The sequence below is a fragment of the Celeribacter halophilus genome, assembly GCF_018860305.1.
GTDB classification, from domain to species: domain Bacteria; phylum Pseudomonadota; class Alphaproteobacteria; order Rhodobacterales; family Rhodobacteraceae; genus Celeribacter; species Celeribacter halophilus_A.
In genome coordinates this window covers 169273-226943 of record NZ_JAHKPE010000013.1, presented here as the reverse complement: position 1 = coordinate 226943, position 57671 = coordinate 169273, and the positions used below count along the sequence as shown (strand labels likewise).

50 protein-coding genes (2 of these 50 only partly in view) are annotated in these 57671 nt (G+C 58.7%); 18 read left to right on the top strand and 32 right to left on the bottom strand.

Translation table 11 applies throughout. The features are described 5' to 3' along the window. Positions 1 to 1138: the 3' portion of an HlyC/CorC family transporter gene (locus KO492_RS02760; RefSeq protein ID WP_216043563.1), read on the top strand. The gene continues 188 nt to the left of window position 1, outside the view; only the last 1138 of its 1326 coding nucleotides appear in the window; its start codon lies beyond the left edge, outside the window; the stop codon is at positions 1136 to 1138. Continuing rightward, on the top strand, positions 1138 to 1929 hold the full coding sequence (locus KO492_RS02755) for a 23S rRNA (adenine(2030)-N(6))-methyltransferase RlmJ (RefSeq protein ID WP_216043562.1): 792 nt from the start codon (positions 1138 to 1140) through the stop codon (positions 1927 to 1929). The genes KO492_RS02760 and KO492_RS02755 overlap by 1 nt, the downstream gene beginning before the upstream one ends. Positions 1930 to 1948: 19 nt before the next feature. On the opposite strand, the gene KO492_RS02750 is transcribed toward KO492_RS02755, so the two are convergent. Next, positions 1949 to 3517 (bottom strand): helicase HerA-like domain-containing protein, encoded by a 1569-nt coding sequence (locus KO492_RS02750; protein ID WP_216043561.1) that lies wholly within the window; start codon positions 3515 to 3517, stop codon positions 1949 to 1951. A gap of 809 nt (positions 3518 to 4326) precedes the next feature. On the opposite strand from KO492_RS02750, the gene KO492_RS02745 reads away from it, so the two are divergent. Next, positions 4327 to 4974, top strand: a complete 648-nt coding sequence (locus tag KO492_RS02745) for an invasion associated locus B family protein (protein WP_216043560.1) — start codon at positions 4327 to 4329, stop codon at positions 4972 to 4974. A 95-nt stretch (positions 4975 to 5069) separates the two neighbouring features. Here the strand turns inward: KO492_RS02745 and KO492_RS02740 are convergent, their stop codons facing one another. The 4 genes from KO492_RS02740 to KO492_RS02725 all read right to left on the bottom strand — a co-directional run bounded on the left by KO492_RS02740 (position 5070) and on the right by KO492_RS02725 (position 9526). Then, complete coding sequence (locus KO492_RS02740; RefSeq protein WP_216043559.1) at positions 5070 to 6281, bottom strand: beta-ketoacyl-[acyl-carrier-protein] synthase family protein; 1212 nt, start codon at positions 6279 to 6281, stop codon at positions 5070 to 5072. Continuing rightward, positions 6278 to 6541 (bottom strand): acyl carrier protein, encoded by a 264-nt coding sequence (locus KO492_RS02735; protein ID WP_216043558.1) that lies wholly within the window; start codon positions 6539 to 6541, stop codon positions 6278 to 6280. The genes KO492_RS02740 and KO492_RS02735 overlap by 4 nt, the downstream gene beginning before the upstream one ends. A 220-nt stretch (positions 6542 to 6761) precedes the next feature. After that, positions 6762 to 7823, bottom strand: coding sequence for a UDP-3-O-(3-hydroxymyristoyl)glucosamine N-acyltransferase (gene lpxD, locus KO492_RS02730; RefSeq protein WP_216043557.1), 1062 nt, complete (start codon positions 7821 to 7823; stop codon positions 6762 to 6764). A gap of 131 nt (positions 7824 to 7954) precedes the next feature. After that, complete coding sequence (locus KO492_RS02725) at positions 7955 to 9526, bottom strand: L,D-transpeptidase family protein (RefSeq protein ID WP_252735185.1); 1572 nt, start codon at positions 9524 to 9526, stop codon at positions 7955 to 7957. A 730-nt stretch (positions 9527 to 10256) separates the two neighbouring features. Between KO492_RS02725 and KO492_RS02720 the strand changes: the two genes are divergently transcribed. After that, the gene (locus KO492_RS02720) at positions 10257 to 10826 is read left to right on the top strand and encodes a YcbK family protein (RefSeq protein ID WP_216043555.1); all 570 of its coding nucleotides are present in this window, start codon (positions 10257 to 10259) and stop codon (positions 10824 to 10826) included. Positions 10827 to 10898: 72 nt separating this feature from the next. On the opposite strand, the gene KO492_RS02715 is transcribed toward KO492_RS02720, so the two are convergent. The 4 genes from KO492_RS02715 to xylB all read right to left on the bottom strand — a co-directional run bounded on the left by KO492_RS02715 (position 10899) and on the right by xylB (position 15577). Then, positions 10899 to 11087 carry a hypothetical protein gene (locus KO492_RS02715; protein ID WP_216043554.1) on the bottom strand — a complete coding sequence of 63 codons (189 nt, stop codon included), beginning with the start codon at positions 11085 to 11087 and terminating at the stop codon, positions 10899 to 10901. Positions 11088 to 11303: 216 nt separating this feature from the next. After that, positions 11304 to 12998: an adenine deaminase gene (gene ade / locus KO492_RS02710; protein WP_216043553.1), complete on the bottom strand. Its 1695-nt coding sequence runs from the start codon at positions 12996 to 12998 to the stop codon at positions 11304 to 11306. A gap of 9 nt (positions 12999 to 13007) precedes the next feature. Beyond that, positions 13008 to 13988 (bottom strand): NAD(P)-dependent oxidoreductase, encoded by a 981-nt coding sequence (locus tag KO492_RS02705; RefSeq protein WP_216043552.1) that lies wholly within the window; start codon positions 13986 to 13988, stop codon positions 13008 to 13010. Positions 13989 to 14137: 149 nt separating this feature from the next. Beyond that, entirely contained in the window at positions 14138 to 15577 is a 1440-nt protein-coding gene (gene xylB / locus KO492_RS02700) for a xylulokinase (protein ID WP_216043551.1), read from the bottom strand. A gap of 232 nt (positions 15578 to 15809) precedes the next feature. On the opposite strand from xylB, the gene KO492_RS02695 reads away from it, so the two are divergent. Next, entirely contained in the window at positions 15810 to 17324 is a 1515-nt protein-coding gene (locus tag KO492_RS02695) for a CRTAC1 family protein (RefSeq protein WP_216043550.1), read from the top strand. 38 nt (positions 17325 to 17362) lie between these two features. Here KO492_RS02695 and KO492_RS02690 read toward each other — a convergent pair whose 3' ends face one another. Next, positions 17363 to 18205: a TolB family protein gene (locus KO492_RS02690; protein ID WP_216043549.1), complete on the bottom strand. Its 843-nt coding sequence runs from the start codon at positions 18203 to 18205 to the stop codon at positions 17363 to 17365. Positions 18206 to 18293: 88 nt separating this feature from the next. Next, positions 18294 to 19334, bottom strand: a complete 1041-nt coding sequence (gene mgrA / locus KO492_RS02685; RefSeq protein WP_216043548.1) for an L-glyceraldehyde 3-phosphate reductase — start codon at positions 19332 to 19334, stop codon at positions 18294 to 18296. A gap of 294 nt (positions 19335 to 19628) precedes the next feature. Here mgrA and KO492_RS02680 point away from each other — a divergent pair, with 294 nt between their 5' ends. Both KO492_RS02680 and KO492_RS02675 read left to right on the top strand, forming a co-directional pair. Further along, complete coding sequence (locus tag KO492_RS02680) at positions 19629 to 20150, top strand: TRAP transporter small permease (protein ID WP_216043547.1); 522 nt, start codon at positions 19629 to 19631, stop codon at positions 20148 to 20150. Beyond that, positions 20137 to 21459 carry a TRAP transporter large permease gene (locus tag KO492_RS02675; protein ID WP_216043546.1) on the top strand — a complete coding sequence of 441 codons (1323 nt, stop codon included), beginning with the start codon at positions 20137 to 20139 and terminating at the stop codon, positions 21457 to 21459. The genes KO492_RS02680 and KO492_RS02675 overlap by 14 nt, the downstream gene beginning before the upstream one ends. Before the next feature lie 60 nt (positions 21460 to 21519). On the opposite strand, the gene KO492_RS02670 is transcribed toward KO492_RS02675, so the two are convergent. From KO492_RS02670 to KO492_RS02635, 8 genes are all read right to left on the bottom strand, one after another. Further along, positions 21520 to 23316, bottom strand: a complete 1797-nt coding sequence (locus KO492_RS02670) for a SulP family inorganic anion transporter (RefSeq protein ID WP_216043545.1) — start codon at positions 23314 to 23316, stop codon at positions 21520 to 21522. A 70-nt stretch (positions 23317 to 23386) separates the two neighbouring features. Continuing rightward, positions 23387 to 25063 (bottom strand): bifunctional protein tyrosine phosphatase family protein/NAD(P)/FAD-dependent oxidoreductase, encoded by a 1677-nt coding sequence (locus tag KO492_RS02665; protein ID WP_216043544.1) that lies wholly within the window; start codon positions 25061 to 25063, stop codon positions 23387 to 23389. Between the two features lie 86 nt (positions 25064 to 25149). Then, a complete protein-coding gene (locus KO492_RS02660) occupies positions 25150 to 25563 on the bottom strand; it encodes a TIGR01244 family sulfur transferase (protein ID WP_216043543.1) in 414 nt (137 codons plus the stop codon). 47 nt (positions 25564 to 25610) lie between these two features. After that, on the bottom strand, positions 25611 to 26501 hold the full coding sequence (locus KO492_RS02655; protein WP_216043542.1) for an MBL fold metallo-hydrolase: 891 nt from the start codon (positions 26499 to 26501) through the stop codon (positions 25611 to 25613). A gap of 26 nt (positions 26502 to 26527) precedes the next feature. Further along, on the bottom strand, positions 26528 to 26971 hold the full coding sequence (locus tag KO492_RS02650; protein ID WP_216043541.1) for a DUF6691 family protein: 444 nt from the start codon (positions 26969 to 26971) through the stop codon (positions 26528 to 26530). A 1-nt stretch (position 26972) separates the two neighbouring features. Then, on the bottom strand, positions 26973 to 27422 hold the full coding sequence (locus KO492_RS02645) for a YeeE/YedE family protein (RefSeq protein ID WP_216043540.1): 450 nt from the start codon (positions 27420 to 27422) through the stop codon (positions 26973 to 26975). Between the two features lie 238 nt (positions 27423 to 27660). Continuing rightward, complete coding sequence (gene prfB, locus KO492_RS02640; RefSeq protein WP_216043539.1) at positions 27661 to 28782, bottom strand: peptide chain release factor 2; 1122 nt, start codon at positions 28780 to 28782, stop codon at positions 27661 to 27663. Between the two features lie 89 nt (positions 28783 to 28871). Continuing rightward, positions 28872 to 31379: a penicillin-binding protein 1A gene (locus KO492_RS02635; protein ID WP_216043538.1), complete on the bottom strand. Its 2508-nt coding sequence runs from the start codon at positions 31377 to 31379 to the stop codon at positions 28872 to 28874. Between the two features lie 192 nt (positions 31380 to 31571). On the opposite strand from KO492_RS02635, the gene KO492_RS02630 reads away from it, so the two are divergent. Both KO492_RS02630 and KO492_RS02625 read left to right on the top strand, forming a co-directional pair. Then, a complete protein-coding gene (locus KO492_RS02630; RefSeq protein ID WP_216043537.1) occupies positions 31572 to 32189 on the top strand; it encodes a class I SAM-dependent DNA methyltransferase in 618 nt (205 codons plus the stop codon). A gap of 197 nt (positions 32190 to 32386) precedes the next feature. Then, positions 32387 to 33052, top strand: coding sequence for a ZinT family metal-binding protein (locus KO492_RS02625; RefSeq protein WP_216043536.1), 666 nt, complete (start codon positions 32387 to 32389; stop codon positions 33050 to 33052). A gap of 45 nt (positions 33053 to 33097) precedes the next feature. Here the strand turns inward: KO492_RS02625 and KO492_RS02620 are convergent, their stop codons facing one another. Continuing rightward, a complete protein-coding gene (locus KO492_RS02620; protein WP_216043535.1) occupies positions 33098 to 34321 on the bottom strand; it encodes an N-acetylmuramoyl-L-alanine amidase in 1224 nt (407 codons plus the stop codon). 180 nt (positions 34322 to 34501) lie between these two features. Next, a complete protein-coding gene (locus KO492_RS02615; protein WP_216043534.1) occupies positions 34502 to 35641 on the bottom strand; it encodes a pyridoxal phosphate-dependent aminotransferase in 1140 nt (379 codons plus the stop codon). 186 nt (positions 35642 to 35827) lie between these two features. Here KO492_RS02615 and KO492_RS02610 point away from each other — a divergent pair, with 186 nt between their 5' ends. Next, on the top strand, positions 35828 to 36598 hold the full coding sequence (locus KO492_RS02610) for a DsbA family protein (protein WP_066606135.1): 771 nt from the start codon (positions 35828 to 35830) through the stop codon (positions 36596 to 36598). 147 nt (positions 36599 to 36745) lie between these two features. Here the strand turns inward: KO492_RS02610 and ispG are convergent, their stop codons facing one another. The 3 genes from ispG to hemA all read right to left on the bottom strand — a co-directional run bounded on the left by ispG (position 36746) and on the right by hemA (position 40637). Next, a complete protein-coding gene (gene ispG, locus KO492_RS02605) occupies positions 36746 to 37873 on the bottom strand; it encodes a flavodoxin-dependent (E)-4-hydroxy-3-methylbut-2-enyl-diphosphate synthase (protein WP_216043533.1) in 1128 nt (375 codons plus the stop codon). A 202-nt stretch (positions 37874 to 38075) separates the two neighbouring features. Continuing rightward, on the bottom strand, positions 38076 to 39281 hold the full coding sequence (locus KO492_RS02600; RefSeq protein ID WP_216043532.1) for a helix-turn-helix domain-containing protein: 1206 nt from the start codon (positions 39279 to 39281) through the stop codon (positions 38076 to 38078). Positions 39282 to 39407: 126 nt separating this feature from the next. Next, the gene (gene hemA / locus KO492_RS02595; protein ID WP_216043531.1) at positions 39408 to 40637 is read right to left on the bottom strand and encodes a 5-aminolevulinate synthase; all 1230 of its coding nucleotides are present in this window, start codon (positions 40635 to 40637) and stop codon (positions 39408 to 39410) included. Between the two features lie 263 nt (positions 40638 to 40900). Here hemA and KO492_RS02590 point away from each other — a divergent pair, with 263 nt between their 5' ends. Further along, positions 40901 to 42298, top strand: a complete 1398-nt coding sequence (locus KO492_RS02590; RefSeq protein ID WP_216043530.1) for a dipeptidase — start codon at positions 40901 to 40903, stop codon at positions 42296 to 42298. A 344-nt stretch (positions 42299 to 42642) separates the two neighbouring features. Here the strand turns inward: KO492_RS02590 and KO492_RS02585 are convergent, their stop codons facing one another. From KO492_RS02585 to KO492_RS02560, 6 genes are all read right to left on the bottom strand, one after another. After that, a complete protein-coding gene (locus tag KO492_RS02585) occupies positions 42643 to 43176 on the bottom strand; it encodes a chemotaxis protein CheD (RefSeq protein ID WP_216043529.1) in 534 nt (177 codons plus the stop codon). Then, entirely contained in the window at positions 43173 to 44207 is a 1035-nt protein-coding gene (locus KO492_RS02580) for a protein-glutamate methylesterase/protein-glutamine glutaminase (RefSeq protein WP_303578269.1), read from the bottom strand. Before KO492_RS02580 ends, KO492_RS02585 begins: the two co-directional genes overlap by 4 nt. A gap of 56 nt (positions 44208 to 44263) precedes the next feature. Next, positions 44264 to 46291, bottom strand: a complete 2028-nt coding sequence (locus KO492_RS02575; protein WP_216043528.1) for a methyl-accepting chemotaxis protein — start codon at positions 46289 to 46291, stop codon at positions 44264 to 44266. A gap of 276 nt (positions 46292 to 46567) precedes the next feature. After that, positions 46568 to 47053, bottom strand: a complete 486-nt coding sequence (rpsI, locus tag KO492_RS02570) for a 30S ribosomal protein S9 (RefSeq protein ID WP_066606122.1) — start codon at positions 47051 to 47053, stop codon at positions 46568 to 46570. Between the two features lie 2 nt (positions 47054 to 47055). Continuing rightward, on the bottom strand, positions 47056 to 47520 hold the full coding sequence (gene rplM / locus KO492_RS02565; protein ID WP_216043527.1) for a 50S ribosomal protein L13: 465 nt from the start codon (positions 47518 to 47520) through the stop codon (positions 47056 to 47058). Positions 47521 to 47734: 214 nt separating this feature from the next. Then, complete coding sequence (locus KO492_RS02560) at positions 47735 to 49804, bottom strand: TonB-dependent receptor domain-containing protein (protein ID WP_216043526.1); 2070 nt, start codon at positions 49802 to 49804, stop codon at positions 47735 to 47737. A 330-nt stretch (positions 49805 to 50134) separates the two neighbouring features. Here KO492_RS02560 and KO492_RS02555 point away from each other — a divergent pair, with 330 nt between their 5' ends. The 7 genes from KO492_RS02555 to typA all read left to right on the top strand — a co-directional run bounded on the left by KO492_RS02555 (position 50135) and on the right by typA (position 56756). After that, positions 50135 to 51349, top strand: coding sequence for an NADP-dependent isocitrate dehydrogenase (locus KO492_RS02555; RefSeq protein ID WP_216043525.1), 1215 nt, complete (start codon positions 50135 to 50137; stop codon positions 51347 to 51349). A gap of 247 nt (positions 51350 to 51596) precedes the next feature. Beyond that, on the top strand, positions 51597 to 52163 hold the full coding sequence (locus KO492_RS02550) for a HupE/UreJ family protein (protein WP_216043524.1): 567 nt from the start codon (positions 51597 to 51599) through the stop codon (positions 52161 to 52163). Between the two features lie 128 nt (positions 52164 to 52291). After that, entirely contained in the window at positions 52292 to 52984 is a 693-nt protein-coding gene (locus tag KO492_RS02545; protein WP_216043523.1) for a hypothetical protein, read from the top strand. Positions 52985 to 53118: 134 nt separating this feature from the next. Further along, positions 53119 to 53730, top strand: a complete 612-nt coding sequence (locus tag KO492_RS02540; RefSeq protein ID WP_416351220.1) for a YitT family protein — start codon at positions 53119 to 53121, stop codon at positions 53728 to 53730. A 21-nt stretch (positions 53731 to 53751) separates the two neighbouring features. Further along, on the top strand, positions 53752 to 54366 hold the full coding sequence (locus KO492_RS02535; protein ID WP_216043521.1) for a YitT family protein: 615 nt from the start codon (positions 53752 to 53754) through the stop codon (positions 54364 to 54366). 19 nt (positions 54367 to 54385) lie between these two features. Continuing rightward, a complete protein-coding gene (locus tag KO492_RS02530) occupies positions 54386 to 54721 on the top strand; it encodes a DMT family transporter (protein WP_216043520.1) in 336 nt (111 codons plus the stop codon). 214 nt (positions 54722 to 54935) lie between these two features. Further along, positions 54936 to 56756: a translational GTPase TypA gene (gene typA / locus KO492_RS02525; RefSeq protein ID WP_216043519.1), complete on the top strand. Its 1821-nt coding sequence runs from the start codon at positions 54936 to 54938 to the stop codon at positions 56754 to 56756. A gap of 162 nt (positions 56757 to 56918) precedes the next feature. Here the strand turns inward: typA and KO492_RS02520 are convergent, their stop codons facing one another. After that, a complete protein-coding gene (locus KO492_RS02520; protein WP_066606099.1) occupies positions 56919 to 57206 on the bottom strand; it encodes a DUF1330 domain-containing protein in 288 nt (95 codons plus the stop codon). Positions 57207 to 57209: 3 nt separating this feature from the next. Then, positions 57210 to 57671: the 3' end of an alanine--tRNA ligase gene (gene alaS / locus KO492_RS02515; protein WP_216043518.1), read on the bottom strand. It continues 2190 nt past the right edge of the window; only the last 462 of its 2652 coding nucleotides appear in the window; the start codon falls outside the window, past its right edge; it ends in the stop codon at positions 57210 to 57212.

The window sequence follows — 57671 nt, the reverse complement described above, 5'->3', positions numbered from 1 at the left end:
CAGTGAACGCCTGATCGGCTCGGTGCTTTTGGGCAATAACCTTGTGAATATTCTGGCCACCTCTCTGGCGACCGCGATGTTCACCAAGCTGTTCGGCCAGAACGGCGTGGCGCTTGCGACCCTGATCATGACCGTTCTGGTGCTGATCTTTGCCGAAGTGCTTCCCAAGACCTACGCCATCACCAACCCCGAAACCGCCGCCTCGCGCGTTGCCGGACCGATCTCCCTGATTGTCAAAATCTTTGCCCCTGTGGTGGGTTTCGTGCGCCTTCTGGTGCGCGGCATCTTGCGGCTTTTTGGCGTTCAGACCGACCCCGAAGCCGACATTCTGGCCGTGCGCGACGAGATCGCGGGGGCCATTGCTCTGGGCCATGTCGAAGGCGTGGTGGAAAAGGAAGACCGCGACCGTTTGCTCGGCGCGTTGGATCTGGGCGAGCGCACGGTCGAGGAGATCATGCTCCACCGTTCGAAAATCGAAATGGTCGATGCCGATCTTCCGGCTGCCGAAATCCTCGAACGCTCGCTCAAAAGCCCGCACACGCGCCTGCCGCTTTACCGCGGGGATCAGGAAAACATCGTCGGGGTTTTGCACTCCAAAGACCTGCTGCGCGGGATGCATGCCCAACGCATCGCCCATGAAAGCGAAGATCCGCATATGACGGTGGATTTTCACGATTTCGACGTGATGGCCGTGGCGATGGAACCCTATTTCGTGCCGGAGACCACGACGCTCGACGACCAGATGCGGCAATTCCTGAAACGCCACACGCATTTTGCGCTGGTGGTGGATGAATACGGCTCTTTGCAAGGCTTGATCACGCTGGAAGACATTCTCGAAGAAATCGTGGGCGAGATCACCGACGAGTTCGACCAGTCGGAAGACGTGCCAAAACAATCGGGCGAACCCGGCGAATGGGAAGTCGATGGCGGCATGACGATCCGCGACTTCAACCGCTGGACCGAATGCAACCTCTCCGACGAGGAAGCCAACACAATCGCCGGTCTGGTGATCCACGAAGCCCAGACCATCCCCAATGCCGGACAGGTGTTCTCCTTCCACGGCTACCGGTTCGAAGTGGTTGAACGCATCGAGAACCGCATCACGAAACTCAAAATCCGCCCTCTAGGAGACATGTAATGCTGTCCTATCAACACGGCTTTCACGCCGGAAATCTGGCGGATGTCCAAAAACATGCGCTTTTGGCCACCATGCTCGATTACCTGACGCGCAAGGACAAACCCCTGTCCTATATCGAGACCCATGCCGGCCGTGCGCTCTACGATCTGGCCGGCTCGCAGGCCCAAAAGACCGGCGAAGCGGCCCAAGGCATCGAAAAGGTGGCCGACTGGTTCAAACCGTCCCACCCATATGCCCGCGCCCGTAAGGCCATTGCCGAGACCCATACGCGCAACATCTACCCCGGTTCTCCGGCCATTGCGCAGGCGCTGTTGCGTGACACGGACCAACTGCATCTGGCGGAGTTGCATCCGACCGAATTTGCGGAACTCAAGGCCAACACCGCCGCCTCTCCGAGCTTTGCCGGTCTGCATATCAAGCAACAAGACGGCATCCAGTTCGCGCAGTCCATCTGCCCGCCGGAGCCGAAACGCGGGCTCATGCTGATTGATCCCTCCTACGAGATCAAAAGCGATTTCGAGACCCTGCCCAGCACGATCTACAAGCTGCACCGCAAATGGAACGTGGGCATCATCGCGCTCTGGTATCCGATCCTGAAAAACGGCACGCATCTGCCGCTGGTCGAAGGCATGAAATACGCCAATTTCCCCGGATGCCTGCACACAGAGGTGCGGTTCAAACCGGCGCAAAAGGGCCACGGAATGCACGGATCTGGCATGTTCGTGATCAACGCCCCTTACGGGCTGGCAGAAGAGGCGGCGCGGCTGACCGGATTGTTCAACCGCCTGTAAGAGCCACCTCCCGACCGGATCAGCGGGCCTTGAACAGCCCGCCCAGAATCCCGCGCACAATCTTGCGGCCCGTGGTGCCGGTCAGTTCCTTCATCACCATTTTGGTGACTTCGGAGCCAAAGGATTTCTCACTCGACTTGCGTGCAGAAGTTTTGGTGGCCTTGCGGCTGCAATTCGTGCCGTCATAGCGTCGGGCCTTGGAAAACTCGCGTGCCAAGGCCTCGCGCCCTTTGACCTCGCCTTCGGCCTCTTCTTTCGCCTCAAGCTCCTCCGCCGCTTTGGCCGCAGACTCCGCGCGCGCCTTGAGAATCTCGAAGGCACTTTCGCGGTCCAGAACCGTCTCGTATTTTCCGGCCACCGGCGAGGCGGCCAAGACCCCTGCCCGCTCTGCCGCTGTGATCGGCCCGAGCTGTGAGGATGGCGGGCGGATCAAGGTGCGCTCCGAGACACCCGGCACGCCCTTGGCTTGCAAGAACGAGGTCACTGCCTCGCCCGTGCCCACCTCTTTGATCGCGGTTTCCACCTCGAACCGCGGGTTCGGGCGATAGGTCTCCGCCGCACGGGACAGCGCCTTTTGATCGCGCGCCGTAAAGGCCCGCAGCGCATGTTGCACACGGTTGCCCAGCTGGCCGAGAATGTCTTCGGGAATGTCATCCGGATTTTGCGTGACGAAATAGACCCCCACGCCTTTGGAACGGATCAGGCGCGCCACCTGCTCGACCTTATCGACCAGAGCCTTGGGCGCGTCATCGAACAGGAGATGGGCTTCGTCAAAGAAGAACACCAGCTTCGGCTTGTCAGGGTTGCCGATCTCCGGCAGTTCTTCAAACAGTTCGGACAAGAGCCACAGAAGGAAGGTCGCATAAAGCCCCGGCGAGGACATGAGCGTGTCGGCGGCCAGAATGTTGATCCGCCCCCGCCCGTCTTCATCCGTGCGAATGATATCGTTCAGGTCCAGCGCGGGTTCTCCGAACAGCTTGGCCCCGCCCTGATTTTCCAGCACCAGAAGATCGCGCTGGATCGCCCCGATCGAGGATTTAGCGATATTGCCATAGCGCAGGGTCAGTTCATCCGCATTTTCCCCGCACCAGACCAACAAGGCCTGAAGGTCTTTCAGGTCCAGCAAAGGCAAGCCCTGCTCATCCGCCACACGGAAGGCGACGTTGATCACCCCCTCTTGCGCCTCTGTCAGCCCCAGAAGCCGCGAAATCAGCAAGGGGCCCATCTCCGCCACCGTGGTGCGGATCGGGTGGCCCTGTTCTCCGAACAGATCCCAGAAGGTGACCGGAAAGGCTTCGTAGCTGTAACGATCCGCAAATCCGATGGTTCCGGCACGCGACATAAAGGCGTCATGCAGCTTGCCCTCGGCGCTACCCGACTTGGCCAGCCCCGACAGATCGCCTTTGACGTCCGAGAGGAATACAGGCACGCCAGCCTTGGAAAAGCTCTCCGCCAGAATTTGCAATGTCACGGTTTTCCCCGTGCCCGTCGCCCCCGCGATCAACCCGTGGCGGTTGCCGTATTTGAGCAAAAGCTCCTGCGCCTCGCCATAGCCTTCGCCGCCGCCACCCACGAAAATGCGATCCATCTGAACTCTTCCTCTGTCATCTTACCGGCGCGTCTTGTGATTCCCCGACAAAAGGCCAGAAAATTCAAACGCGTATGTCCCTACAATACAAATTTAACCACTTCGTGCCAGTCTATAGGCATCCGGATCACCTCTTCGGTCCGGATTGACTTCCTCCCTGTCAGACTGGCCGCCCGGGGCGTTGTCTCCGGTGCGGTTCTTTTTCGCGATCATACGTTTGGATTCCCTCGGTCCTCCTATATCCGCCCGCCCTCGCGCCACCCGTCGCGCAAACGCATTTCACAGGACTTGCGGCAGAAGGTTACGGCGGGAATTTGCGGCAGGGCTACAGACCGCCACCATCTAGCCAGCGGCAGAGATCAAGCGGAGCCCGCATAAAAATACATCAAAAGGCGCAACAGTCGATTAAAGATTGGTCAAAAATCGGTCCTTGTGGCGTGACGCTCGGTTTTGGATCTTAATTTTCCGTTGACGGTCGAAAAATCCTAGCCTAGCGTTATCGCAATAAGTCGGCCAAGTCCGACGGGGAGAGATACATAGAAATCATATGATTTCAAAAGATCGTTACGATCCATAAAAGCCTCGGTCACGCCGGGGCTTTTGTTGTTGGGCTTTGTCTCTCGCGTAAAGCCGCCAAACGCCACGCGCCGGATCAAAGCAAAACGGGCACGCACGGGAGCAGACAAATGACAGGCAAAGCCTTGCCGCCCCTGCCGGAGCTTCACAAAAATATTCTCCATGCCCCCCTGACAGACCACCGGCCCCATGTTAGAGCAAAGAGTGAATTTTCAACAACGCATGGACGGATGATGTTTTCCATCTCTCACAAGATCACCTCCCTCACCTCCGCCACCCTCTTGGCTCTCAGCGTCGCAATGCCGTCTATGGCACAGGACGCAGGGCTCTCAACCGGGACGCCAATCGAAACGAACACTGTCGGACGCGCCTACACGCTTGAGACTCATGGCGATTGGGAAGTGCGTTGTATCAACGCCCCTGAAGGTCAGGTCGATCCGTGCAGCCTCTACCAGCTGCTGAAAGACGAGGACGGCACCGAAGTGGCCGAAGTCGCCCTGTTCCATGTCGGCAGCGATGAGGTGGAAGCTGCGGCAACCTTCACCACGCCGCTGGAAACCCTGCTGACCGCGCAGCTTGCGCTGTTTGTCGACGGGGAAAACGGTCGCCGCTACCCGTTCCAGTTCTGCAACCGTGTCGGATGCTATGTGCGCGCGGGACTGACCTCGGATGATGTCGCTTTGCTGAAAAAAGGCGCAGAAGGTCTTGTCGGCATCGTGCCTGTGGGCCGCACCGAAGAACCTGTCCGTCTCAAACTGTCGCTCACCGGCTTTACGGCGGGCTATGCGAAAGTGACCGAGCTCAATGAAGCCGCGAAAAACGGCGAAGGCCCCTCTGCGCCGGACGAGATCGAAAACACCGAAGAGGCACCTGCGGAGTAACCCCTCCGGCAGAAGCCTGAAAACAGAGAACGCCGCGCGGGAGAAATCCGGCGCGGCGTTTTCATGAGGTTGTCGCAAAGGTCGGATGGCTGTGCTCAGGAGGCTTTCTTCAGCGCCAGAACCGCATTCAACCCGCCAAAGGCAAAGGCGTTGGACAGGGCCACCTCGACCTGCGCATCGCGCGCCACATTGGGCACCACGTCGAGCGCACATTCCGGATCAGGCTCTTCGTAATTGATCGTCGGCGCGATGATCCCGTCCCGCAAAGCCATGATACAGGCCAGCAACTCGACCGCTCCGGTGCCACCGATCAGATGGCCGTGCATGGATTTCGTCGAAGAGATCATGATGTTGTCGGCATGTGCGCCCAAAGCATCCGCCACAGCGGCACATTCGGTTTTGTCATTGGCCGCCGTGCCCGTGCCATGCGCATTGATATAGCCGACAGCGGAGGCATCCACCTGCGCATCATTCAAAGCGCCGGAGATCGCCCGCGCCGCGCCCTGTTTGGAAGGCATCACAATGTCGGAGGCATCAGACGTCATGGCAAAACCGATCACCTCGGCCAGAATTTCCGCACCGCGTTTCTTGGCGTGCTCATATTCCTCGAAGACGAACACCGCCGCGCCCTCGCCCTGCACCATGCCGTTGCGGTTCATGGAGAAGGGACGGCAGGCGTCTTTCGACATCACGCGCAGACCTTCCCAAGCCTTGACCCCGCCAAAGCAGAGCATCGACTCGGAGCCGCCTGTGACCATCGCCGTGGACATGCCACAGCGGATCATGTTGAACGCCTGCCCCATTGCATGGTTCGAGGACGCACAGGCCGTCGCCACGGTGAAAGACGGGCCTTTCAGGTTGTAGGCCATAGAGACATGGGAACAGGCCGCGTTGTTCATGAGTTTGGGCACCACGAAGGGATGCACGCGGTTTTTGCCCTCTTCATATACCACACGGTAGTTGTCATCCTGCGTGGTCAGGCCGCCGCCGGACGTGCCAAGGATCACACCGGAGCGGGTCGCCAGATCGCCAATAAACTCGAGACCGGATTGCCGGATCGCCTCTTCAGCCGCCACCAGAGTGAACTGTGTGAACCGGTCGTAAAGCGCCATTTGCTGACGGTTGAACCGCCCTTCCGCATTCCAGCCGTGAATCTGTCCGCCGATTTTGATCGCCAGACGGTCCACATCGCGAAATTCGAGATCGGACACACCGTTTTTACCCTCGGCCATCGCGGCCAGAGTGGTGGGGACATCAAGCCCGAGCGCATTGACCGTGCCCGCGCCGGTGATCACGACACGCTTCATGATTTCTGATCTGCGATCAAAGCTTCGACCGCTTTGACAATGGCCGAGACAGAGGAAATGTCGAACTCCGACTGCTCCGGCTCGTTGGCATTGAACGGCACGGAAATATCGAAGGTTTCTTCAATGGCGAAAATGCTTTCGACCAATCCGAGACTGTCGATCCCCAGCGATTCGAGAGATTGATCCATCGACACATCGGACGGGTCCAGAACGGCCTGCTCCGCGATGATCTCGATGATTTTCTCTTTCACATCCGACATATGATCCCCTCCGATAAAGGTTTGTTGAGTGCCTACAACCTTTCACGACGAACTTGGGCACAAGTTGTTTGTGAAAGGCTCCCTGCATCAATACGTTGTACCGAGCTTCCCGAAGTCCTGTTGTTCAAGCTGTTCGAGAAACGCTTTAGTCCGAATTTCCCGCCTTTGGAACAGGTTTTTGTGACAGTTCCTTATGATGTGACGCGACGATGCGGCGCGCTCACGCTTTCCCTTTGAGTTTCGCGAGCATCCGCGGCAAACGACGCAGCGCCTTATACATCTCCACATGGGTTTGCATTGCCACCGCCGGATAGCCCATCATCGCCTTGCCCTTGGGCACATTGGACAAAACGCCCGTGCCCGCGCCGATGATGGCCCCCTGCCCGATGGTCAGGTTGTCGGCCGCGCCCGCTTGCCCGCCCATGACACAGAAATCCCCGATCACCGTGGAGCCTGCAATCCCGACCTGACCGCACAGCAGACAGTGGTTGCCGACCACAACGTTGTGGCCAATGTGGACCTGATTATCAAGCTTCGTGCCATTGCCGATGCGGGTGGCGCGAATGGTGCCCTGATCAATGGTGACATTGGCGCCAAGCTCGACATCATCCCCGATCACGACCGACCCGATCGAGGCAATCCGCATCCACGCCTGCCCTGCGGCCTCAACCGTCTCACCAAGGCTTTCGCGGGCTTCTTCCACTGCGGATTTCTCCTGCGTCACAAAGGAAAACCCGTCCGCGCCGATCACGCCACCCGGCTGCGCGATGAGCCGGTCGCCGATTGTGGCTCTGGCCCCGATCTTGACGCCGGAATGGATCAAGGCATCCTCGCCAATCGTCACCCCCGCCCCGATCGACACCTGCGGCGCAATCCGTGCGTTCCGACCGATCCTGGCCCCTTTGCCGATCACCACCAGCGGACCGATGGCCGCGCCCTCTGCGATCTGCGCTGTCTCGTGGATCACCGCCGTGGGATGGATGCCCGGCTCAAGCCCAAGCCCGTGATCGAAACTGGCCGTCACGCCAGCCATAGCCAGACGTGCGCGTTTGACAAGAATGGCCGCCTTGAGGCCCAAGGACTGCCAATCCGCCCCGTCCCAAAGCACAGCCGCCTGTGCCTCGCCCTTTGCAATCGACTCGGCAAAACGCGGGTCCATCGCCAGCGCCAGATCCGTCGCCTGCGCATCTTGCGGCTCGGAGGCTCCATGAACAACGATTCCGCCATCTCCGGCGAAAGGCGCGTTCAGGGCGGTGGCAAGCTCTGCAATGGTGATGGGCATAGGGTCTCTCCGGTTGAATTGCCGAAGACATAAGCACTTTCTCGGACTTTGAAAAGGAAGGGCGTCCAAGGATTTCCCCTGAACGCCCTCATGTTTCAGCACTGTTGCAATCTCTTGATCAGAGCGCGCCGTTATCCGCCGACAGAGCGCAGTTGCACGCCTTTGTTTTGCAGCGCGGCCCAGATTTTCGCATCCCGCCCATAGATATCACGACGATATTCCATGCCGCCTTTCGGCTTGCTCACAGCGGTGCGGTAGATCAGGTGCACCGGCACATGCTCTTCAAGTGGAACCACGGACTCGACACCCGATTTCAGCTTGGCCTGAAAGAAGCCTTCCGGATCGGAGGTTTGCTTGGCCAAAAGCGCATAGGCGAAATCGAAGGGCTGTTGCAGGCGGATACAGCCATGCGAGAAGGCGCGCACTTCGCGACCGAACAGGCTCTTCGACGGCGTGTCATGCAGGTAGATGTTGTATTTGTTCGGGAACATGAATTTCACCAGCCCGAGCGCATTGCGGTTCGACGGCGGCTGTTTCAGATTGAACGGAAAGCTGCGGGAAGTGTATTTCGAGAAATCCACATTGGCGCGGTTCACCGTCCGGCCCCGACTGTCCACAAGGCGCAAATGGCCTGCAGCATTCGGGTTTTTCTGCATCATCGGCAGATATTCCTTAACCGCAATCGAGCGCGGCACGTTCCACGTCGGGTTGATGACCAGATGTTCCATCTCGTCGGAGAATTCGGGGCTGCGGCGGTCTCCGACATTCTGCCCGATCACCGAACGCGTCTCGAAAGTCACGCGCCCGTCGTCGACAATCTTCGCGGAGAAATCCGTGAGGTTAACCCAGACGTGGCGTTTGCCCAAAGGCATGTTGATCCAGCGTTCACGCTCCAGCGCCACGAGAATCGAGGCAAGGCGCTTTTCCGGACCGACATTGATCTCGTCCAGCGTGGCTTTGCCCGCCACACCGTCCGCCGTCAAACCGTGGTCCATCTGGAATTGCTGCACCGCCTTTTGCATCTTGGCATCATAGGTGGTCGCCGCAGAGCGCGGCAGGTAGCCCATAGCCATCAGACGGTTGCGCAGGATGACAACGCCATTGCCACTGTCACCGGGTTCATATTTCGAACCGGGCACGGTCTGGCCCCAGCCGCCCTTGCCCAGCACCTGTTCCAGATTGGCTTTTTCCTTGAGCAGACGCGCATATTCTGGAGAGCTGGGTTCCAGCTTGCGCAGATAGGCCTGCGGGTTGGATTTGGTGAAATTCGTCAGAACCGCAAGACCATCACGGTAAGGCACCTGACGCACCAGACCGGAATCGATGCGGGACGGGACCAGTTGGCCGGTCTGGATATCGCGGGCGTAGTCGAGGAAAAGCTGTGCCATCGCCACTTCGGCGCGGCCCAGATCACGGTCGGATTTGATCGCACGCAGATTGGCGACGAGAAGCGAGGTGTCATAGGGCGCAAGCCCCTTTTCCGGAGCGGCATTCACCGCCCGCAGCAACGCCTGACGCCGTGCCTTGGCCCGCGCGGAGTTGTCCGTGAAAACCGGCTTATAGCCGTTGGCACGGTAGAATTCGGAGAGCACCTTGGAAGACGATGCCGCCTCGGCCACGGATTGCATGAATGCGCTGACCTGTTGCGCCTGCACCGGCGCAGGCGCCAGAACGAGCGGTGCGCCTGTCAGAGCGAGCGACATGGCCAAAAGCCCCGCCTTCAGCGATTTGTGAGCAAAGCGTGGCTGCGACAGCCGGGAAACCGGAAAAAACAACATATGTATCCTCGAAAGATGTTCAGCAGTCAGTTGGCCCAGAATTACATCATTTTCGCACAGCGCGGCAGAGCAAAGTATAGAGCGCCGCGCCGCTGTGCCAAAAGAACAACAGGTCACGCGAAAGGGAAAGCGGGCGGATTTTTCCCCTTAAATCCGGTGTTTCCCGCAGATCCCCGAGACGCGGCACGCTCCATTTCTGGCGGTTGGGTTCGGCGCTATTCCACCCGCGCCTCCAAGCGGTTCGACGCGGGACATGATCGGAGATTAAGGATTTATAAAGGAATTTGCGCAAAAACCCGCCGATTTAACCCCTCCTTAAGAGATGTGAGCAAACCGGCGCTTGGCCGGAGAATCGCAATGTGCCATAAACACCGCAGAACCACAGAAATGTGGCTCAAACAGGAGTTTCGACGCCGAATTGCGCTCGACGGGCGCAAAAATCGGTACATGATCTAACAAAATTGTGATTGCGCAGCACCGCTATGTTTCGCAGCACAAGGCCGAAAAAGAGGCAAAAATGCCTTGGGCTGGTCAAAATCGTGTCGAAAATCCTGATTAAACGGGTCAGCGTAAACGGTATATAAACCGTAAGTTGGCACAAGAAAGACATACCGCGTGAGGCGGGAACAGGTAAGCGACGGGACGCTTTGATAGAATGACGAATAAAGCAAGTGGCGTGATCACACGCCGTGGACTTCTTCGCGGATTTGCAGCAACAGCCATCAGCGCAACTCCAGTATATGCCAATGCAGCAGGCTTCCTGCGCGGCGCAGGCGACGTTCGTCGGATCAACATGTATTCGGGTCGTACAGGCGAAAGCATCGACACGATTTACTGGATCGAAGGCGAATATATCCCCGAGGCGCTCAAGGAAATCACCTATTTCTTCCGTGACTGGCGCAATTCCAAAGTCAAAGCCGTGGATGCACGCACCGTAGATATCATGACGGCAGCGCACCGGCTGATGGAAACCGACGAGCCCTATATGCTCCTGTCCGGTTACCGCTCCCCCGAAACCAACGCCATGCTGCGCGCGCGTTCGCGCGGTGTCGCCAAGAACTCGCTTCACATGAAAGCCCAAGCGGCCGACCTGCGTCTCAAATCCCGTTCCGTGACGCAAATGGCCTCTGCGGCGAAAGCCTGTTCTGCCGGAGGTGTGGGCACCTACCGTGGCTCCAACTTCGTCCATATGGATTGCGGCGTGGTTCGCAGCTGGAACGGCTAAGCCGAACACTTATTCCCGATACAAAAAGCCGCCTTTAAGGCGGCTTTTTTCATGGCATAATTCTATCAAACCTCACGCGCCCATAAATTCCGGCACATCAACGGGTTTGAGATCGGCCGGGCTCTCCCCGTCCTGAATTTCCTGACAGGCCACCGGATAATGATCATCCGTCGTGCATTGCGACACCGGATAACGCTCCACGCTTTCGCAAGCGGCAAGGCTCAAAGCGACCAGCGCCATGGGCAGGATCAGTTTCTTCATCTCATCTCTCCTTTACAAACGCCCCGTCTGAACAATCCGTTTCACGACACATGCGGGGCGTGTTTACTCTTTGATCTCGACGCAACATGTGGTCACTTTGACAGTTTCGTCAATATGGGAAGCGCACGGAACTGAACCGATCAGTTCACTTTTTCTTTCAAGCAAGAACACCCCCTGTTTCCAGAAGGTGCTGTGAGATTGCAAAGAGAGGTGAGTTCAGGCGATGATTTCGAACTTGGTCACATCTACCATGCCGCGATCCGTGATCTTGAGCGCGGGAATAACCGGCAGTGCCAGAAAGGCCAGTTGCAAAAACGGCTCTTCCAGAGTGACCCCCAAAGAAGCCGCGGCCTTGCGCAATTCGATCAGGTGATCACGCACCACCTCGAAAGGCTCAAGGCTCATCAACCCCGCAACAGGCAGCGCCAGTTCGGCCAAAACCTCCCCATCACGCACCACTACAAAGCCACCCTCGATCTCCGAAAGCCGATTGGCGGCCAGCGCCATGTCCCCGTAATCGACGCCGACACAGGCGATATTGTGGTGATCATGGCAAACCGTGGAGGCAATCGCCCCCGCCTTCAGCCCGAAGCCTTTGACAAAGCCACTGGCGATATTGCCGTTCTTGCCATGCCGCTCGATCACCGTGATGCGCGTCAGATCGCGGGAAGGATCCGGCGCCTTGTCACCATCAACGATCGGCACGGTCTCATGCAGATGCTCGGTGATGATCTTGCCCTCAAGAATACCGATCACATCGGTCTCTTCACGGTTGGCACTGGCACGGAAATCCTCCGGCACCACCTTCGGCGCCTTGACCGAGCCGCGCCCCACAGGGGCCACATGACCGCGGGCTTCAAACGCTTCGTCTGTCACCTCAATACCGCCAGCAAAGACTATGGAAGCATTACACTTTTCCAGACTGTCGAGCACAACAATGTCGGCGCGTTTGCCCGGCGCGATCATGCCGCGATCCTTGAGACCGAAAGCCTCCGCCGCCGACAGGGTCGCCGCGCGATACACCGCCAGAGCCGGACTGCCCAACGCGATCAACTCGCGGATCACATAATCCAGATGGCCATATTCCCCGATGTCCAGCGGGTTACGATCATCGGTGCACAGGCACATGTAAGGCGCGGTCAGATGGGTGAGCAGAGGTTGCAGGGCATGCATATCCTTGGACACAGATCCCTCGCGGATCAGCACCCGCATCCCCTTGCGCAACTTCTCGCGCGCCTCTTCGGCGGTGGTGGCCTCATGTTCGGTGCGAATCCCCGCCGCAATATAGGCGTTGAGGTCAGCTCCCGAAAGCTGGGGACAATGGCCGTCAATATGGGCATCCTCGAACAGCCGGATTTTCTTCATCGCCTCCGCGTCGCGGTGGATCACGCCGGGGTAATTCATGAACTCGGCCAGCCCGATGCCGGAGGGATGCCCCATCACCTCGGCAATGTCTTCGGCCAGTAGCTCCGCCCCCGCCGTCTCCATATGGGTCGAAGGCACACAGGAGGAAAGCTGCACACGGATCGACATGAGCGTATGCTCGGAGGCGGCCTGAAAATAGCGAATCCCAGGCAAGCCAATCACATTGGCGATCTCGTGCGGGTCACAAATCGCCGTGGTCACACCACGCGGCAACACGCAGCGGTCAAATTCGAAAGGCGTGACCAGAGAGCTTTCGATATGCAGATGCGTATCAATGAAACCCGGCACGATCACCTGCCCCGTCACATCAATCTCGCGCCTGCCGTGATAGCTCTCATAGACGCCCGCGATCCGGTCGCCCACAATGGCGACATCGCCCGCAATCAATTCGCCGGTCATCAGATCAAAGATCAAGCCGTTTTTCAGCACGATATCGGCGGGTTCCTCGCCACGCGCCACCGCAATCCGCCGTTCCAAATCACCCATCTCCGTCTCCTACACCCTGACCGCCGGAACGCGCTCCAAATCCTCGGGCAGGCCAAGCGCCGCCCGCTCCGCATCCCTGCGGCTCACCAACCAGACAACGCGCCCACCGGCCTCATATTTCGACATGATCGCCTTGCGCTGGTCCGACAAAAGCCAGTCTTCCGTGCCATAGCTCTGCCCGACAATCACCCGCTCGGCATCGCGGCGGGCCAGTTCCAGCATGGGCGCAAATTCCGGCTCGGCGCAAATCACCAGATCGGCCTCCTGCATCCGCTGTACCGCACGCAGAGTCATCAGGTCGGGCTCGACGCTGCCAACAGGCAAAAGCGCCACGGCACCCTGCCCCGTGTCCTCCGGCGCACCACCGGCGGCCATCGCAGCCTTGATCTTTTCCGCCGCCTCACGCTCGGCCCCGCGAGCAAAGGACTGGCGCGGACTGCCCTGATAGACCCAGCGCCAGAAGGCCCGCCGCTTCTCACGCGGCATCTCTTCGGCCACCGTATCACGCAAGCGCCCTCCCAAGGCCACAAGCTCGCCCAGACGCGGCTCCAGCAGGCTTTCCATCCGCGTCTTGATCTGACGGGCAAGCACGGGAGCCGCCCCTTCCGTGCCAATGGCCACCACGAGCGGATCACGGTCCACAATAGAAGGCGTGTTGGCCTCGCACAGATCGGGCCGGTCCACCACATTGACCAAGGCTCCTGCGGCACGCACCACCTGAGCCAGTTCCGCATCCCGCGCCTCGTCTTCGGTGCAGACAAACACCAGCGCGGCATTGGCAAAAAGCGACTCGTCGATCTCCCCCGCGTGATGCTCGGCGCGGCCTTCGGCCACCAGAGCGGCCAGTTCCACGTCAAGCTCCGGCGCGACAAGCACGATCCGCGCTTCGGTTTTCAGCATCAAACGCGCCTTTTGCGCCGCTGTTTCGCCGCCACCGAGAATCACAACATCGCGCCCGCTCATACGCAGGAACATGGGAAAGAATTTCATCGCGCGACCTCTTTTGTCTTTTCCCCAGAGTCACCGATTGGCGCGCGAATGACAAGCCCGACAGAACGGTCACCTGACCGGCCTGTTAAAACCGCCTTTGCAGATCACTGCCGCGCTGTCAGCCCCCAACGAAGCCTCTTAAAAATCGCTCACCGCAAGGTTTTAATCGCGGTTTGCGCCGCTTTGAACCGCACGAACCCGTCCTCGAAGGCCGAGGTCAATGCGGTGTTCGGCGCAATGGTGGTTTTGATTTCGGGGGCGGAGGCGATCTCTGTCCCGCCACCCGTCGCTGCCATCATGCCAAGACGTGCCGCACCAAAAGCGCCGCCGAAATCCCCCGCCACGGGAAGGTCTACAGGCACGCCCAAAGCCGTAGCAATCGCTTCGCACCAATACTGCGACCGGCTACCGCCGCCCACGGCCAAGAGACGTTCAATCTTTGTGCCCGTGGCCGCCAAAGCCTGTGCACAATCCTTGATCGCAAAACTCACACCTTCGAGCACCGCGCGCGTGCCTGCCGCCGTATCGGTGACATGTTCCAATCCCGTGAAAGCCCCGCGAATACCGGCATCGTTCAAAGGTGTGCGTTCCCCGCCCAGATAGGGCAGAAATTGCGTCTTGCCCGGCGCCTCAACAGCACCAAGCGCCGAGGTCAGTTGCGCTGCCTCCTGCCCGACAAAGCGCCCATACCAATTGAGCGCATCTGTCGCTGCAAGGATCACCCCCATCTGGTGCCATGTCTCCGGCAAGGCGTGACAGAATGTATGCACCGCTGTCTCCGCATCGGGGTGATAGCCGTCATTGGCGGCAAACAGCACGCCGGAAGTGCCAAGACTCACAAAGGCCTGACCGGCTTTGACCACGCCAACCCCGATGGCCGAGGCCGCATTGTCGCCACCACCGCCCGCAACGACACAGGAGGCCGGAATCCCCCATTTCGAGGCCAGTTCGGAGCGCAACTGGCCGGAGACTTCGGAGCCTTCCACCAGACGCGGCATAAAGCTGCGATCCATATCGGTCGCCGCCAGAAGCGTATCAGACCAATCACGTTTGCCCGTGTCGAACCAAGCGGTGCCTGCGCTGTCGGACATGTCGCCCACATAGTCACCCGTCAGATATAGCCGCAGATAATCCTTTGGCAGCAGAACCTTGGAGGTCTTTTTGAATATCTCGGGTTCATTGTTTTTTACCCAAAGAAGTTTCGGGGCGGTAAATCCCGGAAAGACGATATTGCCGGTGATCTCGCGGAACTTCGGATCGGCATCCAGAGTCGCCGCCTCCGCATGAGAGCGGGTGTCATTCCACAGGATACAGGGCCGGAGCACCTTGTCCGCATCATCCAGAAGCGTCGCGCCATGCATCTGGCCGGACAGGCCGATGCCTGCCACACCGGACAGGTCCGCCTGCGCACCGAGGGCGGCCAGAACCGCCTCACATGCATCCAGCCAGCTTTGCGGGTCCTGTTCCGACCAGCCATCCCGCGGGCGTTCATTCGTCAGCGCGGCATTCGCCTCCGCCACAACCTTCTGATCCGCGTCGATCAGAATGGCTTTGAGGCCGGAAGTCCCGAGATCAAGTCCGATATACATGTAAGTTCCATTCTTTATGGGCACGACAGTTATGCGCCCGACCTGAAGTTCAGATCAATAGGCTTGCTGCGGCTTTTTCCCCTAAGGATCATGCAAACCAGAGCCGAGCCTCTACGACACCCCTGCATTGAGCCTTCTCTCCGGCGACCGCTTGCGCTACGACTTCCTCTATGCCGAGGATGTGCGCAGCGAAAGCCTTGGCACTTGATTTTGCGACGGAGATGCTTGTGGGATGACCCACCGATTACTGGTTTTTGCCTTTGGCCTGATAACGACGACCCCCTTGCCACTTCTGGCCCAATCCATACCGCAGTTCCAGAACCGTTCGGACGCCCTGCCTGCCCATATCTATGGCGGCGGATGGGAGCATTTTGTGGGGGGCGGTCTGGCCGTCTTTGATTGCAACAGCGACGGGATGCCCGAGATTTTCGCCGCTGGCGGAGAAAATCCCGCGCAGTTGATGCTGAACCGCTCGTTTCAAGGCGAGGCCCTGCGTTTCGAAGCGGGCGAGATCATGGAGATCACCGGCGTCACAGGGGCATACCCGCTCGACATTGACAGCGATGGCGTGACCGATCTGGCGGTGCTGCGGGCGGGCGAGAACCTGTTGCTGCGCGGGCTGGGTGATTGCGCTTTTGAACGCGCCAATGAGGCATGGGGTTTTGACGGCGGTGACCGCTGGACCACAGCCTTTGCCGCAGGTTGGGAGGGTGATGCCAACCGTCCGACACTGTTTTTTGGCAATTACGTCAATCGCGACGATCCTGACGGGCCGTTCTGCGATGCCAACGAGTTGTACCGGCCTGTGGAGGGCAGCTATGAGAAAACCCTGCTGGAGCCGGGGTTTTGCACGCTCTCGGCGCTGATCTCCAAAGGCGCGCGCGGCAAACAAAGCCTGCGCCTCTCCAATGACCGATACTCCTACATCAAAGACGGCTACGAACAGCTTTATGATCTACAAGACAACCGCTTTCTCGATGCGCAAGACGGCTGGGAACAGCTGTCGATCTGGGGCAAGGGGATTGCGGAGCGGGATGTGAATGGCGATGCCGTACCGGATGTGATGCTGACCTCAATGGGCGATCAGCTTTTGCTACTGGGCCATGAGGACGGAAGCTACAGCCCCGCGCCCTACAAGATCGGCACCTATGCCCACCGTCCGCATCTGGGGGATGACGGGCGGCCTTCGACGGGCTGGGCGGCGGATTGGGGCGATGTGGACAATGACACGCGCGCGGACCTGTTCATCGCCAAGGGCAATGTCGAACAAATGCCGGGAAGTGCGGCGCATGATCCGAACAATCTCTTGCAGCAAAAGTCCGATGGCACGTTCCGCGAGGTCTCGATTGCCGCCGGTGTCGCCTCTATGGCGAAATCCCGTGGCGGGCATCTGGTGGACCTGAATGGCGATGGCAAGCTCGATCTGGTGGTGGTGAACCGTGAGAGCGAGATGGAACTCTACGAGAATGTCACACGCAATGTCGGGCAATATCTGGCCGTCACCCTGCGCCAGTCCGGCCTCAATCCGCAGGCCGTGGGTGCCACGGTCGAACTGCTCACCAATCGCGGATTGCAGCGTCAGGAGATCACCATCGGCGGCAGCCATGCCTCGGGCAAGTCGGTCCCGTTGCATTTCGGTCTGGCCGATGCCGAAACCGCGCAGGTCAGGGTGATCTGGCCTGATGGCGAAGAAAGCGACTGGATCAAGCTGACCTCATTCAACCGCTGGGTCGAGCTTGCGCGTTAGCGCTCTATGTTTCGAATGGAAGACCGGAAAGCACCGGATCAGGACGCATATTCGACATAGGCAAAGGCCTGCCCGTCCGGCGACCACGACGGCACATTGAGCGTGCCCTGCCCGCCCGTGAGTGTCAGCAAGGTGCGCGTCGATTGAGTTGCCTCCTCCCAGAGCCGCAAGGCCACATGCATCCCCGCAGGATGGCCCACAGTGCCCTCGGGATAGGCGAGGTAAACCACTTTCTCCCCGTCTGCCACCGCAGGTGCGGGATGTGGAAACCAGTTCACCAAAGCATCAGCCGTCATCCGCTCCAGACCTGACCCGTCGAGACGCACCCGCCAGAGTTCCGAGGCCCCTGTCCGGTCCGAGTTGAACCAGATCCACTCCCCATCTGCGGAGAAATCCGGCCCGTCGTAGTGATGCGCCCCCTCGATCACACAGGTCTCCTGCGTGCCATCCGTGAGCGCTGTGTAAATGCCGAAAAGCCCTTCGCGCACCGCCGTGTAACAGATCATCCGCCCGTCCGGCGAAGCCCCATGAAACCACGCGGGCGTCTTACCAACGATCTCCACGGGATCATCCTCTGCGGCCAAGGATTGCCGCCAGATACGCGCGCCGTGACCATAAGAGTGATCGCTGAAATACAGAACCTCCCCATCGGGTGATACCCCGTGGTCATTGTTCAGATTGATACAAAGTCCGGTGTCGATTTCCAACAGTTCCGGCTGTTCCAGATCAACCCAGAACAGGCTGCCCCCGCCATTGACGATCAGCGCGGAACCATCGGGCACCCAATTGGGCGCAGCGATCTCCATATCCGTTTCAAGGACAGGAAACCCCGCCCCTTCCTCGAAATCGTAAATCATCAAACGCGAGACCCAACCCGACATGGTATTCCTCCCGAAACCTGTTTCCGACAAGCCTATACCGTGCCGCGCCCCGCGCCAATGGCAGAAACCCGAACCGAAGCTGTCCGGCTCACCCCTCTCCGTGGCCTTCGGACGATTGCGCCCAGAGGTTGATGTTATCCACCTCGACCGCATCATCAATGGCCGCAAGTTCTTCGGCTGTGAACGCAAGGTTCCCGATGGCACCGACACAATCCACAACCTGCGACGGTTTCGACGCTCCGATCAGCGCAGAGGTGATCCCGCCGTTGCGCAACACCCATGCAATCGCCATTTGCGCAAGGCTTTGTCCGCGCGCGGCGGCAATGTCATTGAGCCTGTTGAGCGAGGCAATCGCACGGTCGGACAGAACATGCGGATCAAGAGATTTCCCCTGTGTCGCCCGCGATCCTTCCGGAATGCCCTTGAGATATTTGCCCGTCAGCATGCCTTGCGCCAAGGGCGTGAAGGCGATGGAGCCTACGCCCAGCTCTTGCAACGTCTCCTTGAGACCATCGCGCTCCACCCAACGATTGAGCATGTTATAGCTGGGCTGGTGGATCAGGCAGGGCGTGCCCAGTTCCTCAAGAATGGCCACCGCCTCACGCGTGCGCTCTGCATTGTAGGACGAAATCCCGACATAAAGCGCCTTGCCCTGCCGCACGATACTGTCCAGCGCGCCCATGGTTTCTTCCAGAGGCGTCTCCGGATCAAAACGGTGCGAATAGAAAATATCGACATAATCAACGCCCAGACGTTTCAGAGACTGGTCACAGGAGGCCATGACATATTTGCGCGATCCCCATTCACCATACGGTCCCGGCCACATGTCATAGCCCGCCTTGGACGAGATAATCATCTCGTCACGATAGCCCCTGAAATCCGTTTTCAAAATCTCGCCAAACGCCGTCTCCGCACTGCCCGGAGGCGGACCGTAGTTGTTGGCCAGATCGAAATGCGTGATGCCCAGATCAAAAGCCGTGTGCAGGATCTCCCGCTTGGTCTGGTGCGGCGTATCGTGGCCGAAATTGTGCCAAAGCCCCAAAGAAATCGCGGGCAGTTTCAGACCGGATTTACCGCATCTGCGGTAAACCATTGTGTCGTAACGGGTCTCTGCGGGTATATAGCTCATGAGGTCCTCCCTTTCACAGCTTGCATGCCTGAACACGCCTCCAAGAGTTGAAGCCGCGCGGCCTCTTCGTCAATCTCGGAAAACCGCGCAATGGGGGTGCTGAAAGTGCGGCCCCCATGGCCACCGGCACATTTCACCCTGCACACGTATTTCGCGCCCCTGTTTCCTTTGTGCCCGAAATACTCAAATCCGCCTGCCGCGCCGGTAAACCCCGCCTGATTTTTCTTTGACCTTTGCCCCTGCTCCGCTAAACCCCCTCGTCATGGGACGGCCATAGAAAGCAGCGAGGCGCGGATGTATCACAACCTGTCAAAAGCCGTTCGCGGGCTCGCAAAGTTAACGGCACTGACCGGCGGACTGAGCCTATTTGCGGTGATCATTCTGACCTGCCTCTCCGTCTCGGGACGCGCGCTGGACGGGTTGGGATTCGGCCCTGTTCCCGGCGACATCGAACTGGTGGAACTGGGCATCGGCTTTGCCGTTTTCACCAGCCTGCCCTACGCCCAATACATGCGCGCACATGCCCGCGTTGATCTGTTCAAACCTGTCTTCGGCGAGGCGCTGAACCGGTGGCTCGACCTGGCCGGCGATCTGTTGATGCTGGGGTTCACCGCCCTTCTGGCATGGCGACTCTGGTTCGGCATGATGGACAAAGCCGCCTATGGCGAGACCTCTTTTATCCTGCAAATCCCGCTGCTTTGGGGCTATGCCGCCGCGATGGCCGCCATGTGCGTGGCGGTGCTGGTGGCGCTGTTTTGTGTGTTGCGCGCGGCAAGGGCTGTTTTCAATCGGGAGGCACAGCATGAGCCGCTTTGAAATCGGGCTTTGGTCCTTTCCGGTCCTGCTTTTGCTGATCTTCCTGCGCGTGCCGATCGGCGTGGCGATGGGGATTGTGGGCTTCGGCGGGGCCTATCTTTTGAACGGCAACGCGATCATGATGCTCAGCCAACTCAAGCATCTGACCTATGGCGATTTCTCCTCCTACAGTTTCTCGATCATCCCGCTGTTTCTGTTGATGGGCCATTTCGCCACTTTGGGCGGCATGTCGGCGGCGCTGTTCAAAGCCGCAGAGACATGGCTCGGTCACCGCAAAGGCGGGGTTGCTATGGCCGCGGTGGGAGCCTGCGCAGGGTTTGGGGCGATTTGCGGCTCGTCACTGGCCACGGCGGCCACGATGGGCAAGACCGCCCTGCCGGAACTTAAACGCTACGGCTACTCGGGACGCCTCGCCACGGGTGCACTGGCGGCGGGCGGCACTTTGGGCATTTTGATCCCGCCCTCGGTGATCCTTGTGATCTACGCCATGCTGGCTGAGGAAAACATCGCCAAGCTCTTTGTCGCGGCCTTTGTTCCCGGCCTTCTCGCGGCCCTTGGCTATATGCTGTGCATCTCGATCTATGTGCGCCTGCACCCCGAGAGTTGCGGCGGGCGCGACAGGGCCGCGTGGTCCGAGCGCCTCACTGCACTCGTCAAGGTCTGGCCGGTTCTCGCCATTTTCATTGCCGTTGTCGGCGGCATTTACCTTGGCATATTCACCCCCACCGAAGCCGCCGCATTGGGGGCGGCGGGCACAGGGGTGGTGGCGCTACTGACAGGCGGGCTGACGTGGCGCAGCGCAGGCGAGGCGGTTCTGGAAACTGCCGCATCGACGGGCATGATTTTCATCATCCTGATCGGGGCAAAAATCTTCAACAACTTCCTCGCCCTCTCCGGCCTGCCGATGGCAGCGGCGGGCTGGGCCGAAGGGCTGACCCTCTCGCCGTGGCTGATCCTGCTCGCCGTGCTTTTGATGTATCTCGCCTTCGGCTGCGTCATGGACAGCCTGTCGATGATCTTTCTCACCATCCCGATCCTCTACCCGATCATGGCGGGGCTGGATTTTGGCCTGTCACCCGACGAGTTTGGCTTGTGGTTCGGGATCATCGTGCTGATCGTCGTGGAGGTCGGGCTTATCACACCACCTGTCGGGATGAACCTCTTTATCATCAACGCATTGGACACGGATGTGCCCATCTCGGAAACCTTCAAAGGCACCTTGCCCTTTGTTCTGACCGACCTGATCCGTGTGGCCTTCCTCGTGGCTTTTCCGGTGCTAACGCTGGGGCTTGTGCGGGTTATCTTCTGAAAAACGCGCCCTTCCGTTTCCAGAAGGACGCGTTTCAAATTCACCAATCTCAAACCACGTTTATGCGGCCTCCTCCGGTGATGTAGACGGATTTTCGGGCGGTGTCGTGTTGCCCTCATCAGTCACATCCCCTAGCGCCTTCATCGCGGCGAACTGGTGCAAGAACACTTGCCCCGAAAGATCATGCAGAAAATGCGACTTTTGCAAACGGTCCATCACAGGGCCTTTGACCTCCGAGAGATGCAGCAAAATACCGTTATCCGCCAACCGCCGGTTGATCTCTTCAAGCGCCTCAAGCGCCGATGTGTCGATCTCGTTCACCGCAGGGCACATCAGCACCACATGTTTGATCGCCTGATCCTCTGCCACGCGATCAAGGATGTAATCCTCCAGAAACCGCGCATTGGCGAAATAGAGGCTCTCGTCGACACGGATGGTCACAAGCTCCGGTGTCGTACGCACCTCATGGCGTAGAACGTTGCGGAAATGCTGTGTCCCCGGCACGAGGCCGACCTCGGCGATGTGAGGTTTGGAGGTCTTGTAAAGATGTAAAGCGATGGAGAGGATCACCCCCGCCGAAACCCCCACCTCGACGCCCGAGAGCAGCGTCAGAATGATCGTGGCGAGAACAGCAGTGAAATCAGCCTTGGAGTAATCCCATGTGGTTTTAAGGATTTTGAAATCCACCAGAGAGAGCACAGCCACAATAATTGTCGCGGCCAGTGTGGCCTTGGGCAGGAAGTAGATCAGAGGCGTCAGGAACAGCGCGGCGATGCCAAGCCCCACCGCCGTGAATGCCCCCGCGGCGGGGGTTTCGGCACCGGCGTCGAAATTTACGACAGAGCGTGAAAACCCGCCCGTGACGGGAAAACCGCCCGTGAAAGCCGCGCCGATATTGGCCGCGCCCAAACCGATCAATTCCTGATCCGGATCAACCCTCTGGCGTTTCTTGGCCGCCAGTGTTTGCGCCACGGAGATGGATTCCACAAAGCCGATGATGGAGATCAAAAGCGCGGGCACGAAAAGCTGCTGCATCAGCACCAGCGAACTCACCGGCCATGTGAATGGCGGCAGACTTTGCGGCACCGCGCCGACGATCTTCACCCCTTGGCCGTCGAGATGGAAAACCCCTGTCACCAGCGTGGTCACAACCACCGCAGCCACAGGCCCCGCCTTGGTCACAACATCCGCCAGACGCGGCCCCAAGCCCGCTTTTTTCAGAAGCGGTTTCAAACCCTTACGCACCCAGAACAGGAACGCTGTGGCCGAAACCCCGATCACCAAAGTGATCCAGCTGATCTGGCCCAGATGCAACCACAGGCTCTCGATCAGATGCACGAGCGTATGCCCGCCCGCATCAATGCCGAGAATATGTTTGAGCTGGCTCGCCGCGATCAGGATGCCCGAGGCGGTGATGAACCCCGCGATCACCGGATGCGACAGGAAATTCGCCAGAAACCCGAGCCGGAACAGCCCCAGCGCCATGAGTATCGCCCCGGACAGAAAGGCCAGCGTGAGCGCGGCGGTGGCATAGCCTGCCGTGCCCTGTTCGGCCACCTGACCCACTGCTGCGGCGGTCATCAGCGAGACCACGGCTACCGGACCGACGGCCAGCGCGCGGGAGGTGCCGAAGACCGTGTAGAGCATGATCGGCACGATAGAGGCATAAAGCCCCGCCTCCGGCGGAAGCCCCGCCAGAAGCGCATAGGCCAGAGATTGCGGGATCAGCATGATCGTCACGATGATCGCCGCGATCCCGTCATTGGCAAAGGCTTGGCGATTGTATTTCGACCCCCAATCGAGAATGGGGAGATAGCGTTTCAAGAGACGCGGATTGAACGACACATTCAACGACACGGGCGTCGGTCCTTTCTATGAAGTCGGGCATGGGGGCGGCGCGCTTGCTCAGCGCAGCCGCCGCAGGCCCTTATTTGGCAGAGACTTTTTCGGGTTTTGCCATCCATTCCCTGCCGCGCAGCATGGCTTTCCAATAGATCGGCGGCAGGATTTGTTCCTTCAAAATCCATGCCTTACGCGTCGGCTTGGTGCCATCCAGAAGCCATTTCGGGAATGAGGGCAACAACACACCGCCATAGCCGAACTCGGCCAGAACGATCTTGCCCTTCTCCACCGTCAACGGACAGGAGCCATAGCCGTTATAGCCCGCCTGCGGCCCCTTGCCTTCGATGTCGGCAATGAGGTTCTCGGCCACAATCGGCGCCTGCATCCTTGCGGCGGCGGCGGTCTTGGCGTTGGGCGCGTTCATCACATCGCCCAGCGACCAGATATTGTCGAAGCTTTTGTGGCGCAGGGTGATCTGGTCCACGTCGACCCAGCCCTGTTCGTCGGCCAGAGGCGAGACCTTGATAAAGTCCGGCGCGCTTTGCGGCGGCACCACATGGATCATGTCAAAATCGAGTATGACTTCTGTCGGCTCTTCGTCGGGAATCGATATGGCAAAAGTGGCTTTCTTCGCCGGCCCGTCGATGGCTGTCAGGTTGTGGAAGAAATTCAGATGCGCGCCGTAGCGCTCCACATAGCTTTCCAGCGCGGGCACATAATCCTTGACGCCAAAGAGCACTCCGCCCGCCGTCATGAACTGAATGTCGATCTGGTCGAGAACCCCGCGCGTCTCCCATTCATAGGCAGAGAGATACATCGCCTTTTGCGGTGCACCGGCGCATTTGATCGGCATGGGCGGCTGGGTGAAAATGGCCCTGCCCCCCTTCAACCCCTTGACCAGTTCCCAAGTGTAAGGCGCCAGATCATAGCGGTAGTTCGAGGTCACGCCATTCTTGCCCAGCGTCTCCACCAAACCGTCGATCTTGTCCCAATCGAGCTTCAGCCCCGGACAGACGATCAACCGGTCGTATTTCACCACGCGGCACCCGTCGAGGATCACCGCGTTGTTCTGCGGCTCGAAAGCCGCCACGGCAGATTTGAGCCAATGCACCCCGCGCGGGATCAGCGATCCCATGGTTTTGGCTGTGGTCGAAGGCTCGAACACACCCGCGCCAACCATGGTCCAGCCGGGCTGGTAATAGTGAATATCCGCCGGATCAATGATCGCAATGTCGAGATCGGCCTTGCGCGCCTTGAGCGAGGCCGCCACGGCCACACCCGCCGCGCCGCCGCCAATGATCACCACCTCATGCTTGGCATCTTCGACGCTGTCTGTGGGGGTCACACCGCCATTGGCAATCCGGCGCGCCACGCCGGTCATGTCATAACCCGCCGCCTTGGTCGCGGCGAGAATATCGACCACGGATTTGTCCTTGGCCATCGCCAGAGACCAAAGCGTTGTCGTGCGCGTTCCTGTGCGGCAATAGCCGAACACCGGCCCCGGTAATTCGGTCAGCGCGGTGCGAAAGGCGTCTGCCGTCTCTTCGGTCACCATGCCGGGGGTCACAGGAAGATAAAGAAATTCAAGCCCCGCAGCCTGTGCGGCCTTGGCGATCTCCTCATGGGTCGGCTGGTCGGGGGCTTCGCCGTCGGGGCGGTTGCACACCACCGCGCGAAAGCCGCGACGCTTGAGCTTTTCCATGTCGTCAAGCTGGACCTGCCCCGACACAGACAGGCCGTCCGTGATCTTTTTGATATCCATACGCGCGTCTCCTTTATGAGGGACGCTTTGCCGTTTGGCAGTCGTCCCGAAATCATAACCGGCGGCGACGCACGAATGGAAATGCGTTAGCCCGCCAGATAGGGCTTGAGCCCTTGCATGTCATAGCCGGCACCTGCCGCCTGCGAGATGATCTCGTCGGCGTCCATCCGACCGGCTTGTGCCAGCGCCCACACGGTCGTCGAGCGGGTGCCGGAACGGCAATAGGCGTAGAACGGCCCGTCTTCCTCGCTTAGGACGCGGGCCGTTTCCGCAATCAGCTCTTCGGTGAACTGACCGGGAGTGACCGGCAGGTAGACAAAGCCCAGCCCTGCCGCCTTGGCCGCTTTCTCCATGGCTTCCGAGCCAAAATCCCCCTCAACCTCCATGTCCGGACGGTTGCAGATCAACGTCTTGAAGCCCTTTTCCTTGAGGATCGACACCTCTTCGGGGGTGATCTGGCTGCTGACGGTGATCTGGTCGTTGATCTTGTTGAAGTCCATGTCTGTCTCCTGTGCGTGGGTGTGGCCCCACGCGTCAGAAGACGCGGTTAGAGGCCGTTCACCGGAACTTTCAGAAAAGTCTTACCGTCTTCATCCGCAGGCGGCAATTCTCCGGCGCGCATATTCACCTGCAAAGAGGGAATAATCAAACGCGGCATGGCCAGTTGCGCATCGCGCTCCTCGCGGAATTTGACGAATTCCTCTTTGCTGCGACCGCCACCCACATGGATATTGTGCTCTTTTTCTGCCCCCACAGTGGTTTCCCACTGGATGTCACGCCCGTTGGGGCCGTAGTCATGGCACATGAACAGGCGCATCTCGTCGGGCAGCGCCAGCACTTTCTGGATCGAATCGTAGAGCGTGGCCGCATCCCCGCCCGGGAAATCGGCCCGCGCCGAGCCGCCATCGGGCATGAACAACGTGTCACCGGTGAAGGTCGCATCCCCCATCGTATGCACCATACAGGCGGGGGTGTGCCCCGGTGTATGCATGGCGAAACAGGTCATCTCGCCCACGGTATAGGTGTCGCCATCCTTGAACAGGCGGTCGAATTGCGAGCCGTCCCGCTGGAATTCCGTGCCTTCGTTAAAGACCTTGCCGAATGTGTCCTGCACGATGACGATATTCTCGCCAATACCGATCTTGCCGCCGAGCTTGTCCTGAATATAGGGCGCGGCAGAGAGGTGGTCGGCGTGGACATGGGTCTCGATCAACCATTCGAGGTTCAGCCCCTCGTCCTCGATATATTTGATGATCTTGTCGGCGGAGTCATAGGTGATCCGGCCAGCGGCATAGTCGATGTCCATGACGCTATCGACCACCGCACAGGCGTTGGAAGACGGGTCTTTGACCACATAGGAAATCGTCCATGTGGCCGGATCGAAAAAGGCTTTCACATCGGGTTTGACCGACATATCGACAGGGTAGTTCGAAGCCATGGGTAGCTCTCCTCTCTAGGCGGGGCTCAGCCCGCAGGGCGTGCCGCGCGGGCCGCCGTCAGTTTCATCAGGAATTTGGCCAGCAGGATTCCCGCAACAAGCGCGGCAAAGAACAGCCAGACCGAGGCGTTGAACGCGCCGAGTGCAGGAAGTGCGCCCCCCGGACAGAAGCCCGCGATGCCCCAGCCGACGCCGAACACCAAAGAGCCGCCCACCAACTTGGCATCGATCACTCGCGAGCTTGGCACGATGAATTTCGGCGCGAAGACGGGGGTCTCGAACCGTTTGAACAGCACGCGGTAGCCGATAAAGCTCACCACCACGGCGCCGCCCATCACGAAGATCAGGGACGGGTCCCAGACGCCGAAGAAATCGAAGAAATTCAGGACTTTTGCCGGATTGGCCATGCCGGACATGGAAATGCCGAGGCCGAAGATCAGGCCGGTCACATAGGTCAGGATCAGTTTCATCTTACACCCCCGCAAACACATGGCGGATGACATAGACGGTCACCGTGGTCGAGAGCATGAAGGACAGCGTGGCAACGATCGAACGCGGCGACAGCCGTGCCATGCCGCAGACCCCGTGGCCGGAGGTGCAGCCGGAGCCATAGGTCACGCCAAGCCCGACGATTACCCCGCCGCCCACAAGCGCCAGATTGGATACGGGCACCTCGATTGCGGGCATGTTGCCGGTGAACAGCGCATAAACCAGAGGTCCGGAGACCATCCCAGCAAGCAGCACCGCCCGCCATGCCCAGTCGGAGGAGTTGGCAGGGCTGATAAAGCCCGACAGGATGCCGGTCGCGCCAAAGATGCGCCCTTTGAGCGCCATCAGAAGCACGGCGGCTGTGCCGATCAGAACCCCGCCGAACAGCGAGGCAAAGGGGGTGAATTCCGTGGAAGTGATTTCTGTGATCATAGCCGGTTCCCGTTCATAGTCATGACGAGGGACCGCGTGTGGGTCATCTTCATCTTGTGCGTTTCCTTCTTGCGCGTTTTCCGCTTGGGACCATTCATATGCGACGACACGGAGGCCTGTCGGTGAGTTTGTCACATTGCGGCGCGCGGCACGCAGGAAGGCTCTCACGACACCGTAACAAAGACATGAAAAAGGCCCCGCAACGGGGGCCTCTCATCGTCCGGAGATGTCGGAAGCGTTACTCGCCCTGCGCATCCGCGCGCGACTTGCCGGAGACATTCATCGCCAGCGTCGCCGCCATGAACTTGTCGAGATCGCCGTCCAGCACGCCCTGCGTGTCCGAGGTCTCGTAATTGGTGCGCAGGTCTTTGACCATCTGGTAGGGCTGCATCACATAGGAGCGGATCTGGTTGCCCCAGCCTGCCGAACCTTTGCTTTCATGCGCCTCGTTGATCGCCGCGTTGCGCTTGTCGAGTTCCAACTGATAGAGCCGCGATTTCAGGGCCTTCATGGCAATGTCGCGGTTCTGGTGCTGGGATTTCTCGGAGCTTGTGACCACGATCCCCGTCGGGTGGTGGGTAATCCGCACCGCCGAGTCCGTGGTGTTGACGTGCTGACCACCCGCCCCCGAAGAACGATAGGTATCAATGCGGATATCGGCAGGGTTGATCTCGATGTCGATATTGTCATCCACCACCGGATAAACCCAGACGGAGGCAAAAGAAGTCTCGCGCGTGCCCTTGCCGAAGGGCGAAATCCGCACCAAGCGGTGCACACCGCTCTCGGACTTCAGCCAGCCATAGGCATTGTGGCCGGAAATCTTGTAGGCGACCGATTTGATGCCCGCTTCCGATCCGGCTTCCTCGGATTGCAGCTCGACCGTGTAGCCCTTTTTCTCCGCCCAACGCACATACATGCGCTGGAGCATCGAGGCCCAGTCACAGGCCTCCGTGCCGCCCGCGCCCGCGTTGATTTCGAGGAAGGTGTCATTGGCATCCGCCTCCCCGTCGAGAAGGGCTTCGAGCTCTTTCTCGGCGGCGGTTTCGGCCAGTGATTTCAGGCTTTCTTCCGCCTCGGTGACAACCTCCTGGTCGTCCTCCATCTCGCCCATCTCGATGAGTTCGATATTGTCCTTCATCTCCGTCTCGATGGAGGTGGCGGATTTCATCGCATCCATCAGCATCTGACGGTCACGCATGAGCTTTTGCGCCCGTTCGGGATCGTCCCAAAGCGTCGGATCCTCGATCATCGCGTTAAATTCTTCCAACCGATGCGGCGCGGTTTCCCAATCCAGACGCTGCTTCAAAAGCGCCACGGATTTTTCGATCTTGGCCACGATATTCTGGATTTCAGCACGCACGAGTGAGTCACCTTGTCTTAGATTTCGCTGACAAATACGCGTCTCAAAGCCGGGACACAAGGCCCGGCCCGAGATCAAACGCGCGGTTGTCAGTAAAGCCCGCCGGAAGACAGCGAGTTGATCGAGGCTTTTTCTGGCACTTTGATCGTCCGCCCGCCCGAGGTCTGCACCTCGCGCTCGCCGGTGCCGGAGGCTTCACCCTCGAACAAAGGCAGGTCGGAGCCCATTGCAAAACCACCGTCATACATCAGGCCGAAGATCGGCTCTTCGCCATCGCGGAAATACTCCGCCACAACATTCGGCCCCGAGGCGTTGTCATTGAGACGCGCACCGGTGTAGCGGTCGATCTTGATGAAATGTCCGCCCGGCGGCACTTTGAATTTACCGCCGCCGTATTTCTTCACGGCGTCCTGCATGAATTCATTGAACACAGGTCCACAATAGCCGCCGCCCGATGCCCCGCGCATGGCGCGCGGCGTGTCGTAGCCGATGTAACAGCCCGCCACGATATTCGAGGTAAAGCCCATGAACCATGCGTCCTTGCCGTCATTGGTGGTCCCTGTCTTGCCCGCCACGGGCACCGGCAGATTGACCTTGCCCGCCGCCGTGCCGCGCTGCACCACGCCCTGCATCATGGAGGTGAGTTGATAGGCGGTGATGGCGTTGATCATGCGTTCGCGGTTAGAAACGATCTTGGGCGCAACACCCGGATCGAGCGAGGCGACCTCACATTCCTCACAGATCCGCTGGTCGTGGCGGTAGATGGTCCGCCCGAAACGGTCCTGCACGCGGTCCACCAGTGTCGGCTCCACCCGCTCGCCCCCATTGGCAAACATGGCATAGGCCGAGACCATCTTGAATACGGTGGTTTCCTCTGCCCCCAAAGACGAGGCGAGATACTGGCCCATGTGGTCATAGACGCCGAAGCGTTCCGCATAGCGCGCCACAGTGTCCATGCCGACCTCTTGGGCCAGACGGATGGTCATCAGGTTCCGCGATTGTTCGATCCCTGTGCGCAAGGGGGTCGGACCGTAGAAACGGCGCGAGGCGTTCTTGGGACGCCAGACCCCTTGCGGCGTGTTGATCTCGATGGGCGCATCCACGATGATCGTCGCGGGTGTAAAGCCGCTGTCGAGAGCGGCGGCATAGACAAAGGGTTTGAAGCTCGAACCCGGCTGGCGGGTGGCCTGTGTCGCGCGGTTGAAGACCGAGTTCTGGTAGGAGAACCCGCCCTGCATGGCGATCACGCGGCCTGTGTTGACGTCCATCGCCATGAACGCGCCCTGCACTTCCGGCACCTGACGCAGCGTCCAGCGGATCAGATCGCCCTCGCCATTGTCGCCTGTGGTCATGCGGCGGATATGCACCACATCGCCACGGGAGAAATTGTCGCGGAAACTGCCGCGCATCCATTTGATGTCTTCGCGCGGCACGGAGACCTCGCCCACGCCATCCTCGACCATGACGGTCATAGTGCTGTCGCCGATCTCGTTGACCGCCCCGACATACCATTTTCCGTCCAGCGTCACGTCCCGCGCTACGCGCACCTGCGCCAGAGCGGTTTCCCATGTGCCGTCATCCAGAGCGGTCACGTCAATGGTCTTGCCTGTGCCGCGCCAGATGCCCAGACCGCGGTCCAGTTGTTCCAGACGCCGTTGCAGCGCATGGGCCGCCTTGGTCTGCATCTCCGGATCAATCGTCGCACGGATCGACAGGCCGCCTTCGAAGAATTCTTCCTCACCGAAGTTTTTCGACAGCTGGCGGCGGATTTCGTCGGTGAAATAGTCCCGCGTCGGCAGGCTTTCACGATAGGACGGGTAATCGCCGGTCTGCACAGACTTGATCGGCTTTTCACGCGCGGTCTCGTATTCCGCCTGTGTCAGATAGCCGTTCTCATACATCTCGCGCAGCACGAAGTTCCGGCGCGTCAACGCCCCGTCGTAATTCTTCGCAGGGTTGTAGGAATAAGGCGCCTTCGGATGGATCGCGAGGAAGGCCGCCTCTTCGGGGGCCAGTTCCGAGAGGGATTTGTTGAAATAGCTCTGCGCCGCCGCCGTCACCCCGAAAGAGCGCACACCAAGGTCGATCTCGTTGAGATAGAGGCCCAGAATCTCGTCTTTGGTCAGGGTCTGTTCCAGACGGGTGGCGAGGATCAGTTCCTTGATCTTGCGTTCGGCGGAGCGTTCGGAAGACAGCAGGAAGTTCTTCATCACCTGTTGCGTGATGGTCGAAGCCCCGCGCAGAGGGCCACCTTGGGCCGCGTCCAGTGCTGCCGCCACCATACCGCGCAGGTCATAACCCTTGTGGTTGTAGAAATTCTTGTCCTCGGCGGAGATGAACGCATGTTTCACCAGATCGGGAATTTCCTCGGGCGGGGTGTAGAGGCGCCGCTCGCGGGCAAATTCGTCGATAATTTTGCCTTCGCCGGAATAGATTCGCGAAATCGTCGGCGGCTGGTATTGCGCCAGCGCCTCGTGGTTGGGCAGATCGCGGCCATACATCCAGAAGATGCCCCCGATGACCAGCGCCATAAGAAACAGCCCCGTGGTGATCCACGAAAAAATCGTCCCTAAGAATGAAAAGATAAATCTGAGCACTGACGAGCCTTTCCCACACCCAACATCTGCGCTGACTCGCCTTTGAGCCGCACAGTCCTGGCCTTCCTTATACAGGCCTGCGCCTATGGTCAAAACATCCGCGTCCGGATCACGCGCAAATGTGAGCAGAAACACGCCACCTGTGAACAGTTTCTCTTGTGAGCACGCGCCCGCGCGCCTATGTGGCAGACTATGAAAGCCGAAGATATTCTCAGCACCTACGATAAAGAAGCGCAGACCTTTCAGAAGTTGCGCAACAAGACCCTGTTCGAACGCCCCTGGCTCGACCGGTTTCTGGCCCATGCGCCGCGCAATGCGGGGGCTGTGAGAGTGCTGGATCTGGGCTGCGGCACAGGCCAGCCGATTGCGCAATACCTGCTCGACCGGCGCTGTGTTGTCACCGGTGTCGACGGGGCCGCCAATATGGTGGCATTGTTCGAACAGAATCTGCCCAAAGCGCGTGCAATCCATGCGGATATGCGCGGGCTTGATCTGGGCGAGACCTTTGACGCAGTGCTGGCGTGGGACAGTTTCTTTCACCTCAGCCCCGAAGACCAGATCCCGATGTTCGAGGTCTTTGCCCGCCACCTCGCCCCCGGCGGCGTGATGATGTTCACCACCGGCACGGATGATGGCGAGGCCTTGGGGCAAGTGGGCGACAGCGTGGTCTATCACGCCTCCCTGTCACCGGAGCGCTATCGGGAGCTTCTGGCCGCACAAGGGCTTGAGGTCATCCGCCATATCATCGAAGACCCCGATTGCGCCGATCACACCGTCTGGCTCGCACGCAAACAAAACCCCGCCACATAACCGCCGCGACAGGCCCCTGCCCGACGCTTGCGCCCCGAGGCGCCGGACTGTTGCATAGGCCTTTCCGACCGTGTTTCCGGCTTGTCAAAAGGGTCGAGCTTTTCTTATCACCTTTCCGTTATGTTATATCATAACTAGAATCACCACAGCCGCCAGTTCATGGCCAGCCAGACGGAAATACAACACAGGAACATACAATGCTGAAAACCTCTCTCACAGTTGCAACGGCTCTCGTCGCAACCCTGAGCTTCGCACCCCATGCGCAGGCAGACCACCAACATGACCACGACCATGATGCCCACAGTCACGAACAGGCACATAGCCACGATGACCAGATCTACAAAGGCTATTTCGATGACAGCCAGATCAAGAACCGCCCCCTCTCCGATTGGGAAGGTGACTGGCAGTCGGTCTACCCGCTTCTGATCGAGGGCAAACTGGCCCCCGTTATGGAGAAGAAGGCGGAAACAGGCGATAAAACCGCCGAGGAATATACCGCCTACTACACGACGGGCTATGCAACAGATGTGGACCGGATCGAGATCAAAGGCGACATGGTAACCTTCCACCGCAAGGAGACGTCCTTCACGGGACAATATGAAGATGACGGCTATGAAATCCTGACCTATTCCAAGGGCAATCGCGGCGTCCGCTATATCTTTGAAAAAGTGTCAGGCGATGAAGAAGCCCCCGGCTACATCCAGTTCAGCGACCACCGCATCTTTCCCTCGAAAGCCGATCACTACCATCTCTATTGGGGAGAGGATCGTGCGGCTGTCCTCAAAGAGTTGACCAACTGGCCCACTTACTACCCCGCCGAACTGAGCGCCGATGACATCGTCTCGGAAATGCTGGCGCATTAACGCATCAAACGTCTCGACAACCGAGGGCGGCGCAGGTCGTCGCCCTCACTTGCGCAGTTTGCCCTGCATCACCCGCTCTTGCTCTTCCCAGTCCAGAAGCGCATCGCGGATGGCCCAAGCGGCTTTCATCCGCCAAGCCGGATCCACCAGTTTCGCGCGATCCTTGGCCGAGGACAGGAAGCCCAGTTCGATGAGGACAGAGGGCATATCCGGCGCTTTGAGCACCGAGAATCCGGCCTCAAGACGCGGGCGTTTGTGCATCCCGACGCTTTCCTCCAGATATGTCACCAGCGTATCCGCCAGACGGTCCGTGCGCGGTGTCGTTTCGGTGCGTGCCATATCCATGAGCACGGAAGCGATCACGTCATCCTGCCCTGTCAGATCCACCCCTGCCAGCAAATCCGCACGATCATGCCGCTCCGCCAGCTTTTGCGAAGCCGCATCGGAAGACCGCGCCGCCAAGGTGTAAATTGTCGCCCCTTCGGCACGGCCTTCGGCAATAGCGTCGGCATGGATCGAGATGAACACATCGCCTCCGGCCTCCCGCGCCAGCGTCAAACGGGTCTCCAACGGCACAAACACATCTTCGGTCCGTGTGAGCGTCACGTCGAACCCGCCTGCGCGGTTCAGAACGTCCTGCAATTCCCGCGCAAAGGTCAGGGTCAGCGTCTTTTCCTGCACCCCGTCCCGTTCGGCCCCCGGATCAATCCCGCCGTGCCCCGGATCAAGCACAACGCGCAACGGCCCTTCTCCGATTTTGCGCGGCGGCACGGAGGGCTCCGCGTCCTGAGACTCGCGGCGGACCAGTCGGGCATCCGGCGGCGTCCCTGCCGTCAGCGCAAATTCGTCGGAGGCGGTCGGGTCAAGGTTGAGGGTCAGAACCGCACCGCTGTCGTCGCGGGACATCTCGGCATGGACCAAGGCATAGGGCTGCGCAAGGTCAAGCACCATGCGCGACCAGCCGGGGGTGAACCCGCCAACCCGAAGCCCCGTGATCCCGCGCGAGGTGTTGAACGCCTCTGTGTCAAAGCCGGTCCAGTCCACCTCCGCAAAATCCACCACCATGCGGCGCGGATCGTCGAGGGTGAAGATACGAAACGGCACAGGCTGGCTCAGGCGGAGCATCATCTCGATACTGTCGCCCTGATCCACCAGCGCAGAGGCGGAACTGTCCGCACGCGCCAAGGCGGTCATGCCCTGTGCGGACGCCGAAACAACAGTGGACAGCAGCAGGCAGATGCCCAGAAAAACAGTTTTCAAAAACGACATGGAACCCTCGTGAAACGTGTCAGCCGCACCCTAGCGCGGCCCGCGCGGTTTGCCTATCCGTTCGCCGCAGATTTGCAGGACCCGCGGCCCGCCTGACCGGAATGTGATCTTTTCGCCCCCTACGCGCCGCCCGCTGTCGCCTCCGGTGCGAGGCGGCACATATGAGCCGATCTGGCAGGACTAGCGGTTTGCCATGAACACCGCGAGACGCTTGAGACCTTCGCGAATATCCTCGGTACTGCGGGCATAGGAGAACCGCAAGGTCTGCGCGCCGCGTTTCGGGTCGAAATCCAGACCCGGCGTGACCGCGACTCCGGCCTTGTCGAGAATCTCGGCGCAAAAGGCCTTGCTGTCTTCGGTATGTTCGGAGACATCGGCATAGATGTAAAAGGCCCCGTCCGGCGGTGCGATCTTGTCAAAACCGATTTTAGGCAGGTCTTCGAGCATCAAGCGCCGGTTTTCCGCATAGACGTCCACCATCTGCTGACAGTCCTGCCGCGCCTCCAAGGCGCCCAAGGCGGCCACTTGCGAGCCATGCGGCGGGCAGAGGAAGAAATTCTGCGCGATGCGTTCGATCACCCGCACATGATCTTCCGGCACCACCATCCAGCCGATCCGCCAGCCGGTCATGGAGAAGAATTTCGAGAAGGAATTGATAACATAGACATCATCCGAAAGCTCAAGTGCGGTGACTGCGCGGCCCTCATACTGGATGCCGTGATAGATCTCGTCGGAAATGAACGCGATGCCCTTGTCATGGCAGGCCTTGATCAGCGCGCCCATGTCCTCATGACCGAGCATCGTGCCGGAGGGATTGCCCGGACTGGCAACAATCAAACCGTCAAGCCCGTCGGGGATTTCATCCGGCACGGGTTGCAACCGGTTTTCCATTTTCGTGGGGATACCCACGGGGGTGATGTCGAGCCCGCTCAAAATCTGGCGATAGGACGGGTAGCCCGGCTCGCCCATCCCGACCTTTGCGCCTGCATCGAACAAGGCGGTAAAGGCGAGGATGAATGCGCCTGAAGAACCCGGCGTGATCACCACGCGGTTCCAGTCGAGATCGACCCCATACCAGTCCTTATAAAGCGCGGCGATGCCCTTGCGCAGTTCCGGCAGGCCCAAGGCCACCGTATAGCCCAACGGCCCTTCCTCCATCTCGGACGCCAGACGTGCGCGGGCCTTTGACGGGGCCCCTGTGGAGGGCTGGCCCACTTCCATATGGATGATATGACGCCCCGCCTCCTCGGCCACGCGGGCCGCCTCCATCACATCCATAACGATAAAGGGATCAACGACAGAACGGCGGGAGGTTTTCATGCGCTTGGCTCCTATGAAACAGTCGGCCCAACGCATGCCAGCCGCGCGCGGAAAATGCAATGCGCAGCCACCTTTGCGATGCTGCTCAACAGCTGTGCTGCGGCCTTGCGTCACGCAACTGTTGGGTGGACCCGCGTGCAGGATGTGGTAGATGCCTATGAACAGGTTTGAAACGGAGAAACACCCATGCCTTTTGCCAAAGCCTTCGCGCGCCTCGGTGCCGCGGCCCTCTTGACCGCCTCCACCGCGATCGCGGCGAGCGCTTTTGACATCACCGACATGACCGATGCCGAGCGTGAGGCGTTTCGCGCCGAAGTCCGTGCTTACATCATGGAAAATCCCGAGATGATCATGGAAGAGGCCTATGAGGTCTACCAGCAGCGCCAGTCCGAAGCGCAGGTCGCCAATGATGCCGATCTGATCGCCAAATCTGCCGATGTGATTTACGACGACGAAAACGACGCCGTTTACGGCAACCCCGACGGTGACATCGTTCTGGTCGAATTCTCCGACTACCGTTGCGGCTATTGCAAGAAAGCCTATCCGGACGTGCAGGCGCTTTTGGAAAAAGATGGCAACATCAAGCTGATCGTCAAGGAATTTCCGATTCTGGGCGAGGCGTCCATTCTGGCCGGACGTTTCGCGGTGGCCACCAAACTGGTCGCGGGCAACGAGGCCTATCTCAAACTCCATGACGAGCTGATGCAGGCGCGCGGCGATGTTTCCGAAGGTTCCTTGCGCCGTCTGGCCAACGGGCTGGAAATCGACGCCGATGCGGTGATCGCGCAGATGGAGAGCGACGAGGTCACAGCAATCCTCGCGCGCAACTACCAGCTGGCGCAGGACCTGCAAATCTCCGGCACCCCCGCGTTTGTTCTGGGCGACCAGATGCTGCGCGGCTATCTGCCGTATGATGCGATGGTGGAGATCGTGGCCGAGGTGCGCAAGAACCGCTAACTGCGTGGAACGATCACTGCGCCAAATTCTGTGCTTAATTGAGAAACCCCGCCGATCCGGCGGGGTTTTTGAGTATTTGGAGCACAAAGGAAACGCGAGCGGATGCGCAAGACGGGCGCGATTGACCGCCTTATGAGGGGCAAGCCGTTATTCGGCCGCATCCTGAGCGCGGGCGGTTTCCAGTTCTTCGGCCTTTTTCTCGACCTGTTCGACAATATGCGCAATCATACCGTCATTTGACATTTTGTGGTCCTGTTTGCCGCCCAAATAGACCATACCGTGACCTGCGCCGCCGCCGGTCCAACCGACATCGGTCATCAGCGCCTCGCCCGGCCCGTTCACCACACAGCCGATGATCGACAGGCTCATGGGCGTCTTGATATGTTCGAGGCGTTTTTCCAGCTCTTCCACGGTTTTGATCACGTCAAACCCCTGACGTGCACAGGACGGGCAGGAAATGATATTCACGCCGCGATGGCGCAGGCCGAGGGATTTGAGAATCTCATAGCCGACTTTGACCTCTTCGACCGGATCGGCGGAGAGGGAAACGCGCAGCGTGTCGCCAATGCCCATCCACAAAAGCTGCCCCAGACCGATGGCGGATTTGATTGTGCCCGACATCAACCCGCCCGCCTCGGTGATCCCGAGGTGGATCGGCGCGTCGGTGGCTTCGGCAAGCTGTTGGTAGGCGGCGGAGGCCATGAAAACATCGGAGGCTTTCACCGAGATTTTGAAATTGTGGAAGTCGTTGTCTTCGAGGATCTTGATGTGATCCATGCCGCTCTCGACCATCGCGTCGGGGCATGGCTCGCCGTATTTCTCCAGAAGGTGACGTTCGAGAGAGCCCGCGTTCACGCCGATCCGGATGGAACAGTTGTGATCGCGCGCCGCCTGAATCACCTCTTTGACACGTTTTTCATTTCCGATATTGCCGGGGTTGATCCGCAGGCAGGCCGCTCCTGCCTCGGCCGCCTCGATGCCGCGCATATAGTGGAAGTGAATGTCGGCCACGATGGGCACAGGGCTTTCGCGGCAGATTTCCTTGAGCGCGACAGAGCTTTCCTTATCCGGCACAGAGACCCGCACGATATCGGCACCGGCCTCGGCGGAACGGATGATCTGGTCCAGCGTGGCTTTGACGTCATGGGTGAGCGTATTGGTCATGGTCTGGACCGTGATCGGCGCATCGCCCCCGACCGGCACATCGCCCACCCAGATCTTGCGGCTTTCGCGACGGTCGATATTGCGCCAGGGACGGATCGGGTTGTGGGACATGGGAGCCTCTTCGAGAGTGCGCGTTTCAGTCTGCCCCTAGATAGGCCGCAGAGCGCGCGGGGGCAAGCGCCTGCTCCGTAGATGTGTCACACAGAGGGCAAGTTTGACGACACAGAAGCATAGTGAAGCGCGCCCTCCCCAGCGTGAGGCGGTGGTTGGCACGGGCGCTTGCGCGAGCAAAGGTTTCGCGGGATGGCTGGTGTTATTCTGTGGTGTTCAGGGCCACGCGGAACATCTGCGCAACCGTGTCATTCTCTGCAAGATCGACTGCCGCGAAACTCTCCGACACATCGGCAACAGAAAGTGCGACGTTTTTCACCACGGAGCCGGAAGACCCGACCGGACCGTAAGCCTGACCGTTGACCGCGAAATAGACGCCACCACCATTGCCGGTGCGCAACACAGGCGGCTGTTCCATCGAAGGCACGACATAGCGTTCGCCGGCATTGAGAATTTTCTCGAAAATGACAGAGCCATCAGCGGCTTGCACCCGCACCCAAGAGGGCAGCACGGCGACAAGGGTCAATTCCGGCGCGCCTTCGGCGGTGACCTGAACCGGTGTGTCCTCGCCTTCAGACAGCGCGGCCTCGGCGATCAGGTTGGACATATCGTTGAGAATATCTTCACGCTCGGCGGCCAGCGTTTCACCGGCCAGAGCACCAACCGTGCGCGGGTCGAGCGTGGCAATCGGCCCGTCACGCGGCACCAGAACCGGCACATCAAGCGCCTGCGGGCGATAGAGCCGGTCAAGCGCCTCAGCCGAAGGTGTGGCAAGCGAAAGGCTTTCGTCCATACCGGCCACCGTGGTGCTTTCCCCGCCAAGCGGGGCCACTTCGGAGATAACGCCAGGGGTCTGATCAACAGGGGCCAGCTTGACCTTTTGCACTTCCTGCAACACGGCCCAGCCGCCATAGCCGATCACGCCCAACAGCGCCATAAGCACGGCGGTCGAGCCAAGCGCACCCGGTTCGATCCGTGCCATAAACCCTTGCCCGCGCGGGACAAAAGAGGCGTTCGGATCGGCAAAAGGATCTTTGACAGGGGCCTGTTTTGCCACCTTGGCAGGCCGTTTGGTCGAGGCCTGCGGCGACATTCCGTGGGCCACGGAAAACCCGCTTTCCTGACAGAAACGCGAAAAGGCCCAGTCCGGATCAAGATTGAGATAGCGCGCATAGGAGCGCACATAACCGGCAATGAAACCTTGGGTTTCGAACACGGACGGATCGGCATTCTCGATCGCGGCGATATAGGTCGCCTTGATCTTGAGTTCCCGCTGAACATCCAAAAGAGACTTGCCGATGGTCGCACGTTCCCCGCGCATGACATCCCCGAGCTTCAGCTCGAAGTCGTCAAACCCGCGAGGTTGTTCCTGTTCCTCGACAGGTGGCTTGCTCCACCGCCTGATCATGCCTGTGCGCCTCAACTTGTCCCTATCCCCATGATGCCTTTGAACCTATCGTTTGCAACGATTCGTCCAAGCACCTTGATCAACAGTTATCACAAGCTCAAACAGGGCGCACAGGGCTTATGCGGTTTATCCCGCCATTTCGGCACGATTCAGCGCACAATGGCTCCAAAGCGCGTCGAGCGCCTTGATCAGATGATCCATCTCGTTGGGACCGTGCACAGGCGATGGGGTAAAGCGCAGACGCTCCGTGCCGCGCGGCACGGTCGGGTAGTTCACCGGCTGCACATAAATCCCGTAGTTTTCGAGCATCATGTCGGACATGAGTTTCGTGTGTTTCGGATCGCCCACGATCAACGGCACGATATGCGAACCGTTATCCGTGATCGGCAGGCCAAGCCCTTTGAGTCGCAGCTTGAGAATATTCGCTTGTGTCTGATGTGCTTCGCGCAGCTTTGCGCCACCCTCGCCTTTCAGGAAGGCAATGGACGCCGCCGCCCCCGCAGCCACAGCCGGCGGGATCGAGGTGGTGAAGATAAAGCCCGGCGCGTAAGAGCGCACAGCATCACACATTTTCTCGCTCGCCGCGATATAGCCGCCGAACACGCCGAAGGCTTTACCCAGTGTGCCGTTGATGATGTCGAGACGGTCCATCAGCCCGTCGCGCTCGGCCACACCGCCACCGCGCGGACCATACATGCCCACGGCATGCACCTCGTCGAGATAGGTCAGCGCGTTGAATTCATCGGCCAAATCGCAAATTTCCTTGATCGGCCCGAAATCACCATCCATCGAATAGACCGACTCAAAAGCGATCAGCTTCGGCGCAGCCGGATCATCGGCGGCCAGAAGTTCGCGCAGGTGGTCGAGATCGTTGTGGCGGAAAATCCGTTTTGCACCGCCATTGCGACGAATGCCCTCGATCATGGAGGCGTGGTTCAATTCATCAGAATAGATGATCAGACCGGGAAACAGGGTCGGCAGCGTCGAAAGCGTCGCGTCATTGGCAATATAAGCCGAGGAAAAGACCAGCGCAGACTCTTTGCCGTGAAGATCGGCCAGTTCTGCCTCAAGACGTTTGTGATATACTGTGGTGCCGGAAATATTGCGCGTGCCACCTGAGCCCGCACCCGTTGCATCCACCGCTTCTTTCATGGCGTCGATCACAACCGGATTCTGCCCCATGCCGAGATAGTCGTTGCCACACCAGACAGTGACCGGCTGCTCGGACCCATCGGGACGCTTCCACGTGGCATGCGGATACTGGCCACGTTTGCGTTCGATGTCGATGAAGGTCCGGTAGCGTCCCTCGTCATGCAAACGTTGGAGGGCTTCCTCAAGCTTCGCCGTATAGTCCACTTCTTTTCCTTTCGCGCGTCGCGGGTCTGCCTGTTTTAGCGGCATCTTGCGAAAATTGCGACTCACATTCACATTCCACAAGGGATTAAACCAAAAAGACCCTTTTCAGGCATGTGCAGCCCTGAGAACTGCACCTTCCTTTTAGAACGACTAAAAACCCTTTCTACATGATCTATGTCAAGCGGCCCTGCCCCTCTGGACACCAGATGTGATCGGCGTAAGCTGCGGCAAATTATCCCGAGCAAGACCAAAGGTTTCCTATAATGAACACACGTCTCGATCCGGTGCTGTCGCGCATCGACTCCAGCCTTGAGGCTTCCCTCGAACGGTTGATGGACCTTTTGCGCATTCCGTCGATCTCCACCGACCCTGCCAACAAGGCCGATTGCCTCAAAGCCGCCGAATGGCTGGTCGCCGATCTCAAATCTCTGGGGGCCGAGGTCGAGCTTTGCCCGACCCCCGGTCATCCGATGGTTTACGGCAAGATCGGCCCCAAGACAGCCAATGACGCGCCGCACCTGTTGTTCTACGGGCATTATGATGTGCAGCCGGTCGATCCGCTCGACCTCTGGGACCATGATCCTTTCGCGCCCTTCATCGAAGACCGCGAATCCGGCAAGGTGATCCGCGGGCGCGGTGCCTCGGATGACAAGGGCCAGCTCATGACTTTTGTCGAAGCCTGTCGCGCGTGGATTGCCGAACACGGCGAGATGCCCTGCACCATCACCTTCTTTTTCGAAGGCGAGGAAGAAAGCGGCTCCCCCTCGCTCATCCCCTTCATGGAAGCCAACAAGGACAAGCTCAAAGCCGATCTGGCGCTCATCTGCGACACATCCATGGTGGCGCCCGGCGTGCCCTCAATCTGTTCGCAGCTGCGCGGGATGCTCAAGGACGAGTTCACCCTGACCGGCCCGACCATGGACCTGCACTCCGGCCATTACGGTGGCCCCGCGCTCAACCCGCTGCGCGAAATCTCCAAAATTATTGCGAGTTTTCACGATGATGAAGGTCGCGTGACCGTCAAGGATTTCTATGACGGCGTCGAAGAAGTGCCCGCCGACATTCTGGAACAGTGGAAGGGCTGCGGCTTTGACGAAAAGGATTACCTGTCCTCCGTCGGCATGTCCGAAGCCCACGGCGAGCGCGCCTATTCCACGCTGGAGCAGCAATGGGCCCGCCCGACGCTGGAGATCAACGGGTTGTGGGGCGGCTATCAGGGACCGGGCACGAAAACCGTGATCCCTTCGGAGGCGCATTGCAAAATCACCTGCCGTCTCGTTGGCAAACAAGACCCCGATGCCATCCGCAAAAACCTGCGCGCCCATGTGGAAAGCCGTCTGCCCACAGATGCCAAGGTCACATGGAACCAAGACCTTGACGGCTCTCCCGCTGCAGTGATGAACACCAGCCGTCCGGAATTCGAAGCCGCACGTCAGGCGCTCACCGAGGAATGGGATCGCGAAGCCGTGTTTGCGGGCATGGGCGGGTCCATCCCGATTGCGGGGTTCTTCACCTCCATTCTGGGTCTCGACTCGATGCTCGTGGGCTTTGCCGAAGACGACGACCGCATCCATTCGCCGAATGAAAAATACGGGCTGAAGAACTTCCACAAAGGCATCCGCTCCTGGGCGCGTATTCTCGATGCGGTGTCGAAGAGTTAACCCAGAGCTTTCAAATATCTCCGCCTCTCTCGGACATTGGCATGTACCATGTTTGGGGGAGGTTTTGACTGCCGGTGAGGCAGAAGGGATATCGACCTCCTCTCGAAAAAGTTGAAGTGCTTTAGATATTTACACAGCCCCGCCGGTCACGCTGGTAGGGCTGTGACTTTCAAGTCTCTGTCCCACCCGTGTTCGAGAAGATCACAACATGGGCTCATTCCCGAAACACCGTAACTGGTCCGGCCATTGGCTCGGGCTTTCACCCCGCGCTCCAACAGAGCCGGTCCGATTGTGATGGCGCAGCGCATCACAAACCGTGATCTTGAGGTAGTATATTTTCAACATCAGAAAAGCTCCAGATCACTGGAAATTTCCGGCAAGGGCCGTTTTTCGACAATATGTGTGTCCTCAACCAACTTTTGACGGGCCTTCCCCTGAGCCGGAAAAAATTCCACGCGGCGGGCCTGCACGCCTCCGAGGCTTTGACCATCACAGGGAATCCCCTCCCTCTCAAGATAGGAGAGGACGAATCGTCCGTTCTGGTTGCCCACATTGGTCAGGCCTTTGTACATCTCCGCGCCGCCAAACACCTTGGCCCGCAAACGCCCCCGCAGAGCACCGGAGCGGATCAGCGCATTGATCAGAAGCTCCATCGCATTGGCCCCGAAAGAACTGACATCGCTGCGTGACGGTGGGCCGTCGGGCAGCAGGAAATGGTTCATGCCGCCAATTCTGGCCACAGGATCCCACAAACAGGTCGCCACACAAGAGCCCAAAACCGTTGTGATCACGGCATCTTCCGCGTCCGCAATCGCGTATTCACCCTGTGCGATATAAGTGCGAAGATCGCTGGGCTGTTTTTGCAAAATCGCCGTCATGTCACCTGTGCTTTCACGGGAGTTTCACAGAGGTGCAACAGTGTTTCGCCGAACTTGTCCAGATCAGCCCAAGCCTCGACCCCACCCATTTCACCAGCCACGCGCGGCATACCGTAAACCACGCATGTTTCCTTGCTTTGACCCAGAGTTTTCGCCCCCGCTTCACGAAGTGCCTTCATCCCTGCTGCGCCGTCTGAGCCCATTCCGGTCAGTATCCCGGCAACCATCCTCGGTGCGTGCTTCACGGCGGACAGAAACATGGAGTCCACTGACGGGCGATGTCCGGACACAGGCGGACCTTTATACAAGTTCACCCGCAGATCTGTCCTCCCCGTAATATTGAGGTGATAATCGCCCCCGGGGGCAATCATCACCTGTCCCTGACGCAAGGGCATACCATCGCGAGCCAAGCTGACATTCGGCTGCACCAAAGGGTTAAGGCGGGCGGCAAAACTCACCAGAAATGGTGCGGGCATATGTTGCGTGATGAGCGTCGGCGGGCAGTCAGCGGGAAAAGTTTTTAAAATCCGTTCAATTGCATCCACAGCCCCAGTTGAACCGCCGATCAAGCAAATTCGCCTGTAGTTTCTATTCGACCGCGACACGGAAATTTCCCCTGCCCTGCGCGGATCATTGACCCGTGCGCGGGCGGCCGCCGCAACGGTATCTGCCAGCTTTGAAAAGCTATCAAGCCCGCCGCCCAGCTTCGGCTTTTCAACGCAATCGACAGCACCAATAGACATAGCTTCAATAGCGACATCACTGCCACGCCTTGTGAGGGTCGACACCATGACAACCGGCATCGGGCGATGACGCATAAGACGCTGCAAAAATTCCAAGCCACTCATCCTGGGCATCTCGACATCAAGTGTCATCACGTCAGGCCGATACAAGTTGACTGCATCACGCGCCTCACGCGCCGTCCCCGCCTCTCCTACGATCTCAAGTCTCTGGTCGGCCTCAAGAATAGAGCGAATGAGACGCCGCATCGTGGCCGAGTCGTCCACAATCAAAACACGTATAGGTTTCACATCAGCCTCCCCTTTGTTCGGGTCGTTTCCAACTCATGTTTTCCCTGCAAAGCGCTCTAGAAATCTTCCCAATCATCTTCCAAAACAACAGCCGAAGTCTCCGGCGCATTTACCGCTTTTCGAGCGGGACCAGTCGTCTCTGGCGCCCGCGTATTTTCGTAAGACGGTTGACCGACAGGCATCTGCGACGGTTGGGACGATTTCTCCGACAGCTGATGTAGCGTTCCTTTTTCATCCATTTTTTCGGCATTCATCGCAGATGCTTTGTGATCTGCGGCAATCGAAAACCGCGACGTGGTCTGGGTCAGGTTCTCGGCTTCTTTGGTCAAAGCATGGCTCGCCGCCGTGGTCTCTTCAAACATAGCGGCATTCTGCTGTGTGACCTGATCCAACTGGTTCACCGCCGTGTTGATTTCGGCAAGCCCCGAAGATTGCTCGCGCGAGGAAACTGCGATTTCGGATACGTTGTTAGAAATCTCCGAGACGGACGCCACAATACCGCTCAATGCCTCACCGGTTTCGCCAACAAGACTCACGCCGCGCTTCACCAGATCGCCCGACTTGGAGATCAAATCATTGATTTCACGCGCGGCATCTGAAGATCTTTGCGCAAGCGCGCGCACCTCGGATGCAACCACTGCAAAACCGCGACCGGCCTCGCCAGCGCGCGCCGCCTCGACGCCTGCGTTCAGGGCCAACAGGTTGGTCTGGAACGCAATGTCATCAATCACCGAGGTGATCTTGGAAATCTGATTTGACGAGGTTTCGATTTCACTCATAGCCTCGACAGCCTGCTGGACCACCTTGCCGGAGGCTTCCGCGTTTGTCTTTGCCGTATCCACCATCACCGAGGCTTGGTTCGCACCATCTGCGGCCGAACGGACGGATGAGGTCAGTTGGTCCAAAGCGGTTGCTGTCTGTTCAAGAGTCGCGGCTTGCTGCTCCGTGCGGCGCGACAGGTCATCTGCTGCATTCGAAATTTCCGAAGCCTCGGAACGGATCATGTCGGCATTTTCAACCACATTGCGCATCGCATTATGAAGGTTGTCGACTGCGTGATTAAAATCTTTGCGCAGGGTTTCATATTCACCGGAAAACGCCTCGACAATACGGAAGCGCAAATCTCCGCCGGCCAATTTTTTGAGACCGATGCGCAGCTCCTCAACCACGCGGTCCTGCTCGGCTTTCATACGCTCCCGCTCGGCTTCCGCGGCTCTCAAAACCGCCTGACTTTCCGTAACATCCAAGCCCAGAAGAATGATGCGGGATGGTCGTCCGGCACCGTCCACAAGCGGGCTGAATATGCCCTCCACAAGGCAGGCCATCCCTTCGTCCGAATTGAGAACTTTGAAACGCCCACTGACATTCCCACCTTGCGTCACACAGGCCCAAACATCTGAGTGATCGCCATCCTCCCGTGAGTCCAAATCGAAAATATCTTCATAACGCTTCCCAAGAAGATCGGTGGCCTCCAGCCGCAACAATCGCGCGAAATTATCATTCACAGTCAACAATTGCCCATCAGGAGTGAATTCTGCCCTCACCTGATAACTATCCAGAACAGAGAGCACAGTTTTGTTGCTTCGGCTTTCAGTGATATCAGCCACTTCCAGAACATGACCGGCCCGCGCACCGTCATTCTTGTTAACCGCATTGATTTTGAGCGCAAAATACAGCTCCCCCACCTTGGCTTCGGTCTCATAGGGCCGTTGCTCTGTCCCAGATTGGAGGATCTGTGCGGCCTCCATATCCTGAAACATGTCAGCCACGTTTTTGCCGCGCATATGTGCCGCATTAAAATGGCCGAGATGCTGACAGAGGGCATCCTCGCTCCGCTTCAATAAAACCTGTGCCGCAGGGTTCACTGCGGAAATGTTCAATGAGTCATCAAGCAATATCAAAGCTGAGGGAGACGCCTCGAAAGATGCGGTTTTGAGCAACTTGTCGTGCAGCGCCTCCTCAGAAGCCCCCGCGTCAGTTCCGCTGGCCTCACTACGGGCAGCCGTAGAATCATGCTCTCCGCCCGCAGCATGGTCCGTGACAGATGATTTGGTCATCAACTTGATATTACGAAAAAACTTCATCTCTCTCTCCTGGCCTTCCGATCAGATTGAAGCCGCATCTGACGGTCAGACGGCTGATCAGTGTGTGGGCAGAGCCCGCTTCACACTGTTTCATGCCGCAAAGGAGTGAAGATTCATTTAAGCCCGATGCATTTTACAGGCTTCATCATGAAGGGAGGGTTTTGGCGAAGGTCTTGGACACCTGCGCCTCAAAAGACCGAGGCAAGCCACGCACTCCAAACGAAAAACGCCCGCTGAAAGCAGCGGGCGTTTGTCTTTGTTTCGGGTGTCCTGCGATTAACGCTTGGAGAACTGGAAGGAACGGCGAGCTTTGCGCTTACCGAATTTCTTACGTTCCACAACACGCGAGTCGCGGGTCAGGAAGCCAGCGGCTTTCAGAGCGGCGCGCAGTTCCGGGTTGTAAAGCTGCAGAGCTTTGGAGATGCCGTGCTTCACAGCACCGGCCTGACCGGAGAGACCGCCACCTTTGACAGTCGCAACAACGTCAAACTCGCCTTCAACACCAGCAACCTGTGCCGGCTGTTTCACGATGAGTTGCAGCACCGGACGCGCGAAGTAAACGTCCATGTCCTTGCCGTTGACGGTGACCTTGCCGGAGCCCGGCTTGATCCAGACGCGGGCAACAGCGTCTTTACGCTTGCCGGTTGCGTAGGAACGGCCCAGTTCGTCACGAACGGGTTCACGGGGCGCAGCCACTTCAGCGACGGCTTCGCCACCGGCGACGGCGTTCAGCTCGTCGAGGGATTTGATTTCATCAGCCATGATTATGCGCTCCGGGTGTTTTTCTTGTTCATGGATTTGACATCCAGAACTTCGGGATTCTGAGCTTCATGCGGGTGCTCGGCGCCCGCGTAAACGCGCAGGTTGGTCATTTGCTGGCGGGACAGTTTGCCGCCCGGCAGCATGCGCTGCACAGCTTTGATGACAACGCGCTCGGGGAATTTGCCCTCGAGAAGTTCACCCATGGAGCGGGACTTGATGCCGCCCGGGTGGCCGGTGTGCCAGTAGAAGCGCTCGTCGGTGCGTTTCTTGCCGGTGAGTTGCACTTTGTCGGCGTTGATCACGATGACATTGTCACCCATGTCCATGGACGGGGTGAAGGTGGCTTTGTGTTTGCCACGCAGACGCATGGCGACGATCGAAGCGAGACGGCCAAGCACGACACCTTCGGCGTCGATGATGATCCATTTCTTGTCGATGTCCGCCGGAGTTGCGGAAAAGGTTTTCATAGGTTCAGCCCTTATGGGATAGGAATTCGATTGAGCGTGTTCTAAGCATTTCCCGCGCCACGTCAAGCGCCGAAAGACTGCATAAACCGTTATATATCAAAGGCTTGCAAAATAGGTATTATTTTACCCCACAAAATACGCATAAAACACACTCAAATTGGAAAAACCTGCCCCAAAGGGACAGGCTCACCTTCGCAATCATATCCGAAAGGGATCAGAAACGGTAGGTCATCCCCAGCTCAACCGTTCGGCCACGCCCGCCAATCCCGTCACCAAAGAGGCTTTCGCCCGAAGTGGCGAGCCCCGTGCCTGCCTCACGGTAAAATTTATCGAACAGATTCTCGACGCTGGCGTATAGCTCGAACCCGTCACTCACCTGCCACGACCCATAGAGGTCGAACACCGTGTAAGAGGCGAGGTCCACCGTGGTTCCGCTATAATCCGTAAACGAGGTAAATGTCGCCACAGAACTTTCGCCAACATATCGCACACGTCCACCGACACGCGCATCGCCATTGAGTAGCTTCACGCCCAGATCAAGCGTCGCATAGTCATCCGGCAGCTGACCATATGTGTCCATACCAACACCGGCGTTGTTGCTGATCGGCTGCTCCGTATCCGCAAGCGTCAGAGACAGCGATCCGAAGAAGCGCTCTGTATCAAACCCTGCGGACAACTCGATCCCCTTCATGGTCACAGTGCCATCCGTGTTGATAAAGCGGACGTTGCCATCACTGTCTTCTTGGTAGTTGATAAAGTTCTCAATATCGGACTGGAACAACGTCGCCCCTGCCCAGAGACCTTCACGCCCGAAATTCACACCAAGCTCGAATGTATCGGCGGTTTCCGCCTCAAGATCGGGATTGGTGAGAACAGAAGAGCTGGATGTCGCGTGCGATCCACCGCTGTAGAACATTTCCGTAACGGTCGGCGCGCGCATGGTTTCGGCATAAGAGCCATAGACAGACCACGCATCGTTCAGATGGTAGCGCGCAACGAGGTTGCCATTCAGCTTGCCATCGTCACGCGTGACATCCTCACCGTCGATCGTACTGTCCAACTGGTAATAATCATAGCGCACACCGCCACCGAAATCCCAGTCGCCAATCGCATAGGCGGCATTGAAAAACGCGCCGGATTTGGAGAGTTTACCCGCCGCGTTTGCGCCAGAGGTGCTTTCCTCGGTGTCGAAATCATTCGACGTATAAGCCACACCATAGTCGAACAAGAGATCACCAGCCGCAATCGACAGCTTACTACGGTTGCTCAGGTTTGCCCCGAAGGTTTCATCTGTGCCGTTGCGTCCGAGATAGCTGCCCGAGGTTTTGCCTTCCCCTGTCGGGAAATTGAAACTCATATCTTGCCAGTAGACTTTCGCCTTCATATCAATCAGCGGATCACCCGGATTGTATGCCATGTCCGCGATCACGCTCTTGCGTTCCACATCCCAGATGTAGCCGGAAGAATCTGTCGGATAAAACGTGTTCTGGTAATCCTGTGCCGTCAGATTGAACTCAAGATCGGCAGAGGGACGATACCGCATCTTCGCCAGAATGGTGCGCGGTTCATCTTTATAATATTCGCTGGTCTCTGTCCCTGCCCCGTCTTCAAACGGACCGTGATTGTAACCGCTCACCGCAGCAAGACCGCCCCATGTGCCATCTTTGCTCTGAACGGCTCCGGCCAGTGTCGCAGAAACGTCGTTGCCATTGGTGCCAAAGCTCAGCCGCGCCATACCGCCGGTGGTTTCTCCAGCGTCCACCAGATCGTCAATCCCGATGGTCCGAAAATTTGCCGCTCCGGCCAGAGCGCCAAGACCATCCGCCCCCGCAACGGCCCCCTTGGCGATATCGGCGCCGATGACCAAGCCCGGATCAAGAAACACCTGATCATCGTATGACCCACCATGACCGGAAATATTGCGGAATGTCTGCGGAATACCGTCGATCATGGTGTTGACACGACCATAGCTTTGCAGACCCCGAATGTTGACGGTCACTGTCGGACTGTCCGCGGGAGATCGGGTAAAGGCCCCTGCGGTCGCACGCACGGCGGTGCCAATATCATTGCCATATTGCTCGACAATCAAGGCACCTTCCAATTCCTCGACGGAAGCCCCCGATAGCGTTTTGGTTGTCACTTCCCCCTCTTCGCCCTCAACCACAATCGTGTCGAGAACCGTGACCTCTTGGGCCAGTGTTGCAAGCGGAAAAGATGACGCGAGAATAGCGGCACTGCACAGCAGCCGCATACGCGCCAGTTCAGGCCGTGAATAAGTTGACATATCAACCCCCTCATAAATTGTGTGATGACTGCTCTGGTATCTCGGGGGCTTGTCGCTACCTGGAAGCTCTGCGCCATATGGCAAAGCCTGCAATCACGCTGCTGCTACATATTCCGAGTATTTTTATCAAGATTGCCGGACATCCCATCAGCGCCTCGTTGCGGAAATGACACATTTATACGCGACAACCTGAGATACCCGTCAAACGCAGAAGCGACACGGGCCGCGAACCTCGTCTAAGTATGCATTGGTATACAAAGCCATTTCACTCCCCGCAAAATTGCGGTAGAAGACAAACGACTCTTCCAGACCCCTCATGGAGATCCCCAGATGACTAAGATCAAGGTAGACAATCCCATTGTCGAAATGGACGGCGATGAAATGACCCGCATTATGTGGGACTTCATCAAGAAGAAACTGATCCTCCCCTATCTCGACCTCGACCTGCTTTATTACGATCTCGGCATCGAGGAGCGCGACCGCACCGAAGACCAGATCACCATTGATGCGGCGATGAAGACCAAGGAAGTCGGCGTCGCGGTCAAATGCGCCACGATCACGCCGGACGAGCAGCGCGTCGAGGAATTCGGCCTCAAGAAAATGTGGCGCTCGCCCAATGGCACGATCCGCAACATTCTGGGCGGCGTTGTGTTCCGCCAGCCGATCATCTGCAAAAACGTGCCGCGCCTTGTGCCCGGCTGGACCGATCCCATCGTGGTCGGGCGTCATGCCTTTGGCGACCAGTATAAAGCCACCGATTTCACCTTCCCCGGCAAGGGGCAGTTGACGATGAAATTCGAGGGCGAAGACGGCACCGTGATCGAAAAGGTCGTCTATGATGCCCCTTCGGCGGGCGTCTATCAGGCGATGTACAACCTTGACGACTCGATCCGCGACTTTGCCCGCGCCTCGCTGAACTACGGGTTGAACCTTGGCTGGCCGGTGTATCTGTCCACCAAGAACACCATTCTCAAAGCCTATGACGGTCGCTTCAAAGACATCTTCCAAGAGATTTACGACGCGGAATTTGCCGAGGACTTCAAGAAAGCCGGCATCTGGTATGAGCACCGTCTGATCGACGACATGGTGGCCTGTGCGATGAAATGGTCCGGCAAATTTGTCTGGGCCTGTAAGAACTATGACGGTGACGTGCAATCCGACACCGTGGCGCAGGGCTTTGGCTCGCTGGGTCTCATGACCTCGCAACTGATGACGCCCGATGGCAAGATCGTCGAGGCCGAGGCCGCCCACGGCACCGTGACCCGACACTATCGTCAGCATCAGGCGGGCGAAGCCACGTCCACCAACTCGATTGCCTCCATCTACGCATGGACCGGTGGTCTGAAGCACCGCGCCAAGCTTGACGGCAACGAACAGTTGATGCGCTTTGCCACGACGCTGGAAAAAGTCATCGTCGACACGGTGGAAAGCGGGTTCATGACCAAAGACCTCGCGTTGCTTGTCGGCCCCGACCAAGGCTGGCTGACGACGATGGGCTTCCTTGAGAAAATCGACGAAAACCTGAACAAGGCTCTGGCCGGATAAACGCGAGACCTGACACAGCATCTACAGGCCGGAGCCACGTTGCTCCGGCCTTTTTCATGTCTATTTTTTGAGCAAACGCATAGATTTCAACAAAAACTCCCGATGCGCGCCTTGAAAACAGGTCGTCCATTCGACAGTCTGACCGGTGGAACAGGCGCTTTCCCTGACCGGAAGCGCAGCACATCGCCACTCAAAGGCGCACCGCCTTTCTGGCTCGGACCAACAGACCCAACACAGAATGACAGCCATGAAAAAACATTTCCTCACCGCGCTTTGCGCCCTCGTCGCCAGCCCTGCCCTCGCCCATCTGCCGCCGGAGCAACACGGCTCCTTCATGGCCGGCGCATCCCACCCGCTCTTCGGGCTTGATCACATCATCGCCATGATCGCGGTCGGGGTCTGGGCCATGCAGATCGGCGGCAAGGCGGTCTGGGCCGTGCCTGCCGGATTTGTGGGCGCGATGGCGCTTGGGTTTATGGGCGGGATCGCGGCGCTTCCCCTGCCGCTCGTGGAACCGATGATCCTCGCCTCCGCTGTTCTGATCGGTCTTCTGGCCAGCTTGGCAGTCAAACCCGGCCTTGCAGGTGGTGTCGCTATTACGGCTGTTTTCGGCCTGTTTCACGGTCACGCGCATGGTGCGGAACTGGGGGCGGCTCAGGCTCTGGGCTTTGGCGCAGGCTTTGTCATTGCCACGGCCCTGCTCCATGCCGCAGGCATCCTTGCCGCCCGTTTGACCGCCCGCGCCCTGCCCTATGGCCCGCGGCTTCTGGGCGCTCTGGCAACCCTGATGGGCCTGTCGCTAATGATCGGCTAATCCAACCTACATTGACGGAACGAAACGGATTGCGCGGGAAAATTTCCGCGCAATTTTAAATATTAAAGGATCCTTAAACCTTCCGCGCCTATCCTCCCACAAAACGGAAGACAGAAGGTTTCCCGATCATGCAGATCCCCTCTGCCGCACAGATGTGGACCCGATTGCGCTTGGGACTGGAGCAGACGCAGTCTTCGAACACCACCGTCAGCCCCACAGACCAACCCGCGATGCCGCAACCTGCGGAGCAACCTACGGCACGTCATCCCGCGGGAAAGGCCGTCCAAACTGTGGCGCAAGACACGGGGCGCACGGCAGTTGCCACAGATGAACAGAGCGGGCCACACAGGGATATTGAGAGGCCTCAGGATACACAGCCGCAAGGTATCGCCTCCCAAAATATCATCCGTGACGCGGCCCCGCTCTTTGCCAAATATGATCTGAGCCGGATCACCCCCAAAGAGATCGACACACTCGCTGCCGATCTCAAAGCCGCACGGTTCGACGATCTGGGGTTTGTCATGGCGCTGGAACGCCACGGTGCCGCCTATCATGCGGAGATGATGGCTTCGGGCAGCGTCTACGGTCTGGAAAACCCCGCCTTCGACGCAGAAGCCCCCGTTGACCTGATCGAGAAGACCCGCAGCGAACTGGCATTGGCGCAGCGTTATGGTCTGGACACGGACCGTCTGGAAAGTCAGGTCTTCAAACTGGAAACGGCTCAAATGAGTCGCGCGGCCAGTGCTCCCACCGGCATGGCCAACCCACAACTGGCGGAGACTCTGGTGCTGTTTCAGGCCCAGCGGCTATGGATCGAATAAGTGGCATTTACCGCCTAGATTTGCCCAAAATTTTCGCAGCCGTATGAATTGCTCACGCCCACCACCTGCTTTGTTTGTTTTTACGCTGGACAGGTCAGCAAAGCTGTCCTATTTTCAGACTCATGCCAGCGCCCATGCCCCTCACCCAGAGCCCACACAAACACAGCCCCTTCGAGGATGTGCAGGGTTTCTCCATTGCGCTCATCACCACCGCAATCGGACTGACCATCATCTCGCAACTCGGGTTCATCACCGGACAGACCGCAGGGCTGGCACTGGTGATTTCCTACCTGACCGGCTGGTCCTTTTCATGGGTGTTCTGGCTCATCAACATCCCGTTCTACGCGCTGGCCTATTTCCGCATGGGGCGCGAATTTACCATCAAATCCGCGCTCTGCGTCACCGCGCTGTCGATTCTTGTGGCCGTGATCCCGAACTGGATGACATTCTCCCATCTCGATCCGCTTTTCGGCACCATCGCCTTTGGCATCCTGACCGGATACGGGCTTTTGGGCACGTTCCGGCACAAAGGCTCGCTTGGAGGGCTTGGCGTGGTCGCGCTCTACGCGCAGGATCAATTCGGCATTCGCGCAGGGCTTGTGCAACTGTGCTTCGACGCTGTGCTCTTTACCGTTGCTTTCTTTCTTTTCGAACCGACGCGTGTCCTGTATTCGCTGCTAGGTGCGGTGATCCTTAACGGTGTGATCGCCTTCAACCACCGCCGCGACCGCTATATTGCCGACTGACAGGACGACCGAGGACAGATCATGCAAACGGATGCACAAAAAGCCGAGAAACATACGTGGTTCGAGGATCTACAGGGCTATCTTTTCGGCACCTCCATGTGTGCCTTCGCCCTTGTGATGCTGCGCTCTATGGGGCTGATTACCGGCCAGACGGCGGGGCTTGCGATCCTGATTTCCTATGTGTCCGGCTGGCCTTTCGGCTGGGTGTTCTTTGTCGTTAACCTGCCGTTTTACTGGTTCGGATACAAACGTATGGGCAAGGTCTTTGTCGGCAAAACCTTTATCAATGTCGCGCTGATCTCCGTGCTTTCCGAATGGTTTCCGACCATGCTCACCTTCGACACACTCACCCCGTGGTTCGGCGCCATCATGGTCGGCTTCATGACCGGCGCGGGGCTCATGGCGATCTTCCGGCACGGCGGCTCACTGGGCGGCTTGGGCATTCTGGCCCTCTATATGCAGGACGCGACCGGTTTCAAAGCAGGCTATGTCCAACTGGCTTTTGATGCCTGCCTCTTTGCCGTCGCCTTCTTTTTCATGCCCCTGCCGCAAGTACTCTATTCGTTGCTGGGGGCGGTGGTCGTCAATCTGGTGATCGCCATCAACCACCGTCGCGACCGCTATATCGCCATGTAACCTGATCCGGGAGGACGACATGCCCAAACATTATATCTTTCTGATCGCCGCCATCGTCTCCGAAGTGATCGGCACAGCCGCGCTAAACGCCTCAGCGCAATTCACGCGACTGGTTCCCGCAATAGTAGTGACCATCAGCTACGGGTTGTCCTTCTACTTCCTGTCCCTGACCTTCAAGGTCATGCCCGTGGGCGTGGTCTATGCCATCTGGTCGGGTCTGGGCATCGTCCTCATCACCCTCATCGGCCTTTTCGCCTTTGGCCAAAAGATCGACCTCGCCGCCGCCCTTGGCATGGGGTTGATCATCGCAGGCGTGCTGGTCATTCACCTTTTCTCGCACACAACCAGCCATTAAATCCTCTCGCGCGTGAGCAAAAACACAGAACACGCGCGAATTTCCGCGACCAAACCGGCAAACATCGACGTTTTCCGGAAATCTGTGCTTTAGATTTCACGCAAAACGCTTTAATCGGGTTTTCACCGCCCTCATATGCTTTAAAGCTGGCCTTTTGCCCTGCCACCCGTTAGGCGCGGGGCCAAGCAATCTTTCACGACGGAAACCGAACCCTATGGATCTTCGCAATATCGCAATCATCGCCCACGTTGACCACGGCAAAACCACACTTGTGGACGAGCTGTTGAAACAGTCGGGCACCTACCGCGAAAACCAAGCCACCACAGAACGCGCCATGGACTCCAATGATCTGGAGCGCGAGCGCGGCATCACCATTCTGGCGAAAGCCACTTCGGTTGAGTGGAAAGGCCATCGCATCAACATCGTGGACACGCCCGGCCACGCCGACTTCGGTGGCGAGGTGGAACGCATCCTCTCCATGGTGGACGGGGTTGTCCTTTTGGTGGACGCCGCTGAAGGCCCGATGCCGCAAACCAAATTCGTGACCTCCAAGGCGCTCGCTCTCGGCCTGCGCCCCATCGTGGTTCTGAACAAGGTCGACAAGCCGGACGCCGAGCCCGATCGCGCGCTGGACGAGTGTTTCGACCTCTTCGCCTCTCTGGACGCCGATGACGACCAACTCGACTTCCCGCATCTCTATGCCTCTGGTCGTTCCGGCTGGTGTGACGCGGAACTCGACGGGCCGCGCAAGGATCTCTCCGCGCTGTTCAATCTCATCCTCAACCACGTCCCTGCCCCCAAGCAGCTCAAGCATCAGGACGAGCCGTTCAAAATGCTCGCCACCACGCTGGGCTCCGACCCGTTTCTCGGTCGTATCCTGACGGGCCGTGTCGAAACCGGCAAAATCAAAGCCGGTGCCACGATTCAGGCCCTGACCCGCAACGGCCAGAAGATCGAACAGTTTCAGGTCAAGAAAATTCAGGCCTTCCGCGGTCTGTCCATGGCCGAAATCGACGAAGCTATCGCAGGCGACATTGTCTCGCTCTCCGGCATGGCGAAGGCCACCGTATCCGATACGCTGTGTGCGCTCGAAGTGGACGAACCACTCGAAGCCCAGCCGATTGATCCGCCCACCATCACCGTCACCTTCGGCATCAACGACAGCCCGCTGGCCGGTCGTGAAGGCAAGAAAGTCCAATCTCGCGTCATCCGAGACCGTCTCATGCGTGAGGCCGAGGTCAACGTGGCGATCAAGGTGAAAGACACCCCCGGCGGCGAGGCTTTCGAAGTCTCCGGTCGCGGCGAATTGCAAATGGGCGTTCTGATCGAGAACATGCGCCGCGAAGGGTTCGAACTTTCAATCTCCCGCCCGCAGGTGATCATGAAAGAAGAAGACGGCAAGCGCATGGAGCCGGTCGAAGAAGTCACGGTCGACGTGGATGACGAATATTCCGGCGCTGTGATCGAGAAACTCACCGGCGCACGCAAAGGCGATCTGACCGAGATGAAACAGCAAAACGGCAAAACGCGGATCATCGCGCATGTGCCGTCGCGCGGGCTCATCGGTTATCACGGCGAATTCCTCACCGACACCCGCGGCACCGGTGTTCTCAACCGTGTGTTCCACGGCTGGACCGCCTACAAAGGCCCGATCCCGGGTCGTCGTCAGGGCGTTCTGATCTCTATGGAAGACGGTGAATCCGTGGCCTATGCGCTGTGGAACCTCGAAGAACGCGGCAAGCTGTTCATCGGCGCTCAGGCGAAAGTCTACCAAGGCATGATCATCGGCGAGCACAGCCGCGACAACGATCTGGAAGTGAACCCGTTGAAGGGCAAAAAGCTCACCAACGTGCGCGCCTCCGGCACGGATGATGCGGTGCGTCTGACCACACCGGTCACGCTCTCCCTCGAAGAAGCCATCGCCTATATCAACGATGACGAACTGGTCGAAGTGACACCGCAAAGCATCCGTCTGCGCAAACGCTACCTTGATCCGCATGAGCGCAAACGCCATGCCAAGGCCGCCCAGATCTGAGCCGAGTATTTTTGGCACAAAGGAAACAAAGGCCCGCTTCGGCGGGCCTTTTCTATTCGGGCCAAGCACTTGGATCCGCAGACATAAAAAAGCGGCGCAGGAGATTTTTCCGCGCCGCTTTTGATTTAAAATGACTGCGTTAAACGCGCAGATCGAAACCGTTTATTCCTCGGTTTCAACCACCAGAAGTTCCCGTTCCGACGCGCCTTTGGCGTGGCTCAGCGCCTCTTGGTATTCCGGCGAATGGTAACAGGCCACAGCCGCCTCGACCGTTTCGAATTTGGCGACAACATTGCGCGGGCGTTCCTTGCCCTCAAGCTGCACATAACGCGCCGCACGTGCGATGAATTTACCACCATGTTTGGCAATCGCGGGGCCAGCCAGCTTGGCATATTTGCCATAGGCCTCTTCGTCGGTGACGGTCACATGAGCGATCCACAAAGCAGGCATATCTTATCCTTTCAACAGGGTTTCAGCGGCCGCAATCGCAGCGTCAGCGCCGGAGAAATCCTTACCCCCGCCTTGCGCCATATCCGGACGGCCACCGCCGCCCTTGCCACCCACGGCAGGCACCGCCGCCTTGAGCACGTCCACGGCAGAGACCTTGTCTTTCAGATCATCGGTCACGCCACAGGCCACCGCGACCTTGCCCCCCTCTTCGGCGATCAGAAGGATCACACCGGAGCCGAGGTTGTTTTTGTGGGCATCGATCAGACCGCGCAGGTCTTTGCCGGACACGCCTTCGAGCGCTTGGGCGAGGAAGGGGATGCCGTTGACATCCTTGGCCTCGACCGCGCCACCGGCACCGCCGCCCATAGCGATCTGTTGCTTGAGGTTGGCGACTTCCTGTTCAAGCTTTTTGCGCTCGTCAGCCAGAGATTTGACGCGCTCCACAACTTCACCGACTGGCGTTTT

Excerpts from the sequence above, each read along its gene's own strand:
- KO492_RS02755 (WP_216043562.1), top strand. The coding sequence starts at position 1,138 with ATGCTGTCCTATCAACACGGCTTTCACGCCGGAAATCTGGCGGATGTC.
- KO492_RS02750 (WP_216043561.1), bottom strand. The coding sequence starts at position 3,517 with ATGGATCGCATTTTCGTGGGTGGCGGCGGCGAAGGCTATGGCGAGGCG.
- KO492_RS02745 (WP_216043560.1), top strand. The coding sequence starts at position 4,327 with ATGTTTTCCATCTCTCACAAGATCACCTCCCTCACCTCCGCCACCCTC.
- KO492_RS02740 (WP_216043559.1), bottom strand. The coding sequence starts at position 6,281 with ATGAAGCGTGTCGTGATCACCGGCGCGGGCACGGTCAATGCGCTCGGG.
- KO492_RS02735 (WP_216043558.1), bottom strand. The coding sequence starts at position 6,541 with ATGTCGGATGTGAAAGAGAAAATCATCGAGATCATCGCGGAGCAGGCC.
- lpxD (WP_216043557.1), bottom strand. The coding sequence starts at position 7,823 with ATGCCCATCACCATTGCAGAGCTTGCCACCGCCCTGAACGCGCCTTTC.
- KO492_RS02725 (WP_252735185.1), bottom strand. The coding sequence starts at position 9,526 with ATGTCGCTCGCTCTGACAGGCGCACCGCTCGTTCTGGCGCCTGCGCCG.
- KO492_RS02720 (WP_216043555.1), top strand. The coding sequence starts at position 10,257 with ATGACGAATAAAGCAAGTGGCGTGATCACACGCCGTGGACTTCTTCGC.
- KO492_RS02715 (WP_216043554.1), bottom strand. The coding sequence starts at position 11,087 with ATGAAGAAACTGATCCTGCCCATGGCGCTGGTCGCTTTGAGCCTTGCC.
- ade (WP_216043553.1), bottom strand. The coding sequence starts at position 12,998 with ATGGGTGATTTGGAACGGCGGATTGCGGTGGCGCGTGGCGAGGAACCC.
- KO492_RS02705 (WP_216043552.1), bottom strand. The coding sequence starts at position 13,988 with ATGAAATTCTTTCCCATGTTCCTGCGTATGAGCGGGCGCGATGTTGTG.
- xylB (WP_216043551.1), bottom strand. The coding sequence starts at position 15,577 with ATGTATATCGGACTTGATCTCGGGACTTCCGGCCTCAAAGCCATTCTG.
- KO492_RS02695 (WP_216043550.1), top strand. The coding sequence starts at position 15,810 with ATGACCCACCGATTACTGGTTTTTGCCTTTGGCCTGATAACGACGACC.
- KO492_RS02690 (WP_216043549.1), bottom strand. The coding sequence starts at position 18,205 with ATGTCGGGTTGGGTCTCGCGTTTGATGATTTACGATTTCGAGGAAGGG.
- mgrA (WP_216043548.1), bottom strand. The coding sequence starts at position 19,334 with ATGAGCTATATACCCGCAGAGACCCGTTACGACACAATGGTTTACCGC.
- KO492_RS02680 (WP_216043547.1), top strand. The coding sequence starts at position 19,629 with ATGTATCACAACCTGTCAAAAGCCGTTCGCGGGCTCGCAAAGTTAACG.
- KO492_RS02675 (WP_216043546.1), top strand. The coding sequence starts at position 20,137 with ATGAGCCGCTTTGAAATCGGGCTTTGGTCCTTTCCGGTCCTGCTTTTG.
- KO492_RS02665 (WP_216043544.1), bottom strand. The coding sequence starts at position 25,063 with ATGGATATCAAAAAGATCACGGACGGCCTGTCTGTGTCGGGGCAGGTC.
- KO492_RS02660 (WP_216043543.1), bottom strand. The coding sequence starts at position 25,563 with ATGGACTTCAACAAGATCAACGACCAGATCACCGTCAGCAGCCAGATC.
- KO492_RS02655 (WP_216043542.1), bottom strand. The coding sequence starts at position 26,501 with ATGGCTTCGAACTACCCTGTCGATATGTCGGTCAAACCCGATGTGAAA.
- KO492_RS02650 (WP_216043541.1), bottom strand. The coding sequence starts at position 26,971 with ATGAAACTGATCCTGACCTATGTGACCGGCCTGATCTTCGGCCTCGGC.
- KO492_RS02645 (WP_216043540.1), bottom strand. The coding sequence starts at position 27,422 with ATGATCACAGAAATCACTTCCACGGAATTCACCCCCTTTGCCTCGCTG.
- KO492_RS02630 (WP_216043537.1), top strand. The coding sequence starts at position 31,572 with ATGAAAGCCGAAGATATTCTCAGCACCTACGATAAAGAAGCGCAGACC.
- KO492_RS02625 (WP_216043536.1), top strand. The coding sequence starts at position 32,387 with ATGCTGAAAACCTCTCTCACAGTTGCAACGGCTCTCGTCGCAACCCTG.
- KO492_RS02620 (WP_216043535.1), bottom strand. The coding sequence starts at position 34,321 with ATGTCGTTTTTGAAAACTGTTTTTCTGGGCATCTGCCTGCTGCTGTCC.
- KO492_RS02615 (WP_216043534.1), bottom strand. The coding sequence starts at position 35,641 with ATGAAAACCTCCCGCCGTTCTGTCGTTGATCCCTTTATCGTTATGGAT.
- KO492_RS02610 (WP_066606135.1), top strand. The coding sequence starts at position 35,828 with ATGCCTTTTGCCAAAGCCTTCGCGCGCCTCGGTGCCGCGGCCCTCTTG.
- ispG (WP_216043533.1), bottom strand. The coding sequence starts at position 37,873 with ATGTCCCACAACCCGATCCGTCCCTGGCGCAATATCGACCGTCGCGAA.
- KO492_RS02600 (WP_216043532.1), bottom strand. The coding sequence starts at position 39,281 with ATGATCAGGCGGTGGAGCAAGCCACCTGTCGAGGAACAGGAACAACCT.
- KO492_RS02590 (WP_216043530.1), top strand. The coding sequence starts at position 40,901 with ATGAACACACGTCTCGATCCGGTGCTGTCGCGCATCGACTCCAGCCTT.
- KO492_RS02585 (WP_216043529.1), bottom strand. The coding sequence starts at position 43,176 with ATGACGGCGATTTTGCAAAAACAGCCCAGCGATCTTCGCACTTATATC.
- KO492_RS02575 (WP_216043528.1), bottom strand. The coding sequence starts at position 46,291 with ATGAAGTTTTTTCGTAATATCAAGTTGATGACCAAATCATCTGTCACG.
- rpsI (WP_066606122.1), bottom strand. The coding sequence starts at position 47,053 with ATGGCTGATGAAATCAAATCCCTCGACGAGCTGAACGCCGTCGCCGGT.
- rplM (WP_216043527.1), bottom strand. The coding sequence starts at position 47,520 with ATGAAAACCTTTTCCGCAACTCCGGCGGACATCGACAAGAAATGGATC.
- KO492_RS02560 (WP_216043526.1), bottom strand. The coding sequence starts at position 49,804 with ATGTCAACTTATTCACGGCCTGAACTGGCGCGTATGCGGCTGCTGTGC.
- KO492_RS02555 (WP_216043525.1), top strand. The coding sequence starts at position 50,135 with ATGACTAAGATCAAGGTAGACAATCCCATTGTCGAAATGGACGGCGAT.
- KO492_RS02550 (WP_216043524.1), top strand. The coding sequence starts at position 51,597 with ATGAAAAAACATTTCCTCACCGCGCTTTGCGCCCTCGTCGCCAGCCCT.
- KO492_RS02545 (WP_216043523.1), top strand. The coding sequence starts at position 52,292 with ATGCAGATCCCCTCTGCCGCACAGATGTGGACCCGATTGCGCTTGGGA.
- KO492_RS02540 (WP_416351220.1), top strand. The coding sequence starts at position 53,119 with ATGCCCCTCACCCAGAGCCCACACAAACACAGCCCCTTCGAGGATGTG.
- KO492_RS02535 (WP_216043521.1), top strand. The coding sequence starts at position 53,752 with ATGCAAACGGATGCACAAAAAGCCGAGAAACATACGTGGTTCGAGGAT.
- KO492_RS02530 (WP_216043520.1), top strand. The coding sequence starts at position 54,386 with ATGCCCAAACATTATATCTTTCTGATCGCCGCCATCGTCTCCGAAGTG.
- typA (WP_216043519.1), top strand. The coding sequence starts at position 54,936 with ATGGATCTTCGCAATATCGCAATCATCGCCCACGTTGACCACGGCAAA.
- KO492_RS02520 (WP_066606099.1), bottom strand. The coding sequence starts at position 57,206 with ATGCCTGCTTTGTGGATCGCTCATGTGACCGTCACCGACGAAGAGGCC.